Origin of the sequence: Amycolatopsis sp. NPDC048633 (assembly GCF_040650695.1) — a bacterium.
Lineage (GTDB): Bacteria > Actinomycetota > Actinomycetes > Mycobacteriales > Pseudonocardiaceae > Amycolatopsis.
Genome location: NZ_JBEZHS010000044.1, coordinates 1 through 55037, shown reverse-complemented (window position 1 = coordinate 55037; position 55037 = coordinate 1). Strand labels below are relative to the sequence as shown.

The following is a 55037-nucleotide window of genomic DNA, read 5'->3' as shown; positions in this document are numbered from 1 at the left end:
GGCCCACTTCCGGGACTACTACGTCAGCACCCACCTGCCCCTGGCGGCGAAGCTACCCGGCATCCTCCAGTCGCAGTACTCCTTCGACGTCGCCTCGCTCGCCGGGGAGCGCAAGTACTTCGCCGTGTTCCACGCCGACTTCGAGTCGGCCGAGACCATGGCGACGGCGCTCGGCTCCGACGCGGGCAAGGCCGTGGCCGCGGACGTGCCGAACTACGCCAGTGGCGGCGTGGAGATGATCCACTACCCGCTCAGCTGAGCCCCCGGGCGCGCGACGCGCGGGTGAACCGGGCCACCACGAGCCCGGCGGCGAAGAACAGCACCACGAGCGCGAGCAGGATGCTCGCCAGCGCCACCGAGCCGCTGATCAGCGTCGTGAAGTTCACCAGCACCAGTACCGTCACCCCGACGATCCCGGCCAAGCCGAGCGCGGGCGCCACCCGGGTGTGCCACCTCCGGGTGTCGACCCGGTTCCGGGCGAAGAACACGATGATCGCGACGCCGGTGAGCACCATCAGCGCCAGGATGCTGACCGTCGCCAGCCCGGACATCCAGGTGAACAGGTTCAGCACGGGATCGGTGCCGGCGAGGACGAACACGGCGAGGATGACGGCGGCCGAAGCCGACTGCGTGAGCGAGCCGATGTGCGGCGAGCCGTGCTTGCGGTGCGTGCGGGCCAGCGCCTCCGGGCCGGCGCCCTGGCGGCCGAGGGCGTAGAGGTAGCGCGCGATCGCGTTGTGGAACGCCAGCAGCGCGGCGAACAGGCTCGTCAGCAGCAGGATGTTCATGATGTCGGCGTACGCGGTGCCGAGGTACCGCGCGGCCGCGCTGAAGACGAGGCCCGCGGTGTCGCCGCCGGCCGCGGCTTCGACCTTCGACGGGCCGTAGGCGATGACCATCGCCCAGCTGCAGACCGCGTAGAACACGCCGATCAGCAGCACGGCGATGTAGGTGGCCGCCGGAATGGTCCGCCGGGGCGAGCGCGCCTCCTCCCCGTAGATCGCCGTCGCCTCGAACCCGATGAACGACGCGACGGCGAACATGATCGCGATCCCCGGCGCCCCGTGGAAGAACCCCGCCGGGCTGAACGAGCCGGCCGAATACCCTTCGGGCCCGCCCTTGACGAGGATCGTCACGGCGAGCACGGCCAGCACGCTCATCTCGAGCACCAGCATCACGCCGAGCACCCGGGCGCCGAGGTTGATGCTCCGGTAGCCGAGCGGGGCCACGACGAGCAGCAACACCCCCGCGAGAACCCACCACGGGAGCGAAGGCCCGCCGTAGTGGGTGATGAGCCCCTGCAAGGTCGTCGCGGCCAGGCCGTAGATCCCGGCCTGGATGGCGGTGTAGGTCAGCAGCGCGAGCCCGGCCGCGCCGAGCCCGGTCGCGGGGCCGAGCCCGCGGGTGACGTAGGCGTAGAACGCGCCCGCGTCGACGACGTGGTGGCTCATGGTCGCGTAGCCGACGCTGAAGAGCAGCAGCACGATCGCGACGACGACGTAGGCGAGCGGGACGCCGGGCCCGTTGCTGATCGCGAACATGACCGGCAGCGCGCCGCCGATCGCGGTCAGCGGGGCGGCGGCCGCCACGACCAGGAAGACGATCCCGGCGATCCCGATGGAACCGCGGAGGGTGTGGCCGGTGTCGGTGGCGGGGACGGGAGTGGTGCTCGGTTCGGCCATGGTCGGCTCCGGGGGAGACGGGGTGGGGTGGCCGGCGCACGGTGGTGCGTCAGGGGTTCGACGGCTCGCGTTCGTGGACGAGCCGCCCGGCGAAGTACGTCCGCTCGACCACCGTGGCGTGGATTTCGCGGGGGTCGATCTCGAACAGGTTCCGGTCCAGCACGAGGAAGTCCGCCGCGTACCCGGGCGCCAGGCGGCCGGCGACGTCGTCGATCCCCATCGTCTTCGCCGGGTTGGTCGTGAAGGCGGCAAGCGCTTCCTCGACGGTGACGGCCTGGCCGGGGTTGAGCGTGCCGGGGAACCGGCCGTCGGGGTTGGCGCGGGTGACCAGGGTTTCCAGGCCGGTCCACGGGTCGGGCGTCGGCGCGGCGCACGGCCAGTCGGACCCGGCCGCGACGAGCGCGCCCGCGTCGACGAGGTCGCGCACCGGCCACGACCTCTCGACCAGCTCCGGCTCGACCTGCGCGCCGATGCTGTCCTGGATGACGCCCGGGTACCAGATGTAGGGGGAGAGGTCGGCGACGACGTCCAGCGCGCCGAACCGGCCGATGTCGTCGCGGTGCACGAACTCCGTGTGGGCGATCTGCAGGCCGAGATCCGCGCCCGTGCCGCGGAGCTGCTCGGCGGCGTCGAGCACGAGCCGCACCGAAGCGTCGCCGGTGGCGTGGAGCTTCGCGCCCAGCCCGAGTTCGGCACACCGGCTCAGCTGCTCGATGAGCTCCTCCAGGGTCCAGTAGAGCTCGCCGCGGAACGGTTCTTCCCCGTGGTGGCAACGATAAGGGGCCAGCAAGGCGGTGGTGCGGGTCATCGGGACGCCGTCGAGCACGATCTTGACGAAGTCGGGGCGCACCAGCTCGCCGCGCAGCTTTTCCAGCTGTGCGAAGAGGTCCTCGCCGACGATGCCGTCTTCGAGGAACGGGCGAGCGGGCGCGGAGAGGACGACGCGGGCGTTGAGCTCACCCGCTTCCTCGAGGTCGTGCAGCGCGGTCGCGGGCCCGAGCATCGTGGCTGCTTCCTGGGCCGAGGTGACGCCGTAGCCGTTGAGGACCTCGATCGCGCGGCGCACGGCGGTGGCCGTCCGGGCCGGGAGGTCGGTGATCGAGCGGGCGAAGGCGGTTTCGGCCTGCGCGGACGCCGCTTCGTGCAGCACGCCGGTCAGCCGGCCGTCGGCATCGCGGACGTATCGGCCGCCTTCGGGGTCGGGCGAATCGGCTCGGACGCCCATCGCTTCGAACGCCCGTGAGCTCACCCACCGGTTGTGCATGCTGTCGTCGCGCAGCAGCACCGGCCGCCCGCCCGCGGCCTCGTCGAGGCGGGCCAGGACGTCGCCGCCGGTCAGGCCGTCCAGGACCGTGCTGCCGATGATGCCGCCGACGAGCCAGGCGCCGGGAGCGAGGTTTTCCGCCCAGGCATGCACTTTGCGCAGGATCGTGGGCAGGTCGTCGGTCGGCAGCAGCGGCAGTTCGAAGGCGGCCTGGCTGCCGCCGAGGTTGAGGTGGACGTGCCCGTCGATCAGGCCCGGCACCACCGTCGCGCCGCCGAGGTCGCGGACGACCGTGTCCGGTCCGATGAACGGCTGTACGTCGGCGGCGCCGCCCACCGCTGTCAGCACGCCATCGCGCACGGCCAGCGCTTCGGCCCACGGCTGCCGCGGGTCCTGCGTCCGGATCCGGCCGCCGGTGACGACGAGGTCCGCGGCGGTCATGCCGGGTCCCCTGAGTGGTGGCAGTGCGCGCTCGCGGACGGCGGCACGTCCAGCGTCGGGTTGCGGTCGAAGAACCCCACCGGCTTGAGAGTGAAGCCGGCGTGGTCGACCGGCATGATCGGCCAGTCCTCGGGACGCGGCACGTGTGTCAGGCCGAAGGTGTGCCAGACGACGACGTCCTCGTCGGCCAGCGAACGGTCCTGGGCCGCGTAGGCCGGGAGCCCGGCCCCGCCGGCGTGCTGGTTGACGAAGTCGCCCGCCGAGTACCGTTCGGTCGGGTCGTAGCGCGTCACCCACAGGTGTTTCGTGGCGAACCCGGCGCGGCGCGCGATGGAGGACCGCGGGTCGGCGAGCAGCGTCGGCAGGCCTTCGGGGACGAGGGCGTAGCCGACCGGCCGGCCGAGGCGGTTCTCGCGGCCGGGGTTGACGATGTGCCACGCCCGGTTGCGGCCGGGGTCGGCGTCGCGCTGGGCTTCGGACTCCCGTTCGAGCACGGTCCGGCGCGTGGTGAAAGCGTTGCCGCGCGGGTTGTCCGGCCCGATCGGCACCCGTTCGACGTCGATCTCCTCGACCCGGTTGCGCACGCCGTCGACGGTCATGTCGAGCCGCGCGCTGAACAGGTGCTGGTGCAGCGGCGCGCCGAGCCCGGGGGCGATCTGCGACGCGTACGGGTATTCGCCGCCGTCGTGCGCCGAGGTGAACACGACGCCGGTCGCCTTGGTTTCGAAGGCGATCGTGCCATCGAGGGAGAAGTACCAGTAGAAGCCGTAGTCGTAGTTGCCGACGGTGGTGAAGAACGACACCACCAGCCGACGCTGACGCCGGGTCTGGGCCGAACCGGACCACAGATCCGTGTGCTTCCACAGGATTCCGAAGTCTTCTTCGTGGATGCAGACGGCGTTCGGGAGGGTCTTCGGCTCCCCGAGTTCGCCGGCGATCACCGCGTCCAGGTAGGTGATCTCGCCGAGGCAGTCGCAGCCGAGCTCCAGCGCGTTCGCGTACCGGCCGACGAGGTATTCGCCGGTGTCGAAGTAGTTCTGCCACGACCGCACCGGGGCCGGGTCGGCGTAGGGCACGACCATCTCGGCGATGGACGCGCGGTAGACGACCGGGCGGACGCCGTCGCCTTCGTCGAAGCCGATCTGGTGCAGGACCAGGCCTTCCCGGGCGTCGAACCCGACGCGCAGCGACCACTTCTCCCACGTGAGGAGGTTGTCGTCGAGGTGCAGGCTCGACCCCTCGGGCTGGGTGATCTCGATCGGTTTCTGCGTGGTGCGCAGGGGTCCGTGCACCGCCGGGTCGTCGTAGTTGCCGGACTCGCGCGGCACCGGCACGGGCCCGCTGTCGATGACCTGGTCGACGACCCGGTTCATCGTGTCGACGTAGGCGACCAGGCCGTCGATCGGGTGGGCCCACGCCGAGTCGGTTTCGTGCTCCTGCAGGAAAGCCAGGCCGCGCAGGATCCGCCGGCCGGACTCCCCGGGGTACTCGTCGGCGTAGACGCCGGCCGAAAGCGGGGCCACGCGGACGTTTTCGACGGCGAGCCCGCGGGCTTCGAGCGCGGCGAGCCAGCGTTCGTCGGTGGCGAGGACCTGTTCGACGAGCTCGAACTCCTCGTCCAGCACGGGAAGCTGGCCGCTGGTCGCGGTGTCGAGCTCGGTGGCGGACACGACTTCGGCGGCGGCCACGTCGATCACGACGTCGTGGGACGCCTGGGCCGCCAGGTCCAGCAGCAGCGCGCGGAACCGGCGGCCACCGCGGCCGGCGAGCACATCGGCCTTCGGGGGTTCTTCGAGGCCGACGTAGACGAACCGGGTGCTTTCGGTGACCAGTCCGGCTTTTTCGGCGGTTTCGCGGACGGTCCGGATCTCTTCGGCCGTCACCGGGGCGAGCGGATGCTGCGGCATCGGCGTCCTCCTTGAGCGCGTGGCGGCAACTATACTGAGCACTTGTACAAAATAAAGAGGGCTGGAAGTCACGGCTGGGTCACGGCCTAGGGTGGCGGGACGAGCCGCCGTCGGAAAGAGAGCGTCAGTGCCCAAGGTTGTCGATCACGACGCGCGCCGTCGGGAGATCATCGGTGTGGTGTGGCGGCTGGTCGCCGAGGAAGGCATCCAGTCGGTGACCACCCGCCGGATCGCCGAAGCGGCCGGCTTCGCGAACGGGGCGCTGCTCTACTACTTCCCGAACAAGGACGCGGTCCTCACGGCCGCCTTCCAGCACATCTTCGAGGCGACGAACACCCGTGCCGACAAGGCGGAAGGGGACCGCCACGGCCTGGCCGGGCTCCGGACGCTGTGCCTGGAGATCATGCCGCTGGACGACGAACGCCGCACCGAGGCGCGGCTGGCGATCACGTTCTGGCAGCAGGCGCTGAACTCCCCCGAAAAGGCCGAGATGCACACGGGCTTCATGAACCGCTGGCGGGTGGAGATGAGCGCCCGCCTCACCGAGGCGGCGGCCGACGGCGAGATCGGCGAGCCGCCGAGCACCGACGCGGTCGTCGACGAGCTGCTCGCGATGCTCATGGGCCTGCAGATCCTCGGCGTTCTGTCGCCGCGGGAGGCCACCCCGGAGCGGCAGCTCGGTCAGCTCGACGAGTTCTTCGCCCGCCTCCGCGGCTGACGCGTCGGCTCAGGTCGGGAGGCCGGCGCCGATGCCGTCGAGGAGGAAGCCGAGGCCGAGGCGGAAGGTCTCGTCGGCGTCCAGGTGGGCCGCGTCGCGGATGACCGTCTCCAGCGCGGGGTAGCGGCCGGTCGCGAAGGTCCGCTCGAGGTAGGGCCCGTAGGCGGCCTGCCACTGCCGCTGGTTCATCCCGGAGGCTCGTTCGGCGCGCCGCTCGGCGATCTCCCGGCGCACCGTGCCGATCACGTACGCGTCGACCGCGGTGACCACCGGCATCACGACGTCCACGTCGACGCCGTCCATCGCGGCCAGCACGGCCTCGCCCCTGGCCAGCGCGTTCGGCCCGAGCTGGGGCCGCCCGCCGATCAGGTCGGCGAGCCATTCGTGCCGGTGGACGGCTCGCCGGGTCGCTTCGGCGACCGACGTCAGTGCCTCCCGCCACCCGGCTCCGGCCGGCCGGATCTCGGCGTAGACCGCGTCGAGCATCAGGTCGAGCAGCTCCTCCTTGGTGGCGATGTAGCCGTACAGCCGCATCGGCCCGACGTCCAGCGCGGCGGCGACCTTGCGCAGCGACACCGCTTCCAGCCCGTTCACGTCGGCCAGCTCGATCGCCGTACGGACGATCCGCTCCCGGCTCAGCGGGGCCGGCACCGGTCGATCCGGCGGCTCCGGCCGCTCCCACACCAACATGCGGTGACAATACAACGCCTGTTTCGATACACTGTATCCGTCAATACGCTGTATCGAAGGGGGAACCATGACGATCGCCATCGTCGGAGCCGGGATGGGCGGCCTGGCCCTGGCCCGGGTGCTGCACGTGAAGGGCATCGAGGCCGTCGTGTACGAGCGGGAGCCGTCGCGCGAGGCGCGCGGCCAGGGCGGCATGCTCGACATCCACTCCGGGCAGCGGGCGCTGCGCGAGGCCGGCCTGATCGAGAAGTTCCACGAGATCGCCCGGCCGGAAGGCCAGGACATGCGACTGCTCGAACCGGACGGCACGCTGCTGCTCCAGGAGGACACGCCGGACGACGCGCCGTCCCTGCGACCCGAGGTCGACCGCGCCGACCTGCGCGACCTGCTGCTGGACTCCCTCCCCGAAGGCACGGTGCGCTGGGGGCACGCGTTCGAATCCGCCGGCGACGGCCTGCTGCGTTTCGCGGACGGCCGCAGCGCGCCGTACGACCTGCTGGTCGGCGCGGACGGCGCGCAGTCCCGGGTCCGCTCGCTGCTCACCGACGCCCGCCCGGTGCACCTCGGCCAGAACGTCGTCGAGGTCGGCATTCCCGACATCGACCGCACGCACCCCGACCTCGCGGCGATGCTCGGGCGCGGCAACTACTGGGTGTTCGGCGACGGAGTGTCCCTGGCGGCTCAGCGCAACGGTGACGGCCGCGTCCGCATCGGCGTCAACTTCTACAACACGGGCGAGGACTGGTTCGCCGGCAGCGGGATCCCGTTCGACGACCCGGCCGCCGCCCGGGCGCGGCTGATCGAGTTGCTCGACGGCTGGGACCCGCGGTTCATCGCGTTGATCGAGGCCTGCGACGACGTGGTGGTGCCACGGTCGATCACCTCGCTCCCGTTGGGCCTGACCTGGCCGGCGAAACCGGACATCACGCTCATCGGCGACGCGGCGCACCTGATGCCCCCGGTGGGCGAGGGCGCCAACATGGCCCTGCTCGACGGCGCCCTGCTCGGCCTCGCGCTGGCCGCCCACCCGGACGGCTTTCCCGCCGCGGTCAAGGAATACGAAAGCGAAATGTTCGAACGCACCGGCAAGGCCGCCCGGATGTCCGCGAAGATGCAGGAACTGCTGATGGCGCCGGACGCTTCTCGGAGGTTGCTCGAATTCTTCCGACCCGGCTGATCACGGGCTGGGGTCACCCCTATTCGCGTCGCCGATTCTTACGCCCCCGTGACGGAAACCGCTGTGCCACTGGTAAAACCGGAAGGACGGCCTACGGTTCGGGTGGGCCGGACCGAGTACCGGGTAAGGGGAGGCGAGATGACCAGCGGCAATGTCCTGCGGCTCGACGTGACCGGCCAGGACGTGCACGGAGAGGCCCGGCTCCTGCGTGCCGAAGGCTCGGCCGGGCTCGTCGAACTGCCCGGCGGCGTTCCGGCGTGGGCGGTCGCGGACGCGGCCACCCTGCGCAAGCTCCTCACCGACCCCCGGGTGTCGAAGGATCCTCGCGCGCACTGGACCGCCTTGCGCGAAGGGCGGATCGGCGAAGACTGGCCGCTGCTGATCTGGGTGTCCGTGCGCAACATGTTCACCACCTACGGCGCGGACCACCGGCGGCTGCGGACCCTGGTGTCCAAGGCCTTCACCCCGCGTCAGGTGGAGGCCATGCGGCCCGAGATCGACCAGATCACGACCGAGCTGCTCGACCGGCTCGCGGGCGCGGGCGCGGAGCAGGTCGACCTGCGCGAGGAGTTCGCCTACCTGCTGCCGGTCGAGGTGATCTGCCGGCTCTTCGGCGTGCCGGCCGACCGCCGGGACGCGATGCGCTCGGTCGTGGACACCATCTTCGACACGACCGTCACCGCCGAACAGGCGCAGGCGAACTCGCTCGAGCTGTACGAGCTCATGCGCGGCCTGGTCGCCGAGAAGACCGCGAACCCCGGTGACGACCTCACGAGCGCCCTGATCACGGCGCGGGCCGAAGACGCCACCCGGCTCGACGCGGACGAGCTGGTCGACACCCTCATCCTCATGCTCACGGCGGGCCACGAGACCACGGTCAACCTGCTCGACCACGCGGTCACCGCCCTGCTGACCCACCCCGCCCAGCTCGCCGCCGTCCGGCGCGGCGAGCACACCTGGGCCGAGGTCATCGAGGAGACGCTGCGCTGGCAGGCCCCGGTCCCGTACCTGCCGCTGCGCTACGCGGTCGAAGACATCGTCCTGGACGACGGCACGATCATCGGCAAGGGCGAGGCGATCCTGGCGGCGTACGCGGGAGCCGGCCGCGACCCGGCCGAGCACGGCGACACGGCCGACGAGTTCGACCTGTCCCGTGCGGACAAGCAGCACCTGGCCTTCGGGCACGGCGTGCACTTCTGCCTGGGCGCTCCGCTGGCCCGCCTCGAGGCCGCCATCGCGCTGCCCGCGCTGTTCGCCCGGTTCCCGGAGCTGCGGCTGGCCGTGGATCCGGCGGAGCTGGCCACCGTGCCGTCGTTCCTGTCCAACGGCCACACCGCCATCCCGGCTCTGCTCGGCCCGGCGGACGAGCCGGTGACCTGACGACCGCTGCCGATCAGGCGGGGACGGCGGATCCGTGTACGGTTGGCCGCGCGGCGGTTCCGGTTCGAACGCCGTCGCACCACGACCCGCGGCCCTCCGGGGCCGGCGTGGGACCGAACGGTTCGGCCTCACGGATTTTCCGTTGAGGAGGCCACCCGTGGTTCCGCCACCGCGACCTCCTTCGGTACCCCCGCCGCCCGGCTCCCTCGAGGTGCTCACGACCGCCGAGGCGACGGTCGTGGTGGCCGCGGGCGACCTCGACCTCGCCGTCACCGACGACCTCGCGGCGCTGCTGGACCGGCTGGTCCGGCAGCGCCCGGCGGCGCTGGTGTTCGACGCTTCGGCCGTGACGTTCTGCGCGGCCCGGGTGGTGACGATCCTGGTGGACGCCACCGCCGACGCCGTCTTGAACCGGGTGCCGTTCGCGGTCGCCGGCCGGAGCCGGTCGCTGCTGCGGCCGATCGCCGTCCTCGGGCTGGACCGGGTCGTCCCGGTGCACCGGGACGCCGCCGAGGCGCTGGCCTGGCTGGCCGTGGTCCCGCTGCTGACCGAACGCTAGCCGGGAAATCCCTTTCAGGCGTCGCGCCGGAAGGCGAGCAGGGCGATGTCGTCCTGGGCGTCGCGGCCGAACTCGTCGAGCAGCCCGTCGCACAGGACCTCGAGGTCGGCGTCGTGCGCGACGGCCGCGGCGAGGGCGGCCATCCCGGCGTCGAGGTCCGTGCCGGACCGCTCGATGAGCCCGTCGGTGATCAGGAGCACGAGGGTGCCGACCGGGAGTTCGAACTCCGTCGACGGCGGCCGGGGGAGCCCGACGCCGAGCAGCGGTCCGCGGATGTCGAGGAAGCGTTTTCCGCTCGCGTCGGCCAGGAGCGGCGGGATGTGCCCGGCGCAGGCCACCTCGGTGGCGCCGGTCGCGGGATCGACGAGCATGAGGCACGCGGTCGTGAGGCCGTCGGGGTGGAAGCGGCTCACCATGGCGTCGAGGCGGTCGAGGATGTCCACCAGGCCGTGCCCTTCGACGGCGTAGGCGCGCAACGCGTGCCGCACTTCGCCCATCACCAGCGCGGCCTCGAGCGAGTGGCCCGAGACGTCGCCCACCGCGATGAGCAGGCGCCCGTCGAGCTCGGTCACCTCGTAGAAGTCGCCACCGATCTCGGTGTGGCGGGACGCCGGGAGGTAGCGGGCCGCCATCGGCAGCTCCCGGCTGCTCGGGAGACTGCGGGGCAGGAGGCTCCGCTGCAGCGCGACGGCCAGGTCGCGCTCCCGGGACAGGGTGCGCAGGGCGTCGGCGGCCAGGGCGCTCACCTGGCCGAGCTGGATGAGGACGTCCCGGTCCTGGTCGGTGGCCGCCAGCGCGTCGTCGACCGCGACGCACACGACGTCGGCGCCGGGTTTCGCCCGGGCCAGCATGACCGTGGAACTGCGCCCGGGCCGCCACGCGAGCTCGTGCCCGCCGCTGACGGTGGTGCGCATGTGGGGCAGCAGGAGGGACGCGGTCAGGTTGTCGAGCACGGCCGGTTCGGTGCCGGTGGACTGCCGGTGGTCCTCGGCGGCGCTCACGGTGCGCACCGAACCCTGCGGCGTCGTCGCCAGCGCGGTCGCCGGGGCCGCGAAGATCGCCGCCGCGCCCGCGGCGACCGCGGCCAGGTAGGCGTCGAACGTCGTCGCGGAGTTGATGGCGAGCGTGGCTTCGGTGAGCTTCGTGAGCCGGTGGGCCAGCCGTTCGGCCGTGGCGCGGGCGCGGTGGTACCGCAACGCCGATTCGACCACCGCGAGCAGCTCGGCCGGGGCCACCGGTTCGATGAGGTAGCCGTCGGCGCCGCGGTTGAGCCCGCGGGTGAGGTCGTCCGTCTCGATGGCGGTGGCGGACATGTGGATCACCGGGATGGCGGACGTCGCCGGGTCGGCCTTGATCCGCTCGCAGACCTCGATCCCGCTGATGTCGGGGAGGTTGACGTCGAGCAGGACGAGGTCCGGCCGGTGCTCGGCGACCGCTTCGAGCCCCGCGCCGCCGGTGCCTGCCTCGACGACGTGGTAGCCGTTGCGGCGCAGCCAGCTGCCGGCCAGGTAGCGGCTGGCCTCCAGGTCGTCGACGATCAGGATGGTCGCGGCCGGGTTCGGCATGTCACGTCCTCCGCACTACAGCGAGCGCTTCTCCGACGGCGAGCCGGACGGTTTCGGCGGAAATCTGCGACTTCAGCAGCAGCGCCGCGCGCAGCCCGGTCGCGGTGAGGTCCATCCCGCCGGGGACCGCGGAGGTGACCACGACGACGGGCAGGTCGCACAGGTCCGGCTTCGCGCGGAGCACGGCGAGGACCTCCCGGCCGTTCATGCCGGCCATGGCCAGGTCGAGGAAGACGACGTCGGGCCGGAACCCGGCCAGCGTCTCCAGCGCTTCCCGGCCGTCGCCGGCCACCCGGACCTCGGGGGAGAGCTCGGCGAGCCGGCGGGTGAACTCGGCGCGGAACACCGGGTCGTCGTCGACGACGAGCACGCTGCCGAGCGCGGTGATGTCGCCGCCGCGAGGCCGGGCGGGCACCCGCAGCTCCACCGTGGTGCCCTGGTCGACCTCGCTGGTCAGGACGAGTTCGCCGCCGAGGATTTCGGCCAGCTTCCGCGCGTAGGACAGTCCGAGCCCGGTGCCGGAGGTCTTCGCCTGCAGCTTGTTCCGGACCTGGTGGAACTCTTCGAAGACGCGCTCGAGCTGCTCGGCCGGGATGCCGATGCCCGTGTCGGTGACGGTGAAGCGGACGTGCTCGTCGCCGGCCGCGGTCACGGCGAGGCCCACGGTGCCGCGCTCGGTGAACTTGATGGCGTTGGAGAGCAGGTTGCGGAGGATGCGCACGAGCATGGTCTCGTCGGTGACGAGCGTGTCGACCTCGGCTTCGTCGATGCGGAGCTCGACCCCGGCCGGGACGGTCGAGCGCAGCACGCCGTGCAGGTGCAGCAGCACGGCGCGGACGTCGACGGGCGTCGGCTGGGGGACCAGCCGGCCGGATTCGGCCTTGGCGGTGTCGAGCAGCTCGTTGACCAGGGCGAGCAGGGTCTCCCCGGAGTCGTTGATCAGCCGGACCTGGCGTCGCTGGTCGCCGGAGAGCGGTTCGGCTCCGTCGGCGCCGAGCATACGCGCGAGGCCGACGATCGAGTTCACCGGCGAGCGGAGCTCGTGGCTGATGTTCGACCAGAAGCGGGTCTTGGCTTCGTTGACCGCGGCCAGCTGCGTCGTCTTCTCGTTGATCTCGGCGTAGAGCGCCACGACGCCGCGGTTGGTCTCTTCGAGCTCCTCGGAGAGCTCCTTGTACAGCGCGACGACACCCTGGTTGGTCTCTTCGAGCTCTTCGTTGAGCCGCAGCAGTTCCTGCCGCTTGCTTTCGAGGTCGTCGAGCGCGGTGAGCAGCTCGTGGTTCTGGGCGCGCAGCTCGTCGAGCGGGCCGGCGGCCCGGCCTCCGGCGAGCCGTTCGCGCAGGGCGTCGAGAGAAATGATCATGGGCGCTGAACCTGTCGTCGGGCCCTTCGTGATGGTCATGGTGGCCCGGCCGGCCTCGTGGGTGGTGGTGACCTCGTCCATCAGCCGGGCCGTGGTGTCCCGGCTGACGTCGAGGACGACGTCGGCGGGCGGGCCCTGCCAGCCGATCTCGATCGCCAGCCCGGGGGCGGACGTCGAAGTCAGCGCGAAGCTGACCGCCGCCTCGGTGCCGCTGCGCACGAGGTCGCGGCCGACGTCGCTGAGGGCAGTGGCCACGCGGACCTGGTCCTGCGGGTCGAGGCCGATCGCCTTGGCCGCTTCCCGGCCGTACTGCCGCATCGCGAACACGCCGGATTCGGCGGACAAGGTCATCCGCAGGAGTTCGTTGGCGCGGGGCCGGGGGGTCATGGCCGCGGCTTGCCGACGAGGACACCCGCGTCGTCGTTGCGGACGCCGGCGTCGCGCACCAGGGCGGCGGCGATCACGAGCGGGGTGCTGTCGAACAGCGCGCCCCACTGGCCGGGGCGCCACTTCTCCGTGAGCCCGTCGCTGTGCAGCACGACCGTGGCGCCGGCGGGCAGCTCGTGGTCGAAGGCGCGGATCGTCCGGGCCTGGTAGCCCGCGATCCCAGGCACCGAGATCATGCCTTGTTTCCGGTCGCCGAGGACGACGGAGCCGGCGATGTTGCCCACCCCGGCGAAACGGACCCGGCCCTCGGCCGGAGCGAGGTCCGCGATGGCGACGGCGCCGCCCCGGCTGCTTCGCAGCGCCGTGTGGATTGCGGCGATCACCTGTTCCGGTGGTTCTCCGGCCGGCCGCTCGCAGAAGATCCGGACGGCCTCCCGCGCCGCGCTGGCCGCCAGCGGCCCGTGCCCGGAGCCGTCGCACATCATCAGCCGCATGCGGCCGTCCGCCCGCATCACGGCGTAGGCGTCGCCGCAGACCTCTTCACCGGTGATCGGCCGCGTCATCCCGGCCGCGTCCTCGGCCAGCTCCGCCCCGGCCGAACGGAACCGGGCGGTGACGATCGTGCCGTGTCCCGGCTCGGAGAACACGGTCACCGCGTCGGAGAGCCGGTGCACCGCGCCGAGCCCGACCCCGAGGGTGCCCGCGGTGGAATGGCCGTCCTCGATCGCCGTGGCCGGATCGCCGATGCCGGGGCCGCGGTCGGCGGCGACGACCTCGACCGCGGCGTGGGTGGTCGCGCGGACCGAGCGGACCACGAGCGTGCCGTGCCGCGCGTGGCGGTCCAGGTTCGTCACCAGCTCCGTGACGACGATGCCGACCTCGGCGGTCCGTCCCTCCGGGAACCCCAGCCGCTCGGCCAGACCGGTGGCGATCCGGCGCGCCCGGCCGGCGGCGGTCGGATCGTCGACGGTCACCCAGGCGACGTCCTCGGTCACCGGCAGGCAGTCCGCGACGGTCACCGTGACCACTTGACCACGGTCACTTCGGTGCCCCGGCCCACCTCGGTGTCCAGCGTGAACTCGTCCACCAGCCGGCGAGCCCCGCTCAGGCCGAGACCGAGGCCCTTGCCGCTGCTCCAGCCGTCGGCCAGCGCGAGGTCGGTGTCGGGAATGCCGGGACCGTCGTCGTGGAAGGCGGCCTTGACGCCGGTGCGGCGGCCGTCGGTGACGACTTCGATCCGGGCGAGGCCGCCGAGGCCGTAGACGAGGGTGTTGCGGGCGAGCTCGCTGGTCGCCGTGACGAGCTTGGTCTGGTCGACGAGCGAGAGCTTGATCTGCTGGGCGAGGGTCCGGACCGACTGGCGGACACGGACCACGTCGGAGTCCGTGACGATGGGAATCTCCTCCACCACGCCGGCGGAGGTCATCTCCGGGCCGCCCGGAGACCTTGGAGGATCTCCATGCCCTTGTCCAGGTTCAGCGCCGTGCGGACGCCGCCGAGGGTGAGGCCGAGCTCGACGAGCGTGATCGCGACGGCCGGCCGCATGCCGATCACCACGGTGTCGGCGTCGAACAGCCGCGACAGCGAGGCGATCGTCGCGAACATCCGGCCGATGAAGGAGTCGACGATCTCCACCGCGGAGATGTCGATGACCACCCCGGACGCGCCGGTCGTGCTGATCTTTTCGGCGAGGTCTTCCTGCAGCGCGAGGACGCTCTGGTCCTCCAGGTCGACCTGGATCGAGACCAGCAGGACGTCGCCGATCTTCAGAATCGGGATCCGCTCCATCAGGCGGGCCTCTTCTCGCCCCGCACGAGCTCCACGCCCTCGAAGCTGAGGGCGTGGCGCAGGGCGTCGGCGAGCGTCGCCTTGGTCGTGATGTCGCCGAACTCGATCCCGAGCGCGACGATCGTCTGGGCGATCTGGGGGCGGATGCCCGAGATGGTGCACTCGGCGCCCATCAGCCGCGCCGCGACGACGGTCTTGAGCAGGTGCTGCGCCACCTGGGTGTCGACGGCCAGGACACCCGTGATGTCGATGATCGCGTGCTGGGAGCCGGTCTCGACCAGGGCTTCGAGGAGCTTCTCCATCACGACCTGCGTGCGCGCCGAGTCGAGCGTCCCGACCAGGGGCACGGCGAGGACGCCTTCCCACAGCTTCACGACGGGCGTCGTCAGCTCGAGCAGCTGCTCGGACTGCTCCCGGATGATCTCTTCGCGCGCGGAGGCGTACGTTTCGAACGTCCACAGGCCCAGCCCGTCGAGCAACCCGGAGAAGGTCATGAGCCGGCGGAACACCGCCGGGTCGTCGTTGCTTTCGGTGAGTTCGAAGACCGCCTGCTTCAGCGCGAAGACGCTCGCCGCGGTTTCGGTGGGGCTGAACCCCTGGCGCGCCCGGTTCCGGGACAGGTCGGCCAGGAAGGCCCTGAGTTCGCGGTGCCGGTCGCCGTCGAGGGCGTCGGCGGACTCGTCGGCGACCGGGAGCAGGGTGGTGAACAGCTCGCCCAGATCGCGCTGGAGTTCCGTGGTCGTCGCGCGCCCGCGCAGACCGGCGCCGGCCAATTCGGCCCAGCGCTCGACCAGGCTCTCGCCGTGCTCACGCAGCAAATCCGACAGCCGCACCTGAGCCGCAGTCATCCAGAGCCCTCCTCGCCGTTCCCGGTACGTCCGCGAACCTTAGCCTGCTGGTCCCGGGTTCCCGGTCGTCGCGGGGCCGATCCCCTGCGCGGCGGAGTGGCCTGGCCCGTACGCTGGTTTCCGATCGGCGCGCGCGCCGATCGGAAAGGGGGGCGATCCAGTGGACGAGGGAGCCCCGGTCGTCCTGCGCATCTCCCACCGGCGGGCCGGCACGGCCCACGTGGTCGAGGTCGCCGGGGAGATCGACGCGGGCACGGCTCCCGAGCTCCGCCGTGAGCTCGCCCCGGAAGCGGTGGACACCGCGGCCGGCCTCGTCGTCATCGACCTCAGCGAGGTCCGGTTCATCGACTCGGCCGGGCTGACCATCCTCGCCGGGCTCCACCGCCGCAGCCGGGAACGCGGCGTGGGCGTCACGGTCGTCACCCGCCAGTACGCCGTCAAGCGGGCGCTGAGCATCACCGGGCTCGACGAGCTCATCCCGGTCGTCGCCGACCTGGCCGAAGCCTTGCCGGCCGAATGACCGGCGACCCGGCGCTGTTCGACCTCCGTGGCACAGGCTCGGCCGACCTGGCCTCGGTCCGCAGGTGGGCGGCCCGCCGGCTGAGCGACCTGGGCGAGCCCCACCGCGAAGACGTACTGCTGGTGCTGAACGAAATAGTCCAGAACGCGTACGAGCACGCGGGCGGCGCGCACCGGCTCCGGCTGACCCGCAGCGCGAACCCGTGCGAAGTGACGATCGGGGTGGAGGACAGTTCCCTGCTCCCACCCCGGCTCAGAGAGGTGGCGGGCACCGGCTTCGGCGGCCGCGGCCTGTACCTGGTCGACAAGCTGGCCACGGCGTGGGGCTCCCGGGACGACCTGCCGGTGGCGGGCAAGACGGTGTGGGCCAAGGTTTCCTGCGGCCTGGCGCACCAGGAACCCTGCCGCTGAACGGGTTATTGACCGGGGACTCCCGCGGACACTAACGTCTGCTGTCGCCCGTTCGTGTTAGCGCTAACTTTCGGAGGCACCGTGCGGAAACGCCTTGCCGCGCTGACGGTCGCGGTGGTGCTGTCCGCCGCTGCCCCGGCGGTCGCACACGCCGACACCGCCGACGGCGGCAGCTTCTCCGTCCTGAGCTACAACGTCGCGGGCCTGCCCGAGGGGATCTCCAGCGCCCCGACGCCGCGGCAGTCCGCGACCACGGAGATCGGCAGGCGAATCGGGTCCTACGACCTCGTGCACGTCGAAGAGGACTTCAACTACCACGCCGCGCTCTACTCCACCGACGGCCACCCGTACCGGACCCCGACCAGCGGTGGCGCCGGGATCGGCAGCGGGCTGAACTCGCTTTCGTCCCTGTCCTACGACGTCGACGACTTCGAACGCGTGCGCTGGACGTCGTGCCAGCTCGACTCGGGGGACTGCCTGACACCGAAGGGTTTCACCTTCATGCGCGTCCGCCTCGCCGAAGGGGTGTACGTCGACGCGTACAACCTGCACACGAACGCGGGCACCAACGACGGCGACGAAGCGTCCCGCGCGGCGAACCTCGTCCAGCTGACCGGGTTCATCAAGACGCACTCGGCCGGCAACGCCGTCATCGTCATGGGCGACACCAACACCCGCTACACCCGCGCCGCCGACACCATCGCCGGGTTCGCCGCCGGCAACGGCCTCACCGACGCCTGGGTGCAGCTCGTGCGTGGCGGCACCGCCCCGGCACCGGGCAGCCCGGCGCTGGTCTGCGACGAGCAGGTGGTGACCGACGACTGCGAGGTCGTCGACAAGGTTCTTTACCGCGGCAGCAACCTCATTTCCCTGAACGCCACGGCTTACGACAACGAGCACGCGAAGTTCCTCGACGACCAGGGCCGGATGCTGTCCGACCACGACCCCGTGACGACGAGCTTCAGCTGGACGCGCAACCCCGCCCTCCGGCTGTCCGAGCAGTTCGGCGGCCCGCACGGCGACTACTTCACCGATACCGAAATCGTCCCGGTCGCGGCTCGGGTGCGCACTCTCGTGCTGCGCAGCGGATCCCGGGTCGACCAGGTCGGCGTCACGCTGGACGACGGCTCCACACTGGCCCACGGCGGGAGTGGCGGAACGGCGGCGACGTTGACGTTGGGCAGCACCGAATACCTCACGTCGGCAACCCTGTGCCAGGGCAGCTACGGCGGCCACACGCGGATCTTCTCGGCCCGGTTCACGACCAGCCTCGGCCGCATCCTCGCGGGAGGTTCGACGACGCCGGACTGCGTCACGCGGACCGCGCCCGACGGCTGGCAGATCGCCGGCTTCCACGGGCGGGCGGGAGGCGAGGTCGACAAGCTCGGCTTCGTGTACACGCGACGCTAAATCCGGCGGAACCGGGCCTCCATGAGGACGAAGACGCCGAAGGTCGCGATGCCCGCGGCCAGTGTCAGCAACAGGGCCTGTCCATAAGGCTGCACGGCGAGGGTCTTGAGTGCCGGATCCAGGCCCGAGGCCTTCGCGGGGTCGTAGCGGACGGCGGCCAGGACGAGCATCGCGCCGACGGTGCCGTAGGCGATCGCCACCGCGCACCAGCCGACCTGGCCGAGCCGCTCGATCGACCGGCGGAGTCCCCGGGACGCGCCGCTGAAGTCGAGATCGTGGACGAACTTCTTGCGGATCCCGCGGTAGGCGAGGAAAGCCGCGACGAGGATGACGATCGCCCCGGCCGCGATCACCGCCACGGCACCCCACGGTTCGCCCAGCACGGTGGCCACCACGGAGCCCGCTTTGCCGGAGCCGCCCATCGCGGTTTTGGTCGCGCTGTAGGCGACGAGGCCGTACAGGACGACCTCGATCCCGCTGGTGGCCCGCCGCACCCAGCGCCGTCGCGGCGAGGAGTGCTGATGGCCGATGATCGCCTCGGCCAGCTGCCACAGCGCCAGCACCCCGGTCCCCGCGGCGACCAGCCAGAGCAGCCACGCCCCACCCCCGGCGGCGACGACCTGCAACGCACCGGCCTTGTCGGCTTTCTCGTTGTCACCGAGCGCGACCTGGGCGGCCAGCCACGCGACGATCAGGTGGACCAGCGCGTAGCTGATGAGCCCGATCCGGGCGATCAGGGCAAATCTTCGTAAGTCGGGCACCAGAGGGATACTCGTCCACGGCGGCGGGTTTGACCAGACACAAAGTCACGGCGCCGGGTCGTCGGTCTTCGTCACCGTCCGCGCACCCTCGGAGACGTGACGGGCCCAGGAGTCGTGCCCGGCCATCCCGATCTCGCTGATCCGCTCCGAGAACAGCAGGACCCGTTCCTGGTCGGAAAGGTCGCGGTAGGAGCCGGCGCCCTGCTCGAACAGGAAGTGCTCGGAGGACAAGCGGTTCTGCACCTCGCGAGACGCCGTCCAGTGCTCGTGCGAACGCGTGGCGCTCATGAGCCCGGCCGCCAGCGCCGCACCCGCGCTGGCCACGATGATCCAGGACCGGGGAACGGTCTGGACGCCCGCGATGGCGGTGGTGCCGACCGTCAGGGTCACGCACCCGTAGGTGAAGAGCTTGGACGCCAGCCGGCTCCGCCGCGCGCGCCCGCGCCAGTTCCGCACCAGGCCTTGCCACCGGGCCACGGCCCGGTCTTTGCGCTCCTGCAGGTCGTCCGATTTCGCCGCCATGCGCACATGATGGCGGAGTTCCGTGCGGCTAGCCGAGCCGGATCACGATCCCGGTCAGGCCGTTCACCACGCTCGCGACCCCGGCCCGGACGGCGGCCGTCGCGCGCTCGGGAGTGAACGACGCCGGGTCGTCCTGCGACGAGGTTCCGAGACCCTCGCCGCGGAAGGACGCGCCGGGCCAGTTGGCCGCGGTGACGTTCGCGGTCGGTTCGGCAAGTTCGGCGCCCACCACGAGGAACTGCTGGTCGAGGTGGTTGGCCGTGACCAGCGCCAACGCGTCGACGAGGTCCTGGCCGGCGCTGATGACGAGGTCGGGCCGCAGGGCCATGGCTTGGCTGATGCTCGCGGTGAACCGGCCGGGATCCGCCGGTGTGACGGTCTTGAGGCTGACGTCCTCCTGCCCGGCCCAGCTCGTCACCGCGGTCACGAGGGTCTTGGTCTGCGGATCGTCACCGGTGCTGAGCAGCACGACGCGGTAGCCCGGCGGCGGGTGCACCCCGTCCCAGGACCCCGGCGCCGGGGTGATCGTCGCCTCCGGGGTCGGCGACGTCGTGACGAAGCCGGGCCCGAGGGCGCCGACCGGGCCGGCCGCGGGGTGCGGCTGGGACCAGTCGTCGGCGGAGCCGCAGCCACCGAGCAGGACGGCGATCGCGGCCAAGGCGCCGAGGGCCGGTAGTCGCGAGCGCACAGGGAACGTCCTCCGGGAACGGCGAGCGGGTCGTCTCTTCCTACCCGAACACCGATGGTTCCCCGAGGCGCGGCGCGGTGCTGTCGACGTCCGGTCGCCGGTTGTTCGCCCGCGGTCCGCCGTTCGTTCGCCTGCCCCGAGCAGGCTGCGGTCGACCAGCGGAAAGAGGAATCCATGCTCCGGGCTCGCGTGCTCATCGTCGCCGTCGTCGCGGGCCTCGTCGCCGTGCTGGGCGGCGCTCCCGCCTTCGCGCACGGCTTCGCGTCGACCGTCTACGCCGACGTCACCTCGCCCGAACCGGGACACGTCCGCGCCGCGCTCGGGCTCGAGTACGACCTGCTCGTCGTTTCGGCCGCCGACTTCGAGAAGGACGACCCGCTCTTCCGGCAGGGCAACGCGGCGTTCGAAGCCCGTGACTCCGCCGCCCAGACGGCCGCGCTCGAGACGCACACCGCGTCGGTCGTCCACTACGTGAGCGAACGTTTCCGCGTCACTGTCCCGGATGGACCGTGCGCTCCGGCCCGTGACGGCGGCTTCGCGGTCGAGGAACGCGACGGCACCCAGTACGCGCGGCTGGTCCTCGACTACCGCTGTCCGGCCGGGGACACCCATGACGTGCGCAGCACGCTGTTCGGGGATTCCGAAGGCTACGTGCGCGACACCAAGACGATCGCCACCTACGACCTCGATCTGACCTCCGGCAGCGCCGCTCTCGACGCGGGGCAGCCGTCGTTCTCCACCCGGCAGAGCACGGCCCAGCGGTTCTGGGAGTTCTTCCGCCTCGGCGCGGAGCACCTGCTCGGCGGGCTCGACCACATCCTGTTCCTGCTGGCGCTCATCGCGGGATCCCGCCGCCTGCGCGAGATCGTGCTGGCGGCGACGACGTTCACCCTCGCCCACTCGGTGACCTTCGTGCTCGCCGCCCTCGGTCTGGTGCACGCGCCCGCCGCGGTCGTCGAGCCGCTCATCGCCCTCTCGATCGCGGTCGTGGCGGCCTGGCCGCTGTGGCGGATGTGGCGGCGGCGCTCGCACGACGACGAACTCGACACGACCGGTCACTTCAGCCTCGACCGGGCCGGCTGGATCCGGCTCGGGGTGGTGTTCTGCTTCGGTCTCGCGCACGGGCTCGGGTTCGCCTCGGCGCTGGGCATCGACACGGCGTGGTCGTGGACGCTGCTGTGGTCGCTGCTCGTCTTCAACGTCGGGATCGAGGTCGTGCAGCTGACGATCATCGCGCTCGTCTTCCCGCTGTTCGTCCTGCTGCGCCGTCGCTCACCGGTCGCGCCGCGGTGGGCGGGCGGGGCGCTCGCGGCCGGCGTGTCGGTGATGGGACTGACGTGGTTCGTCGAGCGGGTGCTCGCGCTGTGACTTCTTCGGGCGTGCGCCACCGGGCCGCCCGCCGGTGTTCACCTGCCCAACATCGACGCGGGAAACGCTCTGAACCGGTCTTCCCGCCCCTCCGAACCGAACGGACGCAAACCCGATGAAGTTCCTCAGACCCCTCGCCCGCGGCGCCGTCGTGGCGGTCGCGGGCCTCGCCGTGGCTTACGGCGGCGGCCCGGCCTCCGCGGCCACCGCCGGCCAGCCGACGACGCTGTCCGGCATCGTCCTCGGCGTCGGTGCCAAGGAGTCCCAGCGCGTCGTGAGCTGGTACTCCTCGACCGGCGCCGCCCAGGTCGTCCAGGTCGCGCCTACCGCCAAGCTCGTCCACGGCCGGTTCCCCGCGAACGCCCGGACGTTCCCGGCGACCGTCGCGGCGAACACCGTCAACGGCGGTTTCAACGCCCACACGACGATCGACGGCCTCAAGCAGCGCACCGGCTACTCCTACCGCGTCGGCAGCGGCGGCAGCTGGTCGCCGGCGTACTCCTTCAAGACGCAGGACTTCAAGGGCGACTTCGACTTCCTGTTCTACGGCGACCCGCAGATCGGCTCGTCCGGCGACGTCGCGAAGGACGGCGCCGGCTGGCTGGACACCCTGAACGTCAGCTTGGCCGCGAACCCGAAGGCGGAACTGCTCGTCTCGGGCGGCGACCAGGTCGAGAGCGCGAACACCGAGACGCAGTGGGACGCTTTCCTCGCGCCCGACAAGCTGCGCCAGTACCCGTGGGCGGCCACGATCGGCAACCACGACGTCGGCGGAAAGGCGTACGAGCAGCACTTCTGGACGCCGAACACCGACCGCTCGGCGCCGTACTACAACGGCAGCCCGGACACCCGTTCCGGCGGCGACTACTGGTACCTCTACAAGGATGTGCTGTTCATCGACCTGAACAGCAACGCCTACGCGGCGGGCTCCGACGAGGCGCACATCGGCTACGTGACCGACGTGGTGAACAAGCAGGGCAAGAAGGCCAAGTACACGGTGCTGGTCTACCACCACTCGATCTACTCGCCGGCCGACCACGCCAACGACGCGGACAACCAGCAGCGCCGCAAGGACTTCCCGACGGCGTTCTCGAAGCTCGGGGTCGATCTCGTCCTGCAGGGGCACGACCACAGCTACTCCCGCAGCTACGTGATCAAGAACGGCCAGAAGGCGAACCCGGCCGAGCAGCCCGGCGCCACGCAGGTAACGCAGGGCCCGGGCGGCGTCGTCTACGTGACGGCGAACTCCGCGTCGGGGTCGAAGTACTACGACCTCACCGACCCGGACCCGAGCCAGGACTACGGTCCCGACCCGCTGAACCCGGACAACCACTGGGCGAACTCGGTCGAGAACCAGGAGCACGTCCGGTCCTACATCAAGGTCGAGGTCCGCGACGACAAGCTCTCGGTCCAGAACATCCGCAGCGGCACGTGCGCGGCCCCGAACGCGGCGGTCGAGCGGGGCAACGTGTCCTGGTGCGGCCCGAACAGTGGTGCCACCCAGGCCAAGCCAGTCGGTTCCACGGTCGACAAGGTGGTGCTCCACCCGTACCGCGGCCACGGTGACGACCACGGTCACGGCCCGGACGGGCCCTGCTGGATCGTGCAGCCCGGCCGCAACGGTGCGGGCCACACGGTCACTGCGCTGAGCTGACCCATCCGGTGGGGTGGCCGCCGCCGGCCACCCCACCGTTCCCTTCCAACCCCGAGGACCCCCCGATGCGCGCTGTTCTCCTCACCCTGTTCGCCATCGTGGGCCTCGCCGGACCCGCGGCCGCCCAAGAGAGCACGCCGTGGACGGTGGGAACGGCCGCCAACGACTTCGGTGCAGGCCGCGACAACTACAGTTACGCGGCAACCCCGGGGGACCGGCTGGAGGACGGCCTGGTCGTCACCAACCCCGGCCCGGCACCGCTGGAGCTGGCGGTGTACAGCGCGGACGCGTTCACCACGGGCGCGGGCCAGCTGGACCTGGCCACGCGAGAGGCGAAGCCGACCGGCGTCGGCAGCTGGGTCCACACCGGACTGTCCCAGCTGACCGTCCAACCCGGACAGTCCGCCTCGGTACCGTTCACGATCGACATCCCGGCCGACGCACCACCGGGCGACCACCTGGGCGGAATCGTCACATCGCTGAAGCAAGGAGATGTGGAGCGGCGAGTCGGCCTCCGAATCCAGCTCCGGGTAGGCGGACAGCTGTCGCCGGGGGTGTCGCTGGAGGGCTTGAAGGTGGAGTACTCAGGCGGCGGCGACGCCACGCTCACGTACACGATCCACAACACGGGCAACGCGGTGCTCGCGGCCAGGCAGACGGCGTCGGTGTCCGGCCCGTTCGGAATCTGGCGCGTTCCCGCAGAGCAGCTAGCCGACTCGCCACAGCTGCTGCCGGGGGAGACGTGGAAGACGTCGGTTCCGGTCCACGGAGTGGTTCCGGCTGTGAGCCTGACGGGTGCGGTCAGTCTCGTGCCGCTGTTGCCCGACGCATCGGGGTCGATCGCCCCACTATCGCCGGTGGAGACCATGGCGGATGGCTGGGCTGTGCCGTGGGTGCCGGTAGGGGTTCTGGTCGTGGTGGGCGGGTTGGTCGTGCTGCTGATCGTCCGCCGCCGCGTCGGCGCCAAGATTTCCGGATAACGCAAAACCCAGGCTGAAGAGATCTTCAGCCTGGGGAGTGGGTGTGCGCCATCAGGGACTCGAACCCCGAACCCGCTGGTTAAGAGCCAGCTGCTCTGCCAATTGAGCTAATGGCGCCGGTGTCTGCCGGAGGTTTCCCTCGGCGACGTGGAAAACATTAGCACCCGGTTCGGAGGCTCGTTTCAGGGGGGTCCCGTTAGCGAGTTACGACGTTGGCGCCCCGGGGTCGGGGCTGGTCGGGCACACTGTAGTCGGACATCGACGGCGAACCAGGCAGGTGCGTATGACGAGTGCGGGGGTGCGGCTGCTCGTGGCCGCGGGGGTGATCGGCCTCACGGTGGCCGGCTGTAGCAGTAGCCCTTCGAGTGAACCGCCGAAGGAGACGCCGTCCTCGAGTGCCCCCAAGCCCGCGCCGAAGCCTGCCGCGCTCACGTTGAGCCCTGCGAAGGATGCCAAGGACGTCGCGCCAGGTGAGCCCGTCAGCGTCACCGTCGTCGACGGCAAGGTCGGCGATGTGAAGCTGACCGGGGCCGACGGCAAGGTCGTCGGCGGGAAGGCGCGCGCCGACGGCTCCGGCTGGGACTCCGCCGAGCCGCTCGGCTACAGCAAGGCCTACAAGCTGACCGCGACCGCGACCGGTTCCGACGGCAAGCCGGTGACCCAGGAGTCGTCGTTCACGACCGTCAAGCCCGCTCGCCAGCTCGGCGTCTCCGTCAACCTCGAGGAGGGTGAGACCGTCGGCGTCGGGCTGCCGCTGATCTTCACCTTCACCGGCAACGTCGCCGACAAGGCCGCCGCCGAGAAGGCGCTCAAGGTCACCGCCGAGCCGGCCACCGAAGGCGCCTTCCGCTGGTCCGGCGACAAGCAGGTGACCTGGCGGCCGAAGGACTACTGGAAGAGCGGCACCAAGATCAAGGTCGACGCCGCCGTCTACGGCAAGGCGCTCGGCAAGGGCAGCTACGGCCGCGAGGACAAGACGATCAGCGCCGCGGTCGGCGACAAGCTCGTCGCGGTCGCCGACGGCCAGACCCACCAGATGACCGTCACGGTCAACGACAAGGAGGTCAAGACCATGCCGACCTCCATGGGCAAGCCCGGCCACAACACCCCGGCCGGCAGCTACACCGTCATGAGCGAGCACACCGGCTACACCATGAACTCCGCCACCTACGGCGTCCCCGAGGACGCGCCCGGTGGGTACAGCACCTTCGTCCAGTACGCGATCCGCCTGTCCTACAGCGGCATCTTCTACCACTCCGCGCCCTGGTCGGTGCGGCAGCAGGGCCACAGCAACGTCAGCCACGGCTGCCTCAACCTGTCCACCGAAAATACGAAGTGGCTGATGGACACGTCCAAGAAGGGCGACATCGTCACCGTCCAGAACAGCGGCGGCCCGAAGCTCGAAGCCACTGACGGCTGGAGCGTCTGGCAGCTGTCCTGGGACGAGTGGCGGAGCGCTGCGAACTAGCGGTCGTCGTACTCCGCGCGCGCGGCCGCGATGAGCGGCAGGTGCGTGATGCTCCACTCGAGCAGCGGCGCGGTGGCTTCGCGCAGGGTCCGGCCCATCGTGGTCAGCTCGTAGCTGACGTGCGGTGGCATGACGGCGTGGACCGTGCGGGTCACGATCCCGTCGCGCTCGAGGTCGCGCAGGGTCACGGTGAGCATGCGCTGGCTGATCCCGTCGATGGCCCGCTTGAGCTCGGTGAAGCGCCGCGGCCCGTCCTTGAGCATGCGCACGACCAGCAGCGCCCACTTGTCCCCGACGATCCCGAGCACTTCGCGGGCCTGGCACGGGTCCTGCACGGTTACCTCCTGAGAACCGGGGCACCAATTAGTGCCGTATTGCCCGGCGCGCTTCGAGTGGATCACGATGGTTCCGGTTACCGAATGGTACCGAGGAACCAAAGAGAACCGAGGCACGCATGTCGACATTCCTGCTGGTCCACGGCGCTTGGCACAGCGGACGCTGCTGGGATCGGGTGGTCCCGCGCCTGGAAGCCGCCGGACACCGGGTGCTCGCGCCGTCCCTGACCGGCTACGGCGACAAGGCCCACCTGCTGAGCCCGGAAGTCGGGCTCGGCACCCACATCGACGACATCGCCGGCCTGCTCGAGGACGAGCGCGACGTCGTGCTCGTCGGCCACAGCTACGCCGGGATGGTCATCTCGGGCGTCGCCGACCGGGTGCCGGAGCGGATCGGGAGGCTGGTGTTCCTCGACGCGATGGTCCCCGAAGACGGCGAAACCGCGGTCGACGTCCTGCCCATCACCAAGCAGCTCATCGACGCCGCGGTGGACGGCTGGCGGGTGCCCCCGATGGGCCTGTTCGGGGTCACCGATCCCGACGACGTCGTGTGGTTGCGCTCGATGCTGTCCGACCAGCCGGTGGGGTGCCTCACCGAGCCGGTCCGGCTGGACAACCCGGTGGCGAAGGGGATCCCGCGCACGCACATCCACTGCGTCGGCGGCCAGCGTCCGGCAGGCATCACCCGGCGGCCCGTCCCGGCCGGCGAGCCGGTGCGGGAGCTGCCGACCGGGCACGACTGCATGATCACCATGCCCGCCGAGCTGACCGGGTTCCTGCTGGAGACGGTCTAACCCTTCGCCGAGTCGCGGACGAGCTCCCGCGCCTCCTCTTCGGTCGCCACCGCGGGACCCGAGCCCCAGAGCGGCTTGTTCGCCGTCTCGCGACTGAAGTAGACGGCCACGGCGCCGACCGCACCCGCGGCCATCAGGTACCACGCGGGCCAGAAGTCGTGGCCGGTGGACGAGATCAGCGCCTGCATGACCAGCGGGGTCGTGCCGCCGAAGAGCGACACGGAGATGTTGAACGCGATGGACAGCGCGCCGTAGCGGATCGCGGTCGGGAACAGCGCCGGCAGCGCCGCGGGCATCGAGACCTCGAAGCAGAGCAGCAGCAGGCCGAGTCCCATCAGGCCGAGGAACGTGAGCACCAGGCCGCCGTCGTGCACCAGCAGCATCAGCGGCCAGGAGAGCACGAGGTAGCCGAGGCAGCCGGCCATCATCACGGGCTTGCGCCCGACCTTGTCGGTGATCCGGCCGCCGACCAGGATGATCAGCATCATCACGACCATGACGACGATGATCAGCAGCAGGCCGTGGGTGGCGTCGAGGTGCAGCTGCTCGGAGAGGTACGTCGGCATGTACGACAGCAGCATGTAGTCGGTGACGTTGAACACGAGCACGAGGCCGACGCAGATCAGCAGCGCGGGCCAGTAGTCGGTGAACATCTTCCAGAACGGCTCGCCGGAGCGGCCGCGCTTCTCGGCCTCCTCGGCGTGCTTCTGGAACGCCGGCGTCTCTTCGAGCTTGAGTCGCATGTAGAGGCCGATGATGCCGAGCGGGCCGGCGATCAGGAACGGGACGCGCCAGCCCCAGTCGAGCAGGGTTTCGTGGGGGACCCAGGCCTTCATGCCGGTGACGACGGACGCGCCGAGGACGTAGCCGGACAGCGTCCCGAACTCGAGCCACGAGCCCATGAAGCCGCGTCGTTTGTCGGGGGAGTACTCGGCGATGAAGGTCGTCGCGCCGCCGTACTCGCCGCCGGTGGAGAACCCCTGCACCATCCGGGCGACCACGAGCAGGATGGGCGACCAGATCCCGATGGAGGAGTAGGACGGGATCAGCCCGATGCACAGGGTCCCGATGGCCATCATGATCATGGTGACGGCGAGGACCTTCTGGCGCCCGATCCGATCCCCGAGCGGCCCGAAGACGAGCCCGCCGAGGGGTCGCATCAGGAAGGCGGCGGTGAAGGCCCCGAAGGTCCCGATCAGCCGGACCCCGGGCGACACGGTGGGCGGGAAGAACACTTCGGCGATGGTGTCGGCGATGTAGGCGTAGACGCCGAAGTCGAACCACTCCATGGCATTGCCGAGGGCGGCGGCTCCCACCGCCCGCTTGAGAAGCGACCGATCGACGACGGTGATGTCCTCGTACCGCAGCTTCTTCTTCCGCCTGATCTTCGGTGCTGAACGTGCCACCTGAACACCGTGCACCGGCGATCGGGTGTTCGCACGCTGAGCCATCCGGTCGTGAGGGTTACCACCAACGGCCGAAGATCGCAAAAAGCAAAAACCCCAGTTCGGAAAGATCCAAACTGGGGTGTTGGGGTGAGCGACGGGTTTCGAACCCGCGACCTCCTGGACCACAACCAGGTGCTCTACCAGCTGAGCTACGCCCACCATCGCCGAGGGGATCCGCTTGCGATCACCTTGCGGGGACAATCGTAGCGGGTGCCCTCAAGCGGATTGCAGGGGGTTACCTCTGCTGCTGTTCCTGCACCTCAGCTGCGGCGGCTTTGGCTTCGTCGCTGGTCGGGCCGGGCTGGGGGACGAAGGCGACGCGCCGGTAGTAGTCGAGTTCGCCGATGGATTCCTTGATGTCGGCCAGTGCCCGGTGCGCGAGGCCCTTCTCCGGCTTCGCGTAGTAGATCCGCGGGTACCAGCGCCGGACGAGCTCCTTGACGGAGGACACGTCGACCAGCCGGTAGTGGAGGTGGGCGTCGAGGGCCGGCATGTCGCGCGCGATGAAGCCGCGGTCGGTGGCGATGGAGTTGCCGGCGAGCGGCGCGGTGCCGGGCTCGGGGACGTGCTCGCGGATGTACTCGAGGACCCGGCGTTCGGCTTCTTCGAGGGTCACGCTGGAGGCGCGGACCTCTTCGGTGAGGCCGGAGTGGGCGTGCATCTCGCGGACGACGTCGGGCATCCCGGCGAGTTTTTCCTCGTCGGCGTGGATGACGATGTCGACTCCGTCGCCGAGCACGTTCAGCTCCGCGTCGGTGACGAGGGCGGCGATTTCGATCAACGCTTCCTTGCCGAGGTCGAGCCCCGTCATCTCGCAGTCGATCCAGACTAGGCGGTCGGTCACCTGGTGACCCTAACCCGACACGGGGATAAGAGCGGCGTTACCTGCGCGTACGGCGCGTTACGCTCGCGGTGTGGTGCAGGACACACGATCGGGGAGTTGCGAGTGACCGAGCAGGGGTCGCCGGCGAGCGAGATCGCCGCTGGTTATGCGAGTGAGGGTGCCGCGCTGGAGCTGGGCGCGGTGGTGATCGACGGGAAGACGGACGCCACGGCCGCGGTGCGCTTGCCGCTGGCGACGCTGAACCGGCACGGCCTGGTGGCCGGCGCGACCGGGACGGGCAAGACGAAGACGGTGCAGCTGATCGCGGAGCAGTTGTCGGCGGCCGGGGTGCCCGTCGTGCTCGCGGACGTGAAGGGCGACCTGTCCGGGCTGGCCGCGGCCGGGGAGGCGAACGACAAGGTCGGCAAGCGCTCGCAGGAGCTCGGCGACGACTGGGCGGGGACGGCGTTCCCGGTGCAGTTCCTGTCGCTGGGCACCGGCGGGAAGGGCTCGCCGATCCGGGCGACGATCACGAGCTTCGGGCCGGTCCTGCTGTCGAAGGTGCTGGGGCTGAACGAGACGCAGGAGTCGACGCTCGGGCTGATCTTCCACTGGGCCGACCAGCGCGGCCTGGCGTTGCTGGACACGAAGGACCTCCGGTCGGTGATCACGCACCTGACCAGCGACGAGGGCAAGGCGGACCTCAAGGGCATCGGCGGCGTCTCGGCCGCGACGGCCGGGGTGATCCTGCGCGCGCTGTCGAACCTGGAGGCGCAGGGCGGGGAAGACTTCTTCGGCGAGCCCGAGCTGGACGTCCACGACCTGATGCGCGCGTCCGACGGCAAGGGCGTCGTCACGCTGCTGGAACTGGACAACCTGCAGGCCAAGCCGGCGTTGTTCTCGACGTTCCTGATGTGGCTGCTGGCCGAGCTGTTCGAGGAGCTGCCGGAAGAGGGCGATCTCGACCAGCCGAAGCTCGTCTTCTTCTTCGACGAAGCACATTTGCTCTTCAACGACGCGTCGAAGGCGTTCCTCGAGCGCATCGAGCAGACCGTGAAGCTGATCCGGTCGAAGGGCATCGGCGTGTTCTTCTGCACGCAGCTGCCCACGGACATCCCGAACAACGTGCTTTCGCAGCTGGGCGCCCGGATCCAGCACGCGCTGCGGGCGTTCACGCCGGACGACCAGGCGGCGCTGGCCAAGACGGTCAAGACCTACCCGAAGACGAAGTTCTACGAGCTCGACACGGCGTTGACGTCGCTGGGCATCGGCGAAGCGATCGTCACGGTGCTGTCGGAGCGGGGCGCGCCGACGCCGGTGGCGTGGACGCGGCTGCGGGCGCCGCGGTCGAAGATGGGCTCGATCGGTCCCGAAGCCGTGGCCGCCGCGGTCGCTTCGTCGGACCTGCACGGGAAGTACGCCGAGACGATCGACCGGGAGTCCGCGTACGAGAAGCTGGCCGCGAAGGTCGCTCCCGCACCGGAGGCTCCCCCTGCCGAGGCTCCTCCGGCTCCGTCGGCTCCCGGGAAGGAGAAGGACGATCCCGGGTTCATCGAGTCGGCGATGAAGAACCCGGCCGTGAAGTCGTTCATGCGGTCCGCCGCGAGCGCGCTGGGCCGGGAGATCACGCGCGGGCTGTTCGGCAACCGGAAGCGGTGAGGAATACCTGACGCGAGCTGTCAGGTATGGCTGCGAAGCTCAGCTCACCATCGAGACAGGGGAAACCAGCCATGACCAGCACTGCCACCGCGTCGTTCGTCCTCGACGAGTGGGCGCCGCAGGCGACCGACGAGGCCGCGGGCACGGAGTTCGCCCGGGTGGCGATCGCCAAGACGTTCACCGGAGCGGTCGAAGGGACCAGCACCGTCGAGATGCTGACAGCGTCCAACGCGACTTCGCGCGCGTACGTCGCCTTCGAGCGTCTCGCCGTCTCGGTCGACGGCCGCAAGGGTGCCTTCGTCCTGCACCATTCGGCCGACGAGTCCGGCCTGACGCTGAAGATCCTCACCGGCTCGGGCTCGGGTGAGCTGACCGGGATCTCCGGCACGGCGAACATCGAGATGGACGCCGAGCAGAACCACACGCTGGTCCTCACCTACGAGCTGTAGACAGCGCGAAGGCCGTTTCGAGAGCCCCCGATTGACTCTCGAAACGGCCTTCGCGGTGTTCCCCCGCTCCCCGAAAGCGGGTGGGACGGACCGCCCCGACCACGGCCCGTCCGCGTCCTAGTTGTTCACGATCTGGTCGACGATCTTCTTGGCGTCGTTGATCGGGATGGCGAAGCCGATCCCGACGCTGCCGGCCGAGCCGTTGGCCGAGGCCGTCGGGCTGTAGAGGGCCGAGTTGATGCCGATGACGTTGCCCTGGGCGTCGACCAGCGCGCCGCCGGAGTTGCCCTGGTTGATCGAGGCGTCCGTCTGGATCGCGGTGTAGCTGGGCGTGTCCTCGGTCTGGTTCGAGGTCCGGTTGAACGGCGACTGCTGCTGTTGCTGGCCCTGCCCGATGTCGGACAGGTTCCGGTTGAGCGCGCTGACGATGCCGGTGGTGACGGTGTTCTGCAGCCCGCCCGGCGAGCCGATCGCGACGACCTCCTGGCCGACGACCAGCTTGCTCGAGTCACCCAGGGCCGCCGCCGTCAAGCCGCTGGCGTTCTGGGCCTGGACCACCGCGATGTCCGCCTTGGTGTCCGCGCCGACCACGCTGGCCTGGTACTTCTTGCCGTCGGAGGTGGTGATCACGACGCTCTGGGCGCCGTCGACGACGTGCGCGTTGGTCAGGATCCGGCCGTCCGCGGTGAGGATGACACCGGAGCCGATGGCCTCGCCCTGGTCGGTGGTGACGTTGATCTGGACCACGCTCGGCGTCACCTTCGCCGCGACGCCGCTGACGTCGCCGGAGGTCGAGTTCGAGACTGTCTGCCCGGTGGCCGCCGGCGTGCTCACCGACGTCGTCGCGCCGTCCGCCGAGTTCGTGGTGAGCCCGACGATCGCCGCGCCGCCGACGCCGCCGACCAGCGCGGCGCCGAGGGCGGTCGCGCTGACGATCATCGCGACGCGGCCGCCCTTGCGCGGCTTGGTCTTCACCGCCGTGGGCGCCTGCTGGGTGAACAGAGGGTTCGGCGCGGCCTGCTGCTGGTAGCCGTACTGCGGCTGCGGCTGCTGCTGCGCGTACGGCCCGTACTGCGGAATGTGCTGGTGCGGCTGGTGCCCACCGGGTGAGGCGGGGCCGGGCCGACTCTCGTTCTCGGTCATGCACCTAGATTCGCGCCCGTGCTTGTGAACAACCTGTGGAAATACCTCAGCCTTTGCTGAGAAGAATCAGCTGAGAAAACTCAGGTGATCCTCAGGTGTCAGGCGAAGAACGACGGCACGTCCAGTGCGCCTCCCGCCGCCTCGAACTCGTCGTGGACCGCCTGCCGCAGCTCGGCGTCGCCCAGGTAGTCCGTCGCGGTCAGGGCCAGGCCCAGCGCGCCGTCCCGGACTCCCGCGTCGCCCGTCTCCGAACCGGCCGCGGCCGCGAACTCCTTGGTGTGCAACGCGACCGTCGGGCCCGAGACGGAGAGCATCGGGTGCAGCGCGGGCATCCGGTACGAGAGGTTGCCCAGGTCCGTCGATCCCGTGAGCGACTCCGGGACGATGCCCGGCGGGAGCGGCTTGCGGCCGGTGCCCGCCTGGTTGACCGACCAGCGGCCGGCCAGGGTGGTGTTGAACCGGATCGGCAGGTAGGCGGCCTGGGCGTCCCAGGTCAGCTCGACGCCGCAGCCCGTCATCGCCGCCGCGCCCTCCGCGATCGACGTCATGCGCGCGGCGAGGTCGCGCAGCGTGTCAGGGGACTGCGAGCGGAGGTAGAACAGCAGCGCGGCCCGGGCCGGGATGACGTTCGGCCGGGCACCGCCGTCGGTGAAGACGCCGTGGACGCGGTCGCTCTGCGGGAGTTGCTGGCGTAGCGCTGAGACGCCCTGATAGGCCGCGACGGCCGCGTCGAGCGCGTTGCGGCCCATGAACGGCTGCGCCGAAGCGTGCGCGCCGACGCCGTGGAAGACCATCTCCAGCTGACGGCGGCCGAGGAACGGGTGCAGCGCGATGTCGTGGCTGAACGGGTGCAGCATGATCACCGCGTCGACGTCGTCGAACACGCCGGCGCGAGCGAGGATCTCCTTGCCGCCACCGCCTTCTTCGGCCGGGGTGCCGATCAGGCTGACCCGGCCGCCGAGCCGCTCGGCGACGGCCGCGGCACCGAGGAAGCCGCCCGCGGCGGTGGTGCAGATGACGTTGTGGCCGCACGCGTGGCCGAGCCCGGGGAGCGCGTCGTACTCGGCGAGGACGGCGATGTGCGGGCCGGCCTGGTGCGGGGTGCTGACGCGCAACGCGGTGTCGAGCCCGCCGACGCCGACGGTCGCCTCGTGGCCGTGCCGCTTCAGGAGGTCGGCAAGCGCTTGCACCGAGCGGTGCTCGGCGAACCCCTCCTCGGGGTGGGCGTGCAGATCTTGGCTCAACGCCACCAGATCGGGTGAACTGCGCTCGACCGCGGCGGTCACCTCGGCCCGCGTCGCCTCGTCCGCGCCGGGGTGCGGCGAGGACAGCGGTTCGGCCGCCGCGACGGCGTCGGCGGTGGCCTCGACCAGGGAACGCAGGTAGCTGTCGTCGGGCGGGAGTGGGTCGTGGTGGGTCATGGGGGCGATGCTAACCGCAGGCTCCGACAATCCGCGGCGCTCAGCTCAGCCGGCCCGCCACGATCTGCGTGACGCCGGCGTACCGCTCGGTGATCCCGGTGAAGCCGCGGGCGCGCAGGCTCGCCGCGATCTCGCCGCGGTCGAACATCCGCTGCCCGCTCAGGATCCCGCCGACGGACTCCGCAACCCGCGCGGGTTGCCAGCTACGCCGGGCGCTCGTCAGAAGGACGAGCCGACCGCCGGGCTTCAGTACGCGTGCGAAGGAGTCCAACGCGGTTTCGGGCTCGGCGAACATGTGGAGGGCGGCGAAGCAGCAGACGCCGTCCACAGTGGACTCCTTCAGCGGGAGCCGCACCGCGTCCGCGCGCAGGTAGGCGACGGAGGCCGGGCCGTCCTCGGCGACGGCCTTGGCGAGCATCGTGCGCGCGCCGTCGAGACCGATGGCGAGCCCGCCCGGGCCGACGGCCGTGCCGAACGCGCGCGTGAACCGGCCGGTGCCGCACGCGACGTCGAGCGCGGTGTCCCCGGGCTGCAGGTCGAGGAGCTTCGTCGCGAGCTCGATTTCGCCCGCCATGGTCGGTCCGAACGGGCCCTTGAGCGCGCGGCCGAGGGTGGGACGCCAGTACCGCTCGTAGACCCGCGGGAGGAGGGTGGTGCGCATCAGGCGTTGCGTGACGCCGGTGGGCGGGCCGGCCTGGCTCGCGGCGCCCAGCAGGTCGAGGTAGCCGTCGTCGGTCTTGGCGGGCGTCTCGAGCAGGTCTTCGAGGCGCTCGGTGGCGGTCTTCGTCGGCATTGCTCTCCTCTCGAATACCGGCAGTATGTCAAATCTAGGCCACTCGAACGAGTGAACAATCGGCGGGCTCAGGCGTTCGAGGCCCGAAATTGTCGGTCCCCGTGCCTAGCGTCGCAGTCGAGGTTCCGATCCGAGGAGGACAGATGACGATTTCCATGGTGGGCAGCGAAATCACGGTGCAGGGCGAGTTCGACCTGGCCGCGGCCGCCCGGTTCCTGACCGGCTTCGCTCCCGCGGGCGAGCCGGAAGCGGAGCCCGGCGCGCTCCGGGTGGCGTTCCCGCTCGACGGCGAGTGGACACCGGTGGGAGCGGTGCTGCGGCAGAGATCGCCCGGCGAGGTGGTCGTGGAGGTCCACGGCTCGCCTTCGCGTACGGATGCGGTCGTGGCACAGGTGCGGAGGATGTGCTCGCTGGATGTCGACGGCACCGGGTTCGGGCAGGTCGGCGCCCGCGACCCGGTGGTGTCCCTGGTGCAGGGGATGCATCCGGGACTGAGGCCGGTGCTGTTCGCGTCCCCGTACGAGGCGGCGTGCTGGGCGGTGCTGAGCCACCGGATCTGGATGACGCAGGCGGTCCGGCTGCGGCGTCGCCTGGCCGAGCGCTTCGGTACGGAGGTCGACGTCGGCGGCAGCGTGCTGACGTCGTTCCCGGCGCCCACGGCGCTGGCGAAACTGGAGTACCTGCCGGGCTTGTCCGGCCCGAAGATGCAGCGCTTGCGAGGAATCGCGGAGGCAGCGGCCGACGGCCTGCTCGACGCGACGACGTTGCGGGCGATGCCGGCGGAGGAAGCGCTGAAACGGCTGCAGCTCCTGCCGGGAGTGGGCCGCTTCAGCGCGGAGCTGATCCTGATCCGCGGCGCCGGCCACCCGGACGTGTTCCCCCAAGCGGAGACTCGCCTCCACGAGATCATGCGCGACGCGTACCACCTCCCGGAAGCGGGAGCCGAGGAGCTGACGGAGATCGCCGAGGCGTGGGCACCGTTCCGGAGCTGGGTGTCGTTCCTGTTCCGGGTGGAAGGGGAGGCGCGGATGAGGGAGTCCCGATGAGCTGATGAGCAGGTGGCCCGCCTCGAGTTACGGCCCCGCTCACGTGAGATCCGGTTCCAGTCACGTGAGTTCCGGCCCTGATCACGCGAGTCCCGGCTTCGAGCACGCGGGTTCGGCCTCGATCACGTGAGTTCCGGGCCCGTCCCACGAAGCAGGGCTTCACTTCCGGCGAGGCCCTGCTCACCTCGCCGGAAGCCGGTGCTTCCCGGCGGCGCGGCCGTCCGACGTGCCCGGGCGTCGAGTCAGTCCGTCCACCGCGAGCCCGAAACCGGCGTCGCGCCCACCCCACGACGAAAGGAGACCGCATCGACCCGATACCGGAGCCGCCGGAACCCCCAGCGGTGGGGACTCACCGTAGCCAGATGTCGCCTGTGGTGAGGTGTCCGGGTGAACTCGCCCGTTCAACTCGCGCTCGGCGGTCCGGCTGGTGCTGTCCTCCGCGCGGCGGCCACCACTCCGTCACTGCTCGAACAGGCCCAGACCCCGGCCGTGATCACGCTGGTCGCCGGTGGGGTGGCGCTGCTGGTCGTGCTGGTCGGCGGTAGCCCGTGGCGGCTGGCGCGCAACGGCGTCACGATCGTGCACGAGGCCGGGCACGCCCTGGCCGCCGTGCTGGTCGGGCGGCGTCTGCAGGGCATCAAGCTGCACTCGGACACCTCGGGCGTCACCGTCTCGCGCGGTAAGCCCGAGGGGCCGGGTATGGCCTTCACCGCCATGGCCGGGTACCTGGCGCCGTCGGTGCTCGGGCTGCTGTTCGCCAGCCTGCTGGGCGCCGATCTGGTCGGCACGGTCCTCGTCCTGATCGCGCTGCTGCTGCTCGGCGTGCTGGTGATGGTCCGCAACGCCTACGGGGTGTTCACCGTCGTCGTCGGTGCCGTCGTGCTGGCGCTCGTCGCGTTCGTCGCGCCGGTCGAGGTGCAGGCTCCGTTCAGCTACCTCGTGACGTGGTTCCTGCTGTTCGGCGGGGTGCGGCCGGTGGCCGAGCTGCAGGTCAAGCGGCGGCGGGGCCGCGCCCGCGACTCCGACGCCGACCAGCTGGGCCGGCTCACCGCGGTGCCGCCGGTGCTGTGGGTGCTGGTCTTCGCCGTGGGGACGGTCAGCTGCCTGATCGCCGGCGCGCTGTGGCTGCTGGAGCCCGTGGCCGCCTAGCCACGCCCATGCGGCAAACTGGTCTCTCGCTGGTCCGTGCGGAGGGAGCCGAACGATGGACGAGGTCGCCAAGGCCGTGGAGGAGTGCGCACGGGCGGCGAAGCTGGCCGCGCCGTCGCTCGCCGCCGCTTCCACCGAGGCGGTCGACGCCGCGCTGACCGGGATGGCCGAACGGCTGCTCGCGCACCGCGACGAGATCCTGGAGGCGAACCAGGCCGACGTCGAGCGCGCGAAGGCCGACGGGATGAGCGCCGGTCTGCTCGACCGGCTCACCATCACCCCGGAGCGGCTGACCGGCATGGCCGAGCAGCTGCGGCTGCTCGCCGGCGCCCCGCACCAGGAGCGCTCGGTCGACGTGTCCACCCTGGACGGCGGGCTGAAGCTGGTCGAGCGGCGACGTCCGGTGGGCGTGATCGGCGCGAACTACGAGGCGCGGCCGAACGTGACCGTCGACGTGGCGTCGCAGCTGGTCAAGTCGCGCAACGGCGGCGTGCTGCGCACCGGCTCGGCCGCGCTCGGCTCGGCCCAGCGGCTGCGCGAGGTCGTCATCGCCCCGGCGCTGACCGAGGCCGGCATCGACGCGGACTGCGTCCAGCTCGTGCCGCGGGTGGAGCGTGAGGCGGCGTCCGCGCTGGTGCGGCTGCCGAACCTGGTCCCGCTCGTGATCCTGCGCGGCAGCGGCGACAGCACCCGGGCGCTGGCCACCGAGGCGGCCGTCCACGGCGTGCGCACGCTGGCGCACGCCGATGGCGGCGGCGTCCTGTACGTCGACCGCGGGGCGGACGTCACGAAGGCGCGTGACCTCGTCTACGCGAGCCTCGACCGGCTGGGTGTCTGCAACCGGCTGAACCTGCTGCTCATCCACGAGGGCATCCACGACGACGTCTGGCCCGGCATCTCCGAGGCGCTGGCCGAGCGGGGTGTCACGCCTTCGCTGGCGCCGCACGAGCACGCCATCGGCTACGAGTGGGCGCTGGACTCCGACCGCGAGGCGACCGTCACGGTCGCCAAGGTCGGCGCGCTCGCCGACGCCGTCGAGATCGCCAACGAGCAGACGTCGGGCCTGGCGGCGGGCATCGCCACCGACGACGCGTCGGCCGCCGAGGCCTTCTTCGACGGCTACACCGGCACGGGCGTCTTCTGGAACGCCCCGACCCGCCTCCTCGACGGCTTCAAGCTGCTCGCGGTCCCGGAAACCGGCATCAACCTGGACAAGGTCCCCGGCCCCCGCGGCCCGGTGACGTACACGGACCTCTACGTCCGCCAGTACGCGGTCCTGCCCGCCTGACCGGTCTGGCGGTGGGCGCGGAGCCCGCGGGCCGGGGCGATGCCGGACAGGGTGCGGAGGTCGTCGGCCGTGTGCGCCGCGTTGACCACGAGTTCGGTGCGGTCATCCTGGTCGCGCACGTGGCGGTGGATGGCGCTCGGGCCGTCAGCGATCGCGATGGCCGCGACCAGTCGGCCCTCCGGGTCACGCGTGAGCCCGGTCGTCACCGGAATGTCGCGATCGCCGGACGTGTCACGGCCCGGCATACTGGGCCGGGTGATCACCCGGCCGCACGTTCTGCTGTCCGCCGCGCAGTCGCTGGACGGCTATCTGGACGACACGTCGCCCGAGCGGCTCGTACTGTCCACTGAGGACGACTTCGCGATCGTCGACCGGTTGCGGGCCGAGGCCGATGCCATCTTCGTCGGTGCGGGGACGGTGCGGGCCGACAACCCGCGGCTGCTCGTCCGGTCGCCGGAGCTGCGGCGGCAGCGGCTGGACCAGGGGAAACCCGAACAGCCCGTCAAGGTCACTGTGACCACCCAGGGCCTCGACCCGGACGCGCAGTTCTTCACCGTCGGGGACACCGAGAAGATCGTCTACGCGCCGCCCGGTGCGGCGGACGCGCTCAAGAGCGTCGCCACCGTTGTCGACGCCGGGAACCCGCCCGACTTCGGCCGCGTGCTCGACGATCTCGGCGCGCGCGGCATCAAGAACCTGCTGGTCGAGGGCGGCGGCGGGATCCACACCCGGTTCCTCACCGACGGCCTCGCCGACGAGCTGCGGCTGGCGATCGCGCCGTTCTTCGTCGGGCAGCCGGCCGCGCCGCGGTTCGTCGGGCCCGGGCTCTACCCGCGGCCGCTGGTGCTCACCAGCGCGCGCGAGCTGACGGGGATGGCGATCCTCGAGTACCGGGCGGCGGATGAGCCGACCGGCCGGGACGTCCAGCGACTGAAGGAAGCCATCGCACTCGCCGCCGAATGCCCGCCGAGCCACACCTTCCGGGTCGGGGCCGTGCTCACCGATGCCGATGGTGCGGTCATCGCGACCGGGCACTCCGGCGAGGGCGACCCCACCAACCACGCCGAAGAAGCCGCCCTCGCCAAGTGCGCCGGCGACCCGCGCCTGGCGGGGGCGACCATGTACAGCTCGCTGGAGCCGTGCAGCAACCGCAGCTCCCACCCGCGCAGCTGCACGCAGCTGATCCTCGACGCCGGGATCCCGCGGGTCGTGTTCGCGTGGCGCGAGCCGCCGGTGTTCGTCGACGCCCGGGGCACCGAGCTGCTGCGGCAGGCGGGGCGCCACGTGGTCGAGGTTCCCGCGCTGACCCCGGAGGTCCAGCGCGAGAACACCCACCTCGAGTTCTGAACCGCGGCTAACAGGCGCCGTTGTCGGTCCAGACGCCCCATTCGCCGGTTGTGCCGGGCTCTTCGCCCTGCGTCCACCACTTCGCGGTGAACTTGTGGCTGTTGTGCGAGACGATGTCGTCCTTCACGTAGACCTTGGCCTTGTCCCACGCCGCCGCGGTGCAGGAGCCGCCGCCCGGGGTCGTCGGGGTGGTGGTCGTCGGCGGGGTGGGCGTCGTCTGCGGCGGGGTCGCGCCGGCGAACCGGACGCTGAACTTCGTGAAGTCCCAGTCGTTCTGCGGGACGTTGCTGCAGACGCCGTTGTCGGTCGTTCCGACGCAGGCGCGGTCGCGGTTGACCGACCAGAAGGTGAAGCGGCCGAGGCCGTGGCTGGTCGCGTAGTCGTAGACCGTCTGGAAGTCGGCCGTGTAGAACATCTCGGAGGCGTCCGACTTGCCGTTCATGCCGGAGAAGCCTTCGTGCGAATACGCGGTCGCGCTGTCCCAGCCCATGTGCGACATCAGCAGGCCGTGCAGCGCTTCCAGCGCGGACACCTGCGACGAGCCGCCGTTGAAGCCGCCGTCGAACGGCATGATCGAGAAGTTGTTGGGTGAGAAGCCGATCGACTTCGCCTGGTCGAGCAGCTGCGTGCCGAACCAGCCGGTGCCGGCCGCGGTGCCCGGCATGGTCACCGACACGAACAGGCCGGGGTTGTTGGCCTGCAACGTCTTCGCCGCGCCGAGCTCGTTCGCGATGGCCGCGGTGTTCTCGTACTCGGGCTCTTCGAGGTCGAAGTCGATCGCCTTGAGCGAGTACTTGGTGATGACCTGCTGGTAGGCGGCGGCGGTCGCGGCCACGTTCCCGCAGGTCTGGCCGAGCTTCGTGCCGCCGTAGCCGCCGACGGACACCGAGACGTCGCCGCCCGCGCCGCGGATCCGCGAGATCACGTTCGCGACGGTGGTGTCGGAGGAGACCGCGTTGGTGCCGTCCCAGGTCGGGCTGCAGCCGCCGCCGTTGGGCGCCAGGATGAACGCGAGCTGGAAGGCCTTGAGTCCGGTCGCGTTCATCACGGTGATCGGATCGGGCGGATTGTTGCTCACGGGCATCAGATACGGCGCGGCGGCATACCAGTTGTTGCTCAGCGCCGCTGTCGCGGAGGGCGCGCCGATCACGAGGCTCACAGCTGTACCGATGAAGGTGGCGGCGGCGAGCCCGATGGCGGCCAGTCTGCTTCTGCGCATGATCTGTCCTCCCGGTGGGGTTCGAGGGTGGACAAACTATTGGACTAGACCATTGATGAAGTCAAGACGCGAAGGTCGGATAGGGGGAATGGGCGGGCGAAAAGCGCCGTAATATCCGATATTTGTCCGGGATTGATGGCATGCGGGTGAGGCCGGGACAGAGCAAAACGACGGAGCCGGAGGGAGAGTAAGGCGGCGCCCGGCTTCCCGCGCGCCGAAGCAGGGCTCGGCAGCTTGGAAGGGCAAGCGCGGCGGAGAAACGGGCAAGCTGCGCGGGTTCGCCGGCGCACCCGCGGCAATGCCGGAGCGATCCGCGGCTTCAAGCCCACGGCGGCGAGGCGGCCGAGTGGGCGACGCTGCGCGGTCGTGGCCACGCGACTCGGCGAACCCTCAAACCCCCGGCAGGGTGACCACCACGACCAGCCCACCTTCCGGCCGAGCCGTCGCCGCCACCTCCCCGCCATGCGCGTGCGCCACCGAGCGGACGATCGACAACCCCAGCCCCGCCCCCTCCGCGGCCACCCGCGCGCGACGGTGGAACGGGTCGAACAGCGCCGGGACCTCCGCCGGCGGGATCACCGGGCCGCTGTTGGCCACCTCCAGCTCGACCCGGCCGGGCATCGACCGGGTTGTCACCCGGACCCAGCCGTCCTCGACGTTGTGGCGGACGGCGTTCTCCACCAGGTTGTGCGCCAGGCGCTCCAGCATCAGCGCGTCGCCCAGGGCCGTCGCCTCGCCCAGGTCCTCCGAAACCCCCGGTGGCAGCACGTGCGCCACCACCGCCGCCAGGTCCACCGGGCCGCGCTCGGTCAGCGCGCTCTCCGAACGGGCCAGCAGCAGCAACCCGCTGATCAGCTTCTCGTGCCGGGCATTGATCTGCAGCAGCTTGCCGCCGAGCTGCCGGACGTCGTCGGATGCCGTGCGGCGGTGCATCGCCACCTCGACCAGCGAACGGTTCAGGGTCAGCGGGGTGCGCAGCTCGTGCGATGCGTTCGCGACGAAACGGCGCTGCGCGTCGAACGAGCGGTCGAGCCGCTCGACCATCACGTCGAACGCGTCGGCGAGGTCCTTCACCTCGTCGTGCGGGCCGGGCAACGCGATCCGCGAGTGCCCGCCCGGGTCGGCCGCCGCCGCGATGCGGCGCGCCGTGTCCGTCACCCGCCGCAACGGCGACAGCGCGCGGCCCGCCACCAGCCAGCCCAGCCCGGCCGCCAGCACCGCCACCGCGCCGAGCGCGATCGCCCCCTGGGTCAGCAGCGACGTCGCCGCCGCTTCGCGCACCTGCCGCGCCTGCTCGTCGAGGGACTCCGGTGACGGCAGCACGGGCAGACCGGGCGGCGCGGTGCCCACGATGAACGTGACCCGCCGCCCGACCTGATGCGTGAACAGCAGGTACGTGACGCCCAGCAGCGCCCCGCCCGCCAGCAGGAACAAGCCGCCGTAGAGCACGGTCAACCGCAGCCGCAGGCTCATCGGAGCCGGTAGCCGACCCCGGTGACCGTCTCCACCAGCGGCGGGTCACCGAGCTTGCGGCGCAGCTTGAGGATCGTGAGCCGGACCGCGCCGGTGAACGGGTCCGCGTGCTCGTCCCACGCCTTCTCCAGCAGGTGTTCCGCGGACACGGCGGCGCCGTCCGCGCGCAGCAGCTCGGCGAGCACCGCGAACTCCTTTTTGGACAGTGGCAGGTAGCGTCCGTCGCGGAACACCTCGTGCCGCGCCGGATCGAGCGTGACGCCGGAGCGTCGCAGGATCGGCGGTGCGGCCGGCCGGCAGCGCCGCCCCAGCGACTGGATGCGCGCGGCCAGCTCGGGGAAGGCGAACGGCTTCGTCAGGTAGTCGTCGGCGCCGAGGGACAACCCGGCGACGCGGTCGGTCACCTCGACCGCTGCGGTCAGCATCAGCACCCGTGTCGTCGCGTCGGAGGCGACCACCTGCCGGCAGACGTCGTCGCCGTGCACGACCGGCAGGTCCCGGTCGAGCACGACGACGTCGTAGTCGTGCACGGCGATCCGCTCGAGCGCGGCGCCGCCGTCGAAGGCGACGTCGACGGCGTGCGCCTCGTCGCGCAGCCACTCCGCGATCGCGTCCGCGAGCATCGGCTCGTCCTCCACCACCAGGACCCGCATGCCGCCATGATCGCCGCGGCGGTGTTTCCTCGCCGTTAGCGGCAACGGTAGAGCGTGTCCGGGCCGCCGGCGACCCGCATCGGACCGGAGCCGTACGCGCCGGGGTCGACGACCGCGCAGTGCCGCTCGATCCAGCGTTGGCGTTCGCCCTGGACCGGACTCCGCGGCGGCCCGGGCGGGGTGCCCGCGCTGCTCAGCACGAACCGCAGCTTGCCCTCGGCGAGCCAGCGGTCGAGCTGCGTGACCGACGGCGCGTCGTCGCGGCCGCCGAAGCCGCCCATGCCGATCACGGTCGCGTCCGAGTCGATGAGGAACGGCGCGACCGCACCCGCTTCGGCGTTCACCGCCAGGGTGATCTCGGTGCCGTTCTGCCGGGCGTAGTCGAGGATGCGCCGTTGGTCGGCGGAGAGCGTGGCGGTGCCGTCGCTGCCACCGGCGAGCATGAGCCGAGGCTGCGGCCCGGGACCGCCGGATCTGACGGGCGGCATCGGCGGGGCACCGGGACCGCTGGGTGGTCCGGCGGCGGGCAGCGTCCCGGCGGACGTGCTCTGCGCGGCGGCGAACGACCACACCGTCGGCGTGAGCAACAGCGGCACCAGCGCGGCGACGAGCGCGCGTCGCCGCGGCGCCACCACCAGCCACGCGACCGCGAGCAGCGCCGTCCCGATCGCCGCCCACCGCGTCCAGCCGTAGAACGTCGTGTCGCGCGAAGTCAGGACGAACGCCCAGGCCGCGGTCACCGCGATGGCCAGGGGGAGCAGGGTCCGCCGGTGGTGCCGCCACAGCAGCGCGAGCCCGGCGGCCGAAATCGCGGCGATCGCGGGGGCCATCGCCGTCGTGTAGTACGGGTGCCAGATGCCGCCGGCGAAGCTGAAGACCACGGTCGTCACCAGCAGCCAGCCGCCCCAGAGCAGCCAGCCGGCGTCGCGCCACCGGCGTCCGATGACGACCAGGACGAGCAGGGACAGGGGCAGCAGCCACGAGATCTGCCCGCCCACGAGGTCGTTGAACATCCGGCCCGGTCCGGGGTCGCCGCCGAACGACGACATGGTCTGCTGCCCGTTGCGCATGATCATCATGCCGCCGCCCTCGCCGTTGCCGGAGAGGCGGCCGAAGCCGTTGTAGCCGAACACGAGGTCCCACGCGGAGCCGTCTTCGCTGCCGCCCATGAACGGCTTGGCGCCGGGCCACCAGTCGTAGAGCGCGATCCACCAGAACGACGAGACGACCAGGACCGCGCCGGCGCCGAGGACGTCCAGCAGCCGGCGCTTGAGCGGCCCGGTCGTCCCGGCGAGGTAGGCGCCGACGAGGGCGGGCACGATGATCCACGCCTGCAGCATCTTCGTCAGGAAGCCGCAGCCGACGAAGAAAGCGCACCACCACAGCCATTTCCGGCCGTCTTCGAGCGCCCGGGTGACCGCGTACGCGGCGGCGACCAGGAACAGGACGAGCAGCGTGTCGGGGTTGTTGCCGCGGTTCATGATCACGGTGACCGGCGTCAGCGCCAGGATCGCCGCGGCAAGGAGGGCGACGTTCTCGCCGGCCCACCGCTGGACCGTGCGGTGGAGCAGGAAGACCGCCGCGACGCCTTCGAGGACCTGCGGCAGCAGCAAGGCCCAGCCGTGGTAGCCGAAGACCATGACGGAGAGCGCCTGCGGCCACAGGGCCATCGGCGGTTTGTCGACCGTGACGACGCCGTAGGGGTCGAAGGAGCCGAAGAGGAAGTTCGTGAAGCCGCCGGTCATCGACTTGACGGCGGCCGAGTAGTAGGTGTTGCCGAACTGGCCGTCGCCGATCTTCCAGGCGTAGAGCACGGCGGCGCCGAGGCAGATGAGCGGAAGCGCCCAGGAGCGGGTCTTCGGAGGAGCGGCGGTGATCATGCCCGCCACCCAACTCCGGCCCGCGTTTCCCGGGCGTTTCCGAGTTACTCCGCTTCGAGGTCACCTTCCAGGGACAGGTACACCTCGCGCATCTTCGCGAGCAGCGAAGGGTCCGGCTCCTCCCACAGCCCACGATCCGCGGCCTCGTTCAGCCGCTCCACGATCCCCCGCAGGGCCCACGGGTTGGCTTGCCGCAAGAACTCCTGGTTCACCTCGTCCAGGACGTACGACTCGGTCAGCTTCTCGTACATCCAGTCGCCGACCACGCCCGCAGTGGCGTCGAAGCCGAACAGGTAGTCCACCGTCGCCGCCAGCTCGAACGCGCCCTTGTACCCGTGCCGGCGCATTGCCGCCAGCCAGCGGGGGTTCACCACCCGGGCGCGGAACACCCGGGCCGTCTCCTCGCCCAGCGTTCGTGTCCGGACGGCGTCCGGCGAAGTGCTGTCGCCCACATAGGACGCCGGGGCCGTGCCCGTCAGCGCTCGGACCGTCGCGATCATCCCGCCGTGGTACTGGAAATAATCGTCCGAGTCCGCGATGTCGTGCTCGCGCGTGTCCGTGTTCTTCGCCGCCACCACGATGCGCTTGTACGAACTCTCCATGTCCTCGCGCGCCGGACGGCCGTCCAGGTCGCGGCCGTAGGCGAAGCCGCCCCAGACCGCGTACACCTCCGCCAGATCCTTGTCGTCGCGCCAGTTTCCGCTGTCCATCAGCGGCAGGAGACCCGCGCCGTACGCTCCCGGCTTCGAGCCGAAGATCCGTGTTGTCGCCCGGCGGGAATCGCCGTGCGAAGCCAAGTCCGAAGACACGTGCGCCCGGACGAAGTTCTCCGACTCGGGTTCGTCCAAAGAGGCCACCAGCCGCACGGCGTCATCGAGAAGAGCGATGACGTGCGGGAACGCGTCACGGAAGAAGCCGCTGATCCGGACCGTGACGTCGATGCGCGGCCGGCCCAGTTCGGCCAGGGGGATCGCCTCGATGCCCGTCACCCGCCGGGAAGCTTCGTCCCACACCGGCTGGACGCCCAGCAGCGCCAGGACTTCCGCCGCGTCGTCGCCGGACGTCCGCATCGCCGACGTCCCCCACACCGACAGCCCGACCGAGCGCGGCCAGTCGCCGTTGTCCTCGCGGTAGCGCTTCAGCAGGGAATCCGCCAGCGCCTGGCCGGTCTCCCAGGCCAGCCGGCTCGGGATCGCCTTCGGGTCGACCGTGTAGAAGTTGCGCCCGGTCGGCAGCACGTTCACCAGCCCGCGCAACGGCGACCCGCTCGGCCCCGCCGGGATGTACCCGCCGTCGAGCGCGTGCAGCACGGCGTCGAGCTCGGCCGACGTCCCCGCGAGCCGCGGGACGATCTCCTCCGCCGCGAACGAAAGCACCCGCGCCACCTGCGGGTCCGGCGCCACCGAAGCCACCGCTGTGGCGTCCCAGCCGCGCATCTCCATCGTCTGGACGAGCTCGCGCGCCGTCTTCTCGACGGCGTCCACTTCGGACATCGGCGCGTCTTCCTTGAGCCCCAGGGCCGACCGCAGCCCCGGCACCGCACCCTGCTTGCCACCCCACATCTGGGACGCGCGCAGGATCGCCAGCACCAGGTTGACGCGGGCCTCGCCCACCGGCGCCGCGCCGAGGATGTGCAACCCGTCGCGGATCTGGGCGTCCTTGACCTCGCACAGCCAGCCGTCGATGTGCAGCAGGAAGTCGTCGAACTCCGCGTCGTGCGGCCGCTCGTCGATGCCGAGGTCGTGGTCCAGCTTCGCGGCCTGGATGAGCGTCCAGATCTGGGCGCGGATCGCGGGCAGCTTCGCCGGGTCCATCGCCGCGATGTTCGCGTGCTCGTCCATCAGCTGCTCGAGCCGCGCCATGTCGCCGTACGACTCGGCGCGCGCCATCGGCGGGATCAGGTGGTCGACGATCGTCGCGTGCGCCCGCCGCTTGGCCTGCGCGCCCTCGCCCGGGTCGTTGATCAGGAACGGGTACACCAGCGGCAGGTTCCCGAGGACGGCGTCCGGCGCGCACGACGCCGAAAGCCCGGCCGTCTTGCCCGGCAGCCATTCCAGGGACCCGTGCTTGCCCAGGTGGACGACGGCGTGCGCGCCGAACTCCTCTTCCAGCCACCGGTACGCGGCCAGGTAGTGGTGGCTCGGCGGTAGGTCCGGGTTGTGGTAGATCGCGACGGGATTCTCGCCGAACCCGCGCGGTGGCTGGATCATGATGATGACGTTGCCGCTCTGCAGCGACGCCAGCACGATGTCGCCGTTGTCGACGTACAGCTCACCGGGCGCCGGGCCCCAGTGCCCTTCGATGCCTGAACGCAGCTCCGCGGGCAGCGCGGCGAACCACTCCTGGTACCGCGCGGCGGGCACGCGGATCGGGTTGCCGGACAGCTGCTCCTCCGTCAGCCACTCCGGGTCCTGGCCGCCCGCCGCGATCAACGCGTGGATCAGCGCGTCACCGTCCGGCTGCTCGGTGCCGGTCGGCTCGACGCCCGGGAAGGCGTCCGCGCCCAGGTCGTAGCCCAGGTCCCGCATCCGCCGCAGCAGCTCGATCGCCGACGCGGGTGTGTCCAGCCCGACCGCGTTGCCGACGCGAGAGTGCTTCGTCGGATAGGCGGACAGCATCAGCGCGATGCGCCTCTCGGCGGGAGGCGTGTGTCGCAGGCGAGCGTGCGCGAGCGCGATCTTCGCGACGCGGGACGCGCGCTCGGCGTCCGGCACGTACCGGGGGAGGCCGTCGGCGTCCAGCTCCTTGAACGAGAACGGCACCGTGATCAGCCGTCCGTCGAACTCCGGGACGGCCATCTGGTTCCCGGCGTCGAGCGGCGACAGACCGTCGTCGCCGGCCGCCCACGTCTCGCGGTCGCTCGTCAGGCACATCGCCTGCAGGATCGGGACGTCGAGGGCGGCCATCTCGGCGACGTCCCACGCCTCGTCGTCGCCCCCGGCCCCCACCTCGGACGGCCGCGTGCCGCCCGCCGCGAGCACCGTGACGAGCAGGGCGTCGACCTTGCCCAGCTCGGCCATCATCTCCGGGTCGCGCGTACGCAGCGAAGCGGTGTAGATCGCCAATGCGCGCCCGCCGGCGGCTTCGATCTGGTCGGCGAGGGTGTGGACGAAGTTCGTGTTCCCGGACAGGTGATGCGCCCGGTAGTACAGGATCCCGATCACCGGGCCGGTCGCCTGCGAAGACCGCTCCAGGATGCCCCACTCGGGTTGCCGCGCGGGCGGCTCGAAGCCGTCGCCGGTGAGCAGGAGCGTGTCGGAGAGGAACCGGTGCAGCTGGGTGAGGTTCACCGGGCCGCCCTGCGCGAGGTAGGCGTGGGCCTCGGCGGCGATGCCGGCCGGGACGGTCGAGAGCTTCATCAGCTCGGCGTCCGGCGTCTGCTCCCCGCCCAGGACGACGACGTGCGCGCCCGACGCCCGCAGCGTGTCGAGGCCTTCCTGCCAGGTCCGCGGGGTGCCGAGGATGCGGACGACCACGATGCGCACGCCGTCGAGCAGGCCCGGCAGCTCGGCCACGGCGATCCGCGCGGGGTTCGCCAGGCGGTACTCGCCCTCGGCCGAACGGGCGCTGAGCAGGTCGGTGTCCGAAGTGGACAGAAGCAGGATCACGAGGTTCCTCCTCGGGGTCCGCGCCCCGGGTAGACGGGCGCGCCGGCCGGAGTTCCTGGCTTCCCGGAGATCACTCTCCGATGACAGTGGCGGGACCGCCCCGGACTCTCACCGGGTTCCTCCACCTGCCGACGCGTGTTTTCCGCTCTCACTCTCCGGTGCGGTTCGAGGTGCGTCAAGGTGACGTTGACCGGCGCTCGGTAACCTGACGGCTTGGACGCCTTCCTCCGCGACTTCACCGCCGCCCAGTCGAGCCGCCAGCCCTACCGCAGAGCGACCGCCGACGAGCTGGCGGCCGCCGAAGCCGGGTTTTCCGCGTTCCTCGACCGGGCCCCGCACCACCTCGGCGAGCTGGGGTTCTCGGTGCGCGACGACTCGCTCGCCGTCCAGGAGCCCGGCTCCGAGCGCGCCTGGGGCCTGTACGCCGCCGACCGCTCGGCGCCGTCGTCGCTGGTGGTCGAGGTGCCGCACGCTTCGTCCGACCTGCGCACCGAACTGATCGGCCTCGCGCTCTTCCGGCGGACCCCGGGCGCGATCCTCGCGGTCGGCGGCGCGCACCGCCGCCGGGAGGATCCCGCGCACGACACCGGGACGGTCTTCCACGTCGTCACCACGCTGCTGGCCCGGCGCGGCCTGCCCCAGGTCCAGCTGCACGGCTTCAACGACACCACCCTGACCACGGCGGACGTCGTGCTCTCCGCCGGGGCCGCCGAAGCCGGGGAGGCCGCCCGCCGCGCGGCCGACCGGCTCGACGCCGCCGGTTTCCGCGTCTGCCGGGCCTGGGACGAGCCGTGCCGGGGCCTGGCCGGCACCACGAACGTCCAGGGCCGGGCCGCCGGGGGCAGCCCGTTCCTGCACGTCGAACTGAACCGGACCGTCCGGGAGGACCGCCGCGACGACGTCGTCCGCGCGCTCGCCGAGGCGGATCTCACCAAGCCCTAAGCGGACTGCTCTCCCAGCCGCGGGAACGGCTTCGTCGAGAACAGGACCTCCAGCGGGACCTCGAAGAACTCCGCGATCCGCAGTGCCACGAACAAGCTCGGGCTGTACTCGCCGCGCTCCAGGTAGCCGATCGTCTGGTAGTGCACGCCGAGTGCCTCCGCCAGCTGGCGCCGCGAGATCGACCGCTCCGCGCGCAGCATCGCGATCCGGTTGTAGACGACCTCGCTCATGACTGTTCACTACCCCACACGCTGCATGGCCTTCTCCCGGCGTTCGGCCACCGATGAACCCGCTTCCCGCCGCGCCATGCGGCGGAGCAGCACCGGGGCCAGGGCCAATCCGATCACGGACCACGCCAGGAGCACGGCCAGGGTCGGCAACGGCCGCCACGACTGGCCGATCTCGACGATCACCGCGCCGTCCGGCAGCAGCGCCGAGCGCATCCCGAGGCCCAGCCAGTACATCGGGAACACCTGCGCGATGTCCTGCACCCACCCCGGCAAAGCCGTGATCGGGTAGAAGATCCCCGAGATCGCGCCCAGGCCCATGATCGGCAACGTGATCAGCGCGATCGACCGCGGGCTGTTGGTGAGCGATCCCAGCGCCGCCCCGAGCGGCAGGGTGGCGACCAGCCCGAGCGCCAGCACCCACAGCAGGTTCAGGAACGACCAGACGCCGTCCGGCGCGAGCTCGGAGTACAGGAACAGGCACGGGACCAGCACCAGCACGATGCTGGTGACCTGCGCCATCGACAGCGCGGTGGTCTTCCCGACCAGGTAGCCGAGCATGCCGTTCGGTGTCGCCTTGGCGCGCAGCAGCGTGCCGTCCTCGCGGTCGATGGACAGGTAGCCGGCCGCGCTGTTCAGCCCGTTGAACACGATCCCGGCGCCGAGCACGCCGGGCACGGTGGCCGCGCCGAGCGAGAAGCCGGTGCCGGGCAGGGTCGCGTCCCGCATGAAGAACAGCGTGCCGAGGAAGAGCGCGACGAAGACGAACTGGCCGACGACGTCGTCGCGGTTGGTCCACGTCTGCTTGAACTCGATCCAGCCGCGGGCCACCCCGGCCCGCAGGGCGGCGGTCTTGGCGTTCATCGCGCACCTGCTTCCTGGAGGCCCAGCTCCGTCTCGCCGCCGGTCTCGGCGCGGTGCACCAGCGTCATGTACGTGTCTTCGAGCGACGCCCGCCGCACCTCGAGGTCCGCGACGGCCTCGCCGTGCTGCTTGAACAGGTCGTGCACGAACTTCGTCGCTTCGGTCGTCGAGTGCACGAAGCGCTGGCCATCGATCGTCCAGCGGACCTCGGCCTCGCCGGAGATCTGCCGGGACAGGGCGTCGGCCGAGCCGTCGGCGATGATGCGCCCGCCGTTGAGGATGAGGATCCGGTCGGCCAGCTTCTCGGCCTCGTCGAGGTCGTGCGTGGTGAGCAGGATCGTGGTGTCCAGCTCGTCGGACAGCCGGTGCACCAGGTCGTGGAACTCCCGGCGCGCCTCCGGGTCGAAGCCCGCGGTCGGCTCGTCGAGGAAGAGCAGCTCGGGGCGCCCGACGATGCCGATCGCGACGTCGAGCCGCCGCCGCTGGCCGCCGGAGAGGGTCTTGAGCTTCTTCTGCGCGTGCTCGGTCAGCCCGACGGCCGCGATCAGCTCGTCGGCGTCCCACGGCCGCGGATGCGTCTCGGTCGAGTACGGCGCGTAGTACCGGCCGAGGTGCGCGAGCAGCTCCCGGACCCGCCACTTCCCGTGGTCGCGCCAGGACTGGAGCACGACCCCCAGCCGCGCCCGCCAGTCTTCGCCGCCGCGCGCCGGGTCGGCCCCCAGGACGCTCACCTCACCCGCCGACCGCATCCGGAAGCCCTCGAGGATCTCGATCGTCGTCGTCTTGCCCGCGCCGTTCGGCCCGAGCAGGCACACGACCTCGCCCCGGTGGGCGTCGAACTCGACGCCGTGGAGCACGTCGTTCGCGCCGTAGCGCATCCGCAACCCGCGCACGCGGACCACGGGGACCGCTGGATCTCTCATCGCCAAACCCCCATCGTGCTGATGCGATCGAATGTAGCACACCTGCTACATATGATCAGACTTCTGCTGTGCCGGGAACTTGACCCGCGGTCATCCGGTTCGCCGGGCATGGGTACTTGGCTGGGGCTGGCTCTCCCGGGTGGCGTCATGATCCTGCTGGTCATGGCCGCGATCGAGCTGCGGCCGCGCAAGAACGGCTCGCGCTTCAAGGCGCGGCTGTCCGCGACGTACATCGAGGAGACGACCGCGTTCCTCTACGGCACCAAGCGGCGTGAGCTGGAACACCGGGAAACGATGTCGATGCTCGTCGAGCAGGACGCCGAGGGCGCGCCCCCCTTGCGTGACGTGGACCTGGACCGCGGAATCGCCCGGATCCGGCCGCGTCCGGACCATCGGGAGCCGGAGAACCGCCAGCTAGAGTGACTCTCATGCCGACCCCAGCACGTGCGCGAGCCGACGCGTGCCCGGGTGTTTTCGCACCTCACGACGCCGCCGACGGCCCGTTGGCGCGGGTCCGGCTGCCTGGCGGTGCGATTTCCGCGGCTCAGCTGCGCGCGCTCGCCGACTGCGCCGAAGCGTGCGGCGACGGCGACCTCCACCTGACTTCCCGCGGCAACGTCCAGCTGCGCGGCGTCACCCGGCCCGGCCTCGCGGCGCGGCTGACCGACGCCGGCCTGCTGCCTTCGCCGTCTCACGAACGGGTCCGGAATGTCCTGGCCTCGCCGTTGAGCGGGCTGATCGGCGGGCTCGCGGACGTCCGGGGCCTGGCCGCTTCGTTGGACTTGCTCTTGTGCTCGATCCCTGAGCTGGCCTCGTTGCCGGGACGCTTCCTCTTCGCCTTCGACGACGGCCGCGGTGACGTCTCCGGGGAAGGCGCCGACGTCTGCTGGCGCGCGACCGGCCCTGCCGAAGGGACGCTGCTGCTCGCGGGCGGCGACACCGGACGCCGGGTCGCTCGCGCGGACGCCGTGACCGCGCTGATCGACGTCGCGCTGGAGTTCGGCCGGGTACGCGGATCCGCCTGGCGCGTCGCCGAACTCGACGACCCGGCGTGGCGCGGGACGCCGGTGCCGCGGGTCGACGTCCCGGTGCCGGCCGGGATGATCTCCGGGTCCGCCGCGGGGGTGGTGCCGCGGTTCGGGCAGCTCAGCGCCGCGCAGGTGCGGGCGCTGGCCGGCATCGGACCGGTGCTGGTCACGCCGTGGAAGTCCCTCGTGCTGCCGGACGCGCCCGCCGACGTCTTCGAGCGGCTCGGTTTCGGTGGTGAACCGCTCGGCACGAGCGCGTGCATCGGCCGGCCCGGCTGCGCCAAGTCGCGCGCCGACGTCCGGGCCGACGCCGTCTTCCGGCCGGGCCTGCGCGCACACTTCTCGGGCTGCGAACGCCGATGCGGGAAGCCGTCGCAGTCCCATGTGGACGTCGTCGCCGAAGCGGGCGGCTATCGCATCGACGGCCGGTGGGTGCCGCTCGAAGAGCTGAAAGGGAAGCTGTGATCGACTACCTGCGGGACGGTGCCGAGATCTACCGGCACTCGTTCGCCACGATCCGCGAGGAGGCGGACCTGGCGATCCTGCCCGACGACGTGGCGGGCCTGGCGGTCCGGATGATCCACGCCTGCGGCATGGTCGATCTGGTCGACGACCTGCGTTACACGCTCGACGTCGTCGAATCCGGCCGCGCCGCGCTCGAAGCGGGCGCGCCGATCCTGTGCGACGCGCAGATGATCGCCAGCGGCGTCACCCGGCGTCGCCTGCCCGCGGGCAACGAAGTCGTGTGCACACTTTCGGAGCCCAGTGTGCCGGGGCTCGCCGAGCGGATGGGGACCACGCGCTCGGCGGCGGCCCTGGAACTGTGGCGCGACCAGCTGCCCGGCTCGGTCGTGGCGATCGGCAACGCGCCGACCGCGCTGTTCCGGCTGCTGGAGATCCTCGACGAAGGCATCGGCGCGCCCGCGGCGATCATCGGCGTGCCGGTCGGGTTCGTCGGTGCCGCCGAGTCCAAAGTGGAGCTCGCCAAGCGGGCCCCGGCCCCCTATCTGGTGGTGCACGGACGGCGGGGTGGCAGCGCGATGGCCGTCGCCGCGATCAACGCCCTCGCGAGCGCAGAAGAATGACCGGGACGCTCTACGGCGTCGGGCTCGGCCCCGGCGACCCGGAACTGATGACGGTCAAGGCGGCCCGGCTGATCTCCGAAGCTTCGGTGATCGCCTACCACTGCGCGCGGCATGGGCGGAGCATCGCGCGGTCGGTCGCCGAGCCGTACCTGCGCGACGGCCAGATCGAGGAGAAGCTCGTCTACCCGGTCACGACCGAGACGACCGACCACCCCGGCGGGTACGAAGGTGCGATCGCGGACTTCTACGAGCTGAGCGCGAAGCGGCTCGCCGAGCACCTCGACGCGGGCCGCGACGTCGTCCTGCTCTGCGAAGGCGACCCGTTCTTCTACGGCTCGTACATGTACATGCACGAACGGCTTTCCGGGCGGTTCCCGGCCGTGGTCGTGCCGGGGGTGACGTCGGTGAGCGCGGCGTCGTCGGTGCTCGGCCGGCCGTTGGTGCAGCGCGACGAGGTGCTGACCGTGCTGCCGGGCACGCTGCCGGCACCGGAGCTGGCCCGGCGCCTGGCGGACACCGACGCGGCGGCGGTGCTGAAGCTGGGCCGCACGTTCGGTTCGGTGCGGGAGGCCTTCGAAGAGGCCGGGAAGCTGGACGACGCCGTCTACGTCGAGCGCGCGACCTGGGGACAGCAGCGGATCGAACCGCTCGCTTCGGTCGATCCTTCGACGGTGCCGTACTTTTCCTTGGCGCTGCTGCCTTCTCCGGGCTATGCGTCCCGAGTTTCGCCTGCTCCTGCTGCCTCTTCTTCGGAAGCCGCCGAGGCTTCGGGCGAGGTCGTGGTCGTCGGACTCGGCCCGGCGGGCCCGGAGTGGCTGACGCCGGAGGCCGCGGCGGAGCTTTCGGCGGCCGACCACATCGTCGGGTACGGGCCGTACGTCGCGCGGGTGCCGCAGAAGGCGGGGCAGCAGCGGCACGCGTCGGGCAACCGCGTCGAGGCGGACCGGGCGGTCGAAGCGTTGTCGCTGGCGGCTTCGGGCGCGCGGGTCGCGGTGGTGTCCTCGGGTGACCCGGGGGTGTTCGCGATGGCGTCGGCGGTGCTGGAGCAAGTGTCTTCGGGGCACGGCACGGGCGTCCGGGTCCGGATCGTCCCGGGCGTGACGGCGGCGCAGGCGGCGGCTTCGCGCGTCGGCGCCCCGCTGGGGCACGACTACTGCGTGCTGTCGCTGTCGGATCGGTTGAAGCCGTGGGAAATCATCGAGAAGCGCCTCGACGCGGCGGGCGCGGCGGACCTGGTGCTGGCGCTGTACAACCCGGCGTCGCGCTCCCGGACGACGCAGCTGGCCGACGCTCGCTCGGTTTTGCTCCGCCATCGCTCGGCGGCGACGCCGGTCGTGGTGGCGCGGGACGTCGGCGGCCCGGAGGAGGACATCCGCGTCACGACGCTGGGCGAGCTCGATCCGTCCACTGTGGACATGCGGTGCCTGCTGATCGTGGGCTCCTCGCGGACCCGCGCCGAGAACGGCGTGGTGTGGACACCGCGCAGCTATTGACGGCCGAGCCGGCCTTGCACCGCCGGGCGGCCCTGGCGGGCGAGGCGGCGTCGGCGGCGGGGGTGCCCGGCCGCTTCCGGGCGTGGGAGCACGCGGGCCTGCTGGCGGTGCAGGCGACCGACCCCGCGCTCGCGTACCTGTCGACGGTGACCGGGGTGACGCGGGAGACGCTGCCCGAGGTCGCCGGTCTGCTGCGTGCGCCGGAGTGGGACGGCGTACCCCCGGCGGTCGTCGCTCCGGCGGGGCTGCCGGTGCCGGGCCTGTTCCCGGCGGGCGAGCGGTTCCTGGCCGTCCGCGGGCTCGAGCCCGCGGCGGGCCCCCCGCCCGGCGCCGGGGACCCCGGGGCGTGAGGGGAGAGTACACACAGAGTAAAAAAAAAAACCCACAGATAATAGAT

Annotated in this window: 53 protein-coding genes, 2 tRNA genes and 1 riboswitch (1 of these 56 running past the window's edge); of the genes, 25 read left to right on the top strand and 30 right to left on the bottom strand. The window is 71.2% G+C overall.

The genetic code is table 11. From position 1 onward, the window contains the following. Nucleotides 1-259, top strand: partial view of an EthD family reductase gene (locus AB0C38_RS43860; RefSeq protein WP_360685530.1) — the 3' portion only. It extends 41 nt beyond the left edge of the window; the window shows 259 of its 300 coding nt (coding positions 42-300); its start codon lies off the left edge, out of view; the stop codon is at nucleotides 257-259. Here AB0C38_RS43860 and AB0C38_RS43855 read toward each other — a convergent pair. From AB0C38_RS43855 to AB0C38_RS43845, 3 genes are read right to left on the bottom strand one after another with little or no spacing between them, the layout of a single operon-like run. Continuing rightward, the gene (locus AB0C38_RS43855) at nucleotides 252-1682 is read right to left on the bottom strand and encodes an APC family permease (protein ID WP_360685527.1); all 1431 of its coding nucleotides are present in this window, start codon (nucleotides 1680-1682) and stop codon (nucleotides 252-254) included. The genes AB0C38_RS43860 and AB0C38_RS43855 overlap by 8 nt on opposite strands. A 49-nt stretch (nucleotides 1683-1731) precedes the next feature. After that, on the bottom strand, nucleotides 1732-3387 hold the full coding sequence (locus tag AB0C38_RS43850; protein ID WP_360685524.1) for an amidohydrolase: 1656 nt from the start codon (nucleotides 3385-3387) through the stop codon (nucleotides 1732-1734). Continuing rightward, a complete protein-coding gene (locus AB0C38_RS43845) occupies nucleotides 3384-5336 on the bottom strand; it encodes a primary-amine oxidase (RefSeq protein ID WP_360685521.1) in 1953 nt (650 codons plus the stop codon). The genes AB0C38_RS43850 and AB0C38_RS43845 overlap by 4 nt, the downstream gene beginning before the upstream one ends. Nucleotides 5337-5421: 85 nt before the next feature. On the opposite strand from AB0C38_RS43845, the gene AB0C38_RS43840 reads away from it, so the two are divergent. After that, entirely contained in the window at nucleotides 5422-6012 is a 591-nt protein-coding gene (locus AB0C38_RS43840; protein WP_360685519.1) for a TetR/AcrR family transcriptional regulator, read from the top strand. Nucleotides 6013-6021: 9 nt separating this feature from the next. Here AB0C38_RS43840 and AB0C38_RS43835 read toward each other — a convergent pair whose 3' ends face one another. After that, nucleotides 6022-6702, bottom strand: a complete 681-nt coding sequence (locus AB0C38_RS43835) for a TetR/AcrR family transcriptional regulator C-terminal domain-containing protein (protein ID WP_360685516.1) — start codon at nucleotides 6700-6702, stop codon at nucleotides 6022-6024. A 67-nt stretch (nucleotides 6703-6769) separates the two neighbouring features. Between AB0C38_RS43835 and AB0C38_RS43830 the strand changes: the two genes are divergently transcribed. The 3 genes from AB0C38_RS43830 to AB0C38_RS43820 all read left to right on the top strand — a co-directional run bounded on the left by AB0C38_RS43830 (nucleotide 6770) and on the right by AB0C38_RS43820 (nucleotide 9818). Then, nucleotides 6770-7879, top strand: a complete 1110-nt coding sequence (locus AB0C38_RS43830; RefSeq protein ID WP_360685513.1) for an NAD(P)/FAD-dependent oxidoreductase — start codon at nucleotides 6770-6772, stop codon at nucleotides 7877-7879. 138 nt (nucleotides 7880-8017) lie between these two features. After that, nucleotides 8018-9259, top strand: coding sequence for a cytochrome P450 (locus tag AB0C38_RS43825; RefSeq protein ID WP_360685510.1), 1242 nt, complete (start codon nucleotides 8018-8020; stop codon nucleotides 9257-9259). Nucleotides 9260-9416: 157 nt separating this feature from the next. Beyond that, complete coding sequence (locus AB0C38_RS43820; protein ID WP_360685507.1) at nucleotides 9417-9818, top strand: STAS domain-containing protein; 402 nt, start codon at nucleotides 9417-9419, stop codon at nucleotides 9816-9818. 14 nt (nucleotides 9819-9832) lie between these two features. Here AB0C38_RS43820 and AB0C38_RS43815 read toward each other — a convergent pair whose 3' ends face one another. From AB0C38_RS43815 to AB0C38_RS43790, 6 genes are read right to left on the bottom strand one after another with little or no spacing between them, the layout of a single operon-like run. Beyond that, the gene (locus AB0C38_RS43815; protein ID WP_360685505.1) at nucleotides 9833-11383 is read right to left on the bottom strand and encodes a fused response regulator/phosphatase; all 1551 of its coding nucleotides are present in this window, start codon (nucleotides 11381-11383) and stop codon (nucleotides 9833-9835) included. Between the two features lies 1 nt (nucleotide 11384). Further along, nucleotides 11385-13133 (bottom strand): ATP-binding protein, encoded by a 1749-nt coding sequence (locus AB0C38_RS43810; protein WP_360685502.1) that lies wholly within the window; start codon nucleotides 13131-13133, stop codon nucleotides 11385-11387. Beyond that, nucleotides 13130-14161: an ATP-binding SpoIIE family protein phosphatase gene (locus AB0C38_RS43805; RefSeq protein ID WP_360685499.1), complete on the bottom strand. Its 1032-nt coding sequence runs from the start codon at nucleotides 14159-14161 to the stop codon at nucleotides 13130-13132. Before AB0C38_RS43805 ends, AB0C38_RS43810 begins: the two co-directional genes overlap by 4 nt. Next, nucleotides 14149-14559, bottom strand: coding sequence for an ATP-binding protein (locus AB0C38_RS43800; RefSeq protein ID WP_360685496.1), 411 nt, complete (start codon nucleotides 14557-14559; stop codon nucleotides 14149-14151). Before AB0C38_RS43800 ends, AB0C38_RS43805 begins: the two co-directional genes overlap by 13 nt. Continuing rightward, entirely contained in the window at nucleotides 14556-14921 is a 366-nt protein-coding gene (locus AB0C38_RS43795) for an STAS domain-containing protein (protein ID WP_360685494.1), read from the bottom strand. Before AB0C38_RS43795 ends, AB0C38_RS43800 begins: the two co-directional genes overlap by 4 nt. Next, nucleotides 14921-15769, bottom strand: a complete 849-nt coding sequence (locus tag AB0C38_RS43790) for an STAS domain-containing protein (RefSeq protein WP_360685491.1) — start codon at nucleotides 15767-15769, stop codon at nucleotides 14921-14923. The genes AB0C38_RS43795 and AB0C38_RS43790 overlap by 1 nt, the downstream gene beginning before the upstream one ends. A gap of 160 nt (nucleotides 15770-15929) precedes the next feature. Here AB0C38_RS43790 and AB0C38_RS43785 point away from each other — a divergent pair, with 160 nt between their 5' ends. The 3 genes from AB0C38_RS43785 to AB0C38_RS43775 all read left to right on the top strand — a co-directional run bounded on the left by AB0C38_RS43785 (nucleotide 15930) and on the right by AB0C38_RS43775 (nucleotide 18109). Continuing rightward, on the top strand, nucleotides 15930-16289 hold the full coding sequence (locus AB0C38_RS43785; protein ID WP_360685488.1) for an STAS domain-containing protein: 360 nt from the start codon (nucleotides 15930-15932) through the stop codon (nucleotides 16287-16289). Next, the gene (locus AB0C38_RS43780; RefSeq protein WP_360685485.1) at nucleotides 16286-16699 is read left to right on the top strand and encodes an ATP-binding protein; all 414 of its coding nucleotides are present in this window, start codon (nucleotides 16286-16288) and stop codon (nucleotides 16697-16699) included. The genes AB0C38_RS43785 and AB0C38_RS43780 overlap by 4 nt, the downstream gene beginning before the upstream one ends. 81 nt (nucleotides 16700-16780) lie before the next feature. Continuing rightward, nucleotides 16781-18109: a jacalin-like lectin gene (locus AB0C38_RS43775; RefSeq protein ID WP_360685482.1), complete on the top strand. Its 1329-nt coding sequence runs from the start codon at nucleotides 16781-16783 to the stop codon at nucleotides 18107-18109. Here AB0C38_RS43775 and AB0C38_RS43770 read toward each other — a convergent pair. The 3 genes from AB0C38_RS43770 to AB0C38_RS43760 are packed head-to-tail and all read right to left on the bottom strand — an operon-like array spanning nucleotide 18106 to nucleotide 20080. Beyond that, entirely contained in the window at nucleotides 18106-18870 is a 765-nt protein-coding gene (locus AB0C38_RS43770; protein ID WP_360685479.1) for a DUF1206 domain-containing protein, read from the bottom strand. The two genes, AB0C38_RS43775 and AB0C38_RS43770, sit on opposite strands and share 4 nt — an antisense overlap. 45 nt (nucleotides 18871-18915) lie before the next feature. Further along, nucleotides 18916-19392, bottom strand: coding sequence for a DUF4231 domain-containing protein (locus AB0C38_RS43765; RefSeq protein ID WP_360685476.1), 477 nt, complete (start codon nucleotides 19390-19392; stop codon nucleotides 18916-18918). A gap of 28 nt (nucleotides 19393-19420) precedes the next feature. After that, complete coding sequence (locus AB0C38_RS43760) at nucleotides 19421-20080, bottom strand: hypothetical protein (protein ID WP_360685474.1); 660 nt, start codon at nucleotides 20078-20080, stop codon at nucleotides 19421-19423. Nucleotides 20081-20254: 174 nt separating this feature from the next. Between AB0C38_RS43760 and AB0C38_RS43755 the strand changes: the two genes are divergently transcribed. From AB0C38_RS43755 to AB0C38_RS43745, 3 genes are all read left to right on the top strand, one after another. After that, nucleotides 20255-21448, top strand: a complete 1194-nt coding sequence (locus AB0C38_RS43755; protein WP_360685471.1) for a HupE/UreJ family protein — start codon at nucleotides 20255-20257, stop codon at nucleotides 21446-21448. Between the two features lie 115 nt (nucleotides 21449-21563). Beyond that, nucleotides 21564-23102: a metallophosphoesterase family protein gene (locus tag AB0C38_RS43750; RefSeq protein ID WP_360685468.1), complete on the top strand. Its 1539-nt coding sequence runs from the start codon at nucleotides 21564-21566 to the stop codon at nucleotides 23100-23102. Between the two features lie 65 nt (nucleotides 23103-23167). Next, complete coding sequence (locus AB0C38_RS43745; RefSeq protein ID WP_360685465.1) at nucleotides 23168-24082, top strand: DUF916 domain-containing protein; 915 nt, start codon at nucleotides 23168-23170, stop codon at nucleotides 24080-24082. 44 nt (nucleotides 24083-24126) lie between these two features. Here the strand turns inward: AB0C38_RS43745 and AB0C38_RS43740 are convergent. Then, nucleotides 24127-24199 (bottom strand) — tRNA-Lys (locus AB0C38_RS43740). Between the two features lie 166 nt (nucleotides 24200-24365). Between AB0C38_RS43740 and AB0C38_RS43735 the strand changes: the two genes are divergently transcribed. After that, the gene (locus AB0C38_RS43735) at nucleotides 24366-25550 is read left to right on the top strand and encodes an Ig-like domain-containing protein (RefSeq protein WP_360685462.1); all 1185 of its coding nucleotides are present in this window, start codon (nucleotides 24366-24368) and stop codon (nucleotides 25548-25550) included. Here the strand turns inward: AB0C38_RS43735 and AB0C38_RS43730 are convergent. Further along, on the bottom strand, nucleotides 25547-25885 hold the full coding sequence (locus AB0C38_RS43730) for a helix-turn-helix domain-containing protein (RefSeq protein WP_360685458.1): 339 nt from the start codon (nucleotides 25883-25885) through the stop codon (nucleotides 25547-25549). The genes AB0C38_RS43735 and AB0C38_RS43730 overlap by 4 nt on opposite strands. A 119-nt stretch (nucleotides 25886-26004) precedes the next feature. On the opposite strand from AB0C38_RS43730, the gene AB0C38_RS43725 reads away from it, so the two are divergent. Continuing rightward, a complete protein-coding gene (locus tag AB0C38_RS43725) occupies nucleotides 26005-26679 on the top strand; it encodes an alpha/beta fold hydrolase (RefSeq protein WP_360685455.1) in 675 nt (224 codons plus the stop codon). Here the strand turns inward: AB0C38_RS43725 and proP are convergent. The 3 genes from proP to orn form a co-directional block, all read right to left on the bottom strand. Beyond that, complete coding sequence (gene proP, locus AB0C38_RS43720) at nucleotides 26676-28130, bottom strand: glycine betaine/L-proline transporter ProP (protein WP_360685453.1); 1455 nt, start codon at nucleotides 28128-28130, stop codon at nucleotides 26676-26678. The genes AB0C38_RS43725 and proP overlap by 4 nt on opposite strands. Before the next feature lie 80 nt (nucleotides 28131-28210). Further along, nucleotides 28211-28286 (bottom strand) — tRNA-His (locus AB0C38_RS43715). Between the two features lie 76 nt (nucleotides 28287-28362). Next, nucleotides 28363-28971 carry an oligoribonuclease gene (gene orn / locus AB0C38_RS43710; RefSeq protein ID WP_360685450.1) on the bottom strand — a complete coding sequence of 203 codons (609 nt, stop codon included), beginning with the start codon at nucleotides 28969-28971 and terminating at the stop codon, nucleotides 28363-28365. A gap of 102 nt (nucleotides 28972-29073) precedes the next feature. On the opposite strand from orn, the gene AB0C38_RS43705 reads away from it, so the two are divergent. Continuing rightward, entirely contained in the window at nucleotides 29074-30609 is a 1536-nt protein-coding gene (locus tag AB0C38_RS43705; RefSeq protein WP_360685447.1) for a helicase HerA-like domain-containing protein, read from the top strand. A gap of 71 nt (nucleotides 30610-30680) precedes the next feature. Then, complete coding sequence (locus tag AB0C38_RS43700; RefSeq protein WP_360685444.1) at nucleotides 30681-31058, top strand: DUF3224 domain-containing protein; 378 nt, start codon at nucleotides 30681-30683, stop codon at nucleotides 31056-31058. Between the two features lie 117 nt (nucleotides 31059-31175). Here AB0C38_RS43700 and AB0C38_RS43695 read toward each other — a convergent pair whose 3' ends face one another. From AB0C38_RS43695 to AB0C38_RS43685, 3 genes are all read right to left on the bottom strand, one after another. Next, nucleotides 31176-32201 carry a trypsin-like peptidase domain-containing protein gene (locus AB0C38_RS43695; RefSeq protein ID WP_360685441.1) on the bottom strand — a complete coding sequence of 342 codons (1026 nt, stop codon included), beginning with the start codon at nucleotides 32199-32201 and terminating at the stop codon, nucleotides 31176-31178. Nucleotides 32202-32299: 98 nt separating this feature from the next. Then, nucleotides 32300-33622, bottom strand: coding sequence for a M20 family metallopeptidase (locus AB0C38_RS43690; protein WP_360685438.1), 1323 nt, complete (start codon nucleotides 33620-33622; stop codon nucleotides 32300-32302). 40 nt (nucleotides 33623-33662) lie between these two features. Beyond that, nucleotides 33663-34415 carry a methyltransferase domain-containing protein gene (locus AB0C38_RS43685; RefSeq protein ID WP_360685435.1) on the bottom strand — a complete coding sequence of 251 codons (753 nt, stop codon included), beginning with the start codon at nucleotides 34413-34415 and terminating at the stop codon, nucleotides 33663-33665. A 143-nt stretch (nucleotides 34416-34558) separates the two neighbouring features. Here AB0C38_RS43685 and AB0C38_RS43680 point away from each other — a divergent pair, with 143 nt between their 5' ends. From AB0C38_RS43680 to AB0C38_RS43670, 3 genes are all read left to right on the top strand, one after another. After that, entirely contained in the window at nucleotides 34559-35461 is a 903-nt protein-coding gene (locus tag AB0C38_RS43680) for a DNA-3-methyladenine glycosylase 2 family protein (protein ID WP_360685432.1), read from the top strand. A gap of 387 nt (nucleotides 35462-35848) precedes the next feature. Further along, nucleotides 35849-36610: a M50 family metallopeptidase gene (locus AB0C38_RS43675; protein WP_360685429.1), complete on the top strand. Its 762-nt coding sequence runs from the start codon at nucleotides 35849-35851 to the stop codon at nucleotides 36608-36610. 55 nt (nucleotides 36611-36665) lie between these two features. Next, nucleotides 36666-37898 carry an aldehyde dehydrogenase family protein gene (locus AB0C38_RS43670; protein ID WP_360685426.1) on the top strand — a complete coding sequence of 411 codons (1233 nt, stop codon included), beginning with the start codon at nucleotides 36666-36668 and terminating at the stop codon, nucleotides 37896-37898. On the opposite strand, the gene AB0C38_RS43665 is transcribed toward AB0C38_RS43670, so the two are convergent. Beyond that, on the bottom strand, nucleotides 37865-38143 hold the full coding sequence (locus AB0C38_RS43665) for a hypothetical protein (protein WP_360685423.1): 279 nt from the start codon (nucleotides 38141-38143) through the stop codon (nucleotides 37865-37867). The genes AB0C38_RS43670 and AB0C38_RS43665 overlap by 34 nt on opposite strands. Before the next feature lie 10 nt (nucleotides 38144-38153). Here AB0C38_RS43665 and AB0C38_RS43660 point away from each other — a divergent pair, with 10 nt between their 5' ends. Beyond that, complete coding sequence (locus AB0C38_RS43660) at nucleotides 38154-39245, top strand: dihydrofolate reductase family protein (RefSeq protein ID WP_360685420.1); 1092 nt, start codon at nucleotides 38154-38156, stop codon at nucleotides 39243-39245. A gap of 7 nt (nucleotides 39246-39252) precedes the next feature. On the opposite strand, the gene AB0C38_RS43655 is transcribed toward AB0C38_RS43660, so the two are convergent. The 5 genes from AB0C38_RS43655 to cobN all read right to left on the bottom strand — a co-directional run bounded on the left by AB0C38_RS43655 (nucleotide 39253) and on the right by cobN (nucleotide 48078). Next, nucleotides 39253-40464, bottom strand: coding sequence for a chitinase (locus AB0C38_RS43655; protein WP_360685417.1), 1212 nt, complete (start codon nucleotides 40462-40464; stop codon nucleotides 39253-39255). Between the two features lie 390 nt (nucleotides 40465-40854). Further along, a complete protein-coding gene (locus AB0C38_RS43650) occupies nucleotides 40855-41937 on the bottom strand; it encodes an ATP-binding protein (RefSeq protein WP_360685414.1) in 1083 nt (360 codons plus the stop codon). Then, nucleotides 41934-42590, bottom strand: a complete 657-nt coding sequence (locus AB0C38_RS43645) for a response regulator transcription factor (protein WP_360685411.1) — start codon at nucleotides 42588-42590, stop codon at nucleotides 41934-41936. Before AB0C38_RS43645 ends, AB0C38_RS43650 begins: the two co-directional genes overlap by 4 nt. Nucleotides 42591-42625: 35 nt before the next feature. Then, a complete protein-coding gene (locus AB0C38_RS43640; RefSeq protein WP_360685408.1) occupies nucleotides 42626-44470 on the bottom strand; it encodes a glycosyltransferase family 39 protein in 1845 nt (614 codons plus the stop codon). Nucleotides 44471-44514: 44 nt separating this feature from the next. Next, a complete protein-coding gene (gene cobN, locus AB0C38_RS43635) occupies nucleotides 44515-48078 on the bottom strand; it encodes a cobaltochelatase subunit CobN (protein WP_360685405.1) in 3564 nt (1187 codons plus the stop codon). A gap of 49 nt (nucleotides 48079-48127) precedes the next feature. Next, a riboswitch (cobalamin riboswitch) is annotated at nucleotides 48128-48200 on the bottom strand. A 91-nt stretch (nucleotides 48201-48291) separates the two neighbouring features. On the opposite strand from cobN, the gene AB0C38_RS43630 reads away from it, so the two are divergent. Beyond that, complete coding sequence (locus AB0C38_RS43630; RefSeq protein ID WP_360685402.1) at nucleotides 48292-49020, top strand: hypothetical protein; 729 nt, start codon at nucleotides 48292-48294, stop codon at nucleotides 49018-49020. Here AB0C38_RS43630 and AB0C38_RS43625 read toward each other — a convergent pair. The 3 genes from AB0C38_RS43625 to AB0C38_RS43615 are packed head-to-tail and all read right to left on the bottom strand — an operon-like array spanning nucleotide 49017 to nucleotide 51034. Further along, a complete protein-coding gene (locus tag AB0C38_RS43625; protein ID WP_155541712.1) occupies nucleotides 49017-49250 on the bottom strand; it encodes a helix-turn-helix transcriptional regulator in 234 nt (77 codons plus the stop codon). The genes AB0C38_RS43630 and AB0C38_RS43625 overlap by 4 nt on opposite strands. Before the next feature lie 9 nt (nucleotides 49251-49259). Beyond that, the gene (locus AB0C38_RS43620; protein ID WP_360685399.1) at nucleotides 49260-50111 is read right to left on the bottom strand and encodes an ABC transporter permease; all 852 of its coding nucleotides are present in this window, start codon (nucleotides 50109-50111) and stop codon (nucleotides 49260-49262) included. Then, a complete protein-coding gene (locus AB0C38_RS43615; RefSeq protein WP_360685396.1) occupies nucleotides 50108-51034 on the bottom strand; it encodes an ABC transporter ATP-binding protein in 927 nt (308 codons plus the stop codon). Before AB0C38_RS43615 ends, AB0C38_RS43620 begins: the two co-directional genes overlap by 4 nt. Nucleotides 51035-51181: 147 nt before the next feature. Between AB0C38_RS43615 and AB0C38_RS43610 the strand changes: the two genes are divergently transcribed. Genes AB0C38_RS43610 through AB0C38_RS43590 form a run of 5 tightly spaced genes read left to right on the top strand, consistent with a single transcriptional unit; the run spans nucleotide 51182 to nucleotide 54990 of the window. Further along, nucleotides 51182-51457, top strand: a complete 276-nt coding sequence (locus tag AB0C38_RS43610) for a DUF6191 domain-containing protein (RefSeq protein WP_360685393.1) — start codon at nucleotides 51182-51184, stop codon at nucleotides 51455-51457. A gap of 5 nt (nucleotides 51458-51462) precedes the next feature. Then, nucleotides 51463-52527: a precorrin-3B synthase gene (locus tag AB0C38_RS43605; RefSeq protein WP_360685390.1), complete on the top strand. Its 1065-nt coding sequence runs from the start codon at nucleotides 51463-51465 to the stop codon at nucleotides 52525-52527. Next, nucleotides 52524-53147 carry a precorrin-8X methylmutase gene (locus AB0C38_RS43600; RefSeq protein WP_360685387.1) on the top strand — a complete coding sequence of 208 codons (624 nt, stop codon included), beginning with the start codon at nucleotides 52524-52526 and terminating at the stop codon, nucleotides 53145-53147. Before AB0C38_RS43605 ends, AB0C38_RS43600 begins: the two co-directional genes overlap by 4 nt. Continuing rightward, on the top strand, nucleotides 53144-54640 hold the full coding sequence (locus AB0C38_RS43595) for a precorrin-2 C(20)-methyltransferase (protein ID WP_360685384.1): 1497 nt from the start codon (nucleotides 53144-53146) through the stop codon (nucleotides 54638-54640). Before AB0C38_RS43600 ends, AB0C38_RS43595 begins: the two co-directional genes overlap by 4 nt. Then, nucleotides 54619-54990: a hypothetical protein gene (locus AB0C38_RS43590; RefSeq protein WP_360685381.1), complete on the top strand. Its 372-nt coding sequence runs from the start codon at nucleotides 54619-54621 to the stop codon at nucleotides 54988-54990. The genes AB0C38_RS43595 and AB0C38_RS43590 overlap by 22 nt, the downstream gene beginning before the upstream one ends. The last annotated feature ends 47 nt before the right edge of the window (nucleotides 54991-55037 follow it).

Coding starts and splice junctions, on each gene's coding strand:
- AB0C38_RS43765 (WP_360685476.1), bottom strand. CDS start 19,392: ATGGCGGCGAAATCGGACGACCTGCAGGAGCGCAAAGACCGGGCCGTG.
- AB0C38_RS43850 (WP_360685524.1), bottom strand. CDS start 3,387: ATGACCGCCGCGGACCTCGTCGTCACCGGCGGCCGGATCCGGACGCAG.
- AB0C38_RS43605 (WP_360685390.1), top strand. CDS start 51,463: ATGCCGACCCCAGCACGTGCGCGAGCCGACGCGTGCCCGGGTGTTTTC.
- AB0C38_RS43650 (WP_360685414.1), bottom strand. CDS start 41,937: ATGAGCCTGCGGCTGCGGTTGACCGTGCTCTACGGCGGCTTGTTCCTG.
- AB0C38_RS43665 (WP_360685423.1), bottom strand. CDS start 38,143: ATGCCGGGCCGTGACACGTCCGGCGATCGCGACATTCCGGTGACGACC.
- AB0C38_RS43835 (WP_360685516.1), bottom strand. CDS start 6,702: ATGTTGGTGTGGGAGCGGCCGGAGCCGCCGGATCGACCGGTGCCGGCC.
- AB0C38_RS43780 (WP_360685485.1), top strand. CDS start 16,286: ATGACCGGCGACCCGGCGCTGTTCGACCTCCGTGGCACAGGCTCGGCC.
- AB0C38_RS43795 (WP_360685494.1), bottom strand. CDS start 14,921: ATGGAGCGGATCCCGATTCTGAAGATCGGCGACGTCCTGCTGGTCTCG.
- AB0C38_RS43825 (WP_360685510.1), top strand. CDS start 8,018: ATGACCAGCGGCAATGTCCTGCGGCTCGACGTGACCGGCCAGGACGTG.
- AB0C38_RS43645 (WP_360685411.1), bottom strand. CDS start 42,590: ATGCGGGTCCTGGTGGTGGAGGACGAGCCGATGCTCGCGGACGCGATC.
- AB0C38_RS43815 (WP_360685505.1), bottom strand. CDS start 11,383: ATGCCGAACCCGGCCGCGACCATCCTGATCGTCGACGACCTGGAGGCC.
- AB0C38_RS43745 (WP_360685465.1), top strand. CDS start 23,168: ATGCGCGCTGTTCTCCTCACCCTGTTCGCCATCGTGGGCCTCGCCGGA.
- AB0C38_RS43615 (WP_360685396.1), bottom strand. CDS start 51,034: ATGAGAGATCCAGCGGTCCCCGTGGTCCGCGTGCGCGGGTTGCGGATG.
- AB0C38_RS43655 (WP_360685417.1), bottom strand. CDS start 40,464: ATGCGCAGAAGCAGACTGGCCGCCATCGGGCTCGCCGCCGCCACCTTC.
- AB0C38_RS43700 (WP_360685444.1), top strand. CDS start 30,681: ATGACCAGCACTGCCACCGCGTCGTTCGTCCTCGACGAGTGGGCGCCG.
- AB0C38_RS43685 (WP_360685435.1), bottom strand. CDS start 34,415: ATGCCGACGAAGACCGCCACCGAGCGCCTCGAAGACCTGCTCGAGACG.
- AB0C38_RS43640 (WP_360685408.1), bottom strand. CDS start 44,470: ATGATCACCGCCGCTCCTCCGAAGACCCGCTCCTGGGCGCTTCCGCTC.
- AB0C38_RS43695 (WP_360685441.1), bottom strand. CDS start 32,201: ATGACCGAGAACGAGAGTCGGCCCGGCCCCGCCTCACCCGGTGGGCAC.
- AB0C38_RS43790 (WP_360685491.1), bottom strand. CDS start 15,769: ATGACTGCGGCTCAGGTGCGGCTGTCGGATTTGCTGCGTGAGCACGGC.
- AB0C38_RS43610 (WP_360685393.1), top strand. CDS start 51,182: ATGATCCTGCTGGTCATGGCCGCGATCGAGCTGCGGCCGCGCAAGAAC.
- AB0C38_RS43755 (WP_360685471.1), top strand. CDS start 20,255: ATGCTCCGGGCTCGCGTGCTCATCGTCGCCGTCGTCGCGGGCCTCGTC.
- AB0C38_RS43830 (WP_360685513.1), top strand. CDS start 6,770: ATGACGATCGCCATCGTCGGAGCCGGGATGGGCGGCCTGGCCCTGGCC.
- AB0C38_RS43625 (WP_155541712.1), bottom strand. CDS start 49,250: ATGAGCGAGGTCGTCTACAACCGGATCGCGATGCTGCGCGCGGAGCGG.
- AB0C38_RS43620 (WP_360685399.1), bottom strand. CDS start 50,111: ATGAACGCCAAGACCGCCGCCCTGCGGGCCGGGGTGGCCCGCGGCTGG.
- AB0C38_RS43690 (WP_360685438.1), bottom strand. CDS start 33,622: ATGACCCACCACGACCCACTCCCGCCCGACGACAGCTACCTGCGTTCC.
- AB0C38_RS43855 (WP_360685527.1), bottom strand. CDS start 1,682: ATGGCCGAACCGAGCACCACTCCCGTCCCCGCCACCGACACCGGCCAC.
- AB0C38_RS43810 (WP_360685502.1), bottom strand. CDS start 13,133: ATGACCCCCCGGCCCCGCGCCAACGAACTCCTGCGGATGACCTTGTCC.
- AB0C38_RS43680 (WP_360685432.1), top strand. CDS start 34,559: ATGACGATTTCCATGGTGGGCAGCGAAATCACGGTGCAGGGCGAGTTC.
- proP (WP_360685453.1), bottom strand. CDS start 28,130: ATGGCTCAGCGTGCGAACACCCGATCGCCGGTGCACGGTGTTCAGGTG.
- AB0C38_RS43800 (WP_360685496.1), bottom strand. CDS start 14,559: ATGACCTCCGCCGGCGTGGTGGAGGAGATTCCCATCGTCACGGACTCC.
- AB0C38_RS43735 (WP_360685462.1), top strand. CDS start 24,366: ATGACGAGTGCGGGGGTGCGGCTGCTCGTGGCCGCGGGGGTGATCGGC.
- AB0C38_RS43595 (WP_360685384.1), top strand. CDS start 53,144: ATGACCGGGACGCTCTACGGCGTCGGGCTCGGCCCCGGCGACCCGGAA.
- AB0C38_RS43750 (WP_360685468.1), top strand. CDS start 21,564: ATGAAGTTCCTCAGACCCCTCGCCCGCGGCGCCGTCGTGGCGGTCGCG.
- AB0C38_RS43725 (WP_360685455.1), top strand. CDS start 26,005: ATGTCGACATTCCTGCTGGTCCACGGCGCTTGGCACAGCGGACGCTGC.
- AB0C38_RS43670 (WP_360685426.1), top strand. CDS start 36,666: ATGGACGAGGTCGCCAAGGCCGTGGAGGAGTGCGCACGGGCGGCGAAG.